Consider the following 54717-nt stretch of genomic DNA (forward strand, 5'->3'; position numbering starts at 1 on the left):
CCTAGCCCGCAAGGCGCATCCTGCCCGAGCGTCGCGTGAAACGCGCTTCGGGCTGAAAGCCCGAGAAGCGACGGGCGTTGTTTTGGTCTGGAACCCAAACTTTCGTTGTCTTTAAAGGGCGTTGACCAGCTCTTTATAATACCGTCCGCGTACCTCAAAGTTGGGGAACGCATCATAACTTGCACAGGCGGGCGAGAGCGACACGATGTCCCCCGCTTTGGCGTTCTCCCGCGCGATCTGCACCGCTTGTTCCAGATCCTTCGCCCGCAGGATGGTGAGCTGTGCGGGGTCGTAGCTGCCGCAGGCTTTGACTGCCGCTTCGATCTTGTCAGCAGTGGTGCCGGTCAGGATCAGCAGCTTGACCTTCTCCGCCAGTTTGGGGGCGAGCGGCTCAAACGGGATTTTCTTATCGTAGCCGCCAGCCAGAAGGATCAGCCGCTGGTCGAACGCGGCCAGCCCTGCCATCGTACGGGTCGGGGTGGTGGCGATCGAGTCGTTGTACCATCTCACGCCGTCCAGCTCCCGCACCAGCTCAATCCGGTGCTCCACTCCCGCGAATTCGGTCGCCACATTATAAATCGCTTCGCGATCCACGTATCCCCAGACCGCACAGATCGCCCCAAGATAGTTTTTGATGTTGTGCCGGCCGGGAATCCGGATGTCGCTCGCGTGGATGACCTTCTGCGCCTCTCCATTGATTGACATATAGAGAATACCGTCCCCGCCAAGGTATGCCCCCGACCTTACCGGATGTTCGGTCGAGAATTCGAATGTCTGGCCCCTCGTCTGCCCTACGAACGATGCGGCAAGGTCGTTGTCCACCCCCAGAACCGTCCGGGAAAACGCCCCCTGATGCTGGAAGATGTTCTTTTTCGCATCCACATATTCCTGCATGTCCTTGTGCATATCCAGATGGTTGGGGGTGATGTTGGTAATAACCGCAATGTCCGGGCTGCGCCGCATCGAGATTAGCTGGAAACTCGAAAGCTCCACCACAGCAAAATCATTTTCCCGCACATCCTCAATGTCCGGCAGCAGTGCCCGTCCGATATTGCCGCCCAGATGCACCCGGTATCCCGCCTCTTTCAGAATCTCGGAAATCAGGGTGGTGCTGGTGGTCTTACCGTCGCTGCCGGTCACCGCGATCGTCCGGCAGGGACAGAGTTCAAAAAACAGCTCCATCTCACTGGTCACGGCGACACCATTTTTGCGCAGCTCCTCCAGGACCGGCAGATGGAATTTCATGCCCGGTGTGCGCAGGACGATGTCTGCGTCGATCCCCTCCAGATAGTCGGGGCCAAGGTGCAGGGTGATCCCCTGCGCTTCAAAGTTGCTGCAAAGCGCCTGCCCTACCTGTTCCCGGGTGCGCTTGTCGCAGGCGGTGACCTTTGCGCCCCAGTCGTTCAGACGGAAGATCAGGTCCGAATGGCTTACGCCTATGCCGATCACGGTCACCCGTTTGCCCTTGATCTCCTCCAAAAAGTGTTTGACCCTGCTGTCCATATCCATGCCTCCAGATTTTCGATTTTTCAAACAATTTCAGTGTGGCTCCGTTCTATGCCCGCTATGCAGGCGGGGTCACAGAGGCGCGACCACATAGTCGACCACTGCGGACTCTCTGCCGCCCTCTATGTAAACACGCGGAACCCGCCGCCCGATCAGGCAGCATTCCTCATAGTTGATCGTTCCGTTCACCGCCGCAAAATCATCCAGTGTGATCCGGTTTTCCCCGTTCGCGCCGAGCAGCGTCACCCGGTCGCCCGTCTGTATCTGCGAAATCCCGGTCACGTCGACCATCATCTGGTCCATACAGACCGCCCCTGTTACCTGCGCGAACTGCCCATGGATCAGCACTCTGCCCCGGTTGGTGAAGCTGCGGCGGTATCCGTCCGCGTATCCGACCGCGATCGAAGCGATCGTCCGGCCACCTTCCCCTGCGGCATACCGTCTGCCATAGCTGACCGCAACCCCCTCCTCCAGCTCTTTGACCATTGTAACCGTCGTATAGAGAGACATCGCCGGACGAAGAGCTGCCATCCCGGCGCATTCTGCGGACGGGTTCAGCCCATAGAGCACCACCCCGAGCCGCACCATGTCCAGATGCATCTCCGGATAGGCAAGCGCTCCCGCGCTGTTGCAGCAGTGCCGGAGCGCAAAATGAATTCCCCTCGTCTCCAAAAGCTTGAGTGTATCCAGAAACGTCTGGAACTGTCCTCTGGTATAGGCAGCGCTGTCCGGATTGTACTCGTCTGCACAGGCAAAATGGGTGAAGATACCGGTGCAGGAAAGCCCCGGGAGCGAGCAGGTCTGTGCAATCTCCTCCGCAGCCTGTGCGGCCTGCGACCGCTGGGCATAAAAGCCGATCCGGGACATGCCGGTGTCCACCTTGATATGGCAGTCAACCCGGACACCCTGCCGCTGGGCGGCTTCCGAGAGGGCGTTCGCGTAATCAGGCGAATAAACTGTCTGGGAGACGTTCAGCCGGTTCAGCTCCCCGGCCAGCTCGGGCGGGGTGAACCCCAGAATCAGAATCGGCTTTTTGACCTCCTGACGGCGCAGCGAGATCGCCTCGTTGATATTGGAAACGCCAAACCAATCCGCGCCTTCCGCTTGCAGCATGCGGGAGACAAATCCGTCCCCGTGTCCATAGGCGTCCGCCTTGACTACCGCCATTGTCAGGCAGCTTCCCGAAAGCCGCTTTTTCAGCTCCCGGAAGTTGTGACGGATGCTGTCCAGGTCGATCTCCGCCCATGTGCGATGTAGATAATCCATTGGAAGTATCCCCTTTATTTCGCAATCACCATCGTCAAGCCGATGGCGTTGAGTAGAATTGATGCTCCAAGCGTCACCAGCGCCCAGATCGAGTTGGTATTGAATAAAAGCAGGAGCGCAACCAACAATATCACTATGCCGACAGCGAGTATTTTCAGCCCCAGTTTTCGTTTTGCCATCTTGTCTCCTATCCTTTGTTTTTGTGTTTCCTGGTAAAAAACCGTTTGTTTCGCGTACTTTGATTGTATTATCATGAAACAAGGCCGTTTGCAACAGCCCCCTGGGCGGGATCGCCGCGGGCTAAAAAGAATCAAAAGCATCCTTTTTCAGCGTTTCCTTTATAATATACACCAACCCTTCCGGTTTTACAACCGAACAAGGAAATTTATATTGGATTATCACAGTTTGGGGGAATATGTATGCATCTTTTCAGAACCGATCTCGCGGTCGAATCGGCCGCGCCATTCCGGGACAGGCTGCCGGACGGCGTTTCCTGCTCGGAACGAGAGCAGGAGGGGATTCGGGTCACTGCTGTCGAGATCACCAGCCAGCAGGCCGCAAAGCAGCTCGGTAAGCCGGTCGGGCGGTATGTCACTGTCGGGATGCCGCCGATCGGCGGTCCGGTGAATCCCGCTGATGAGGTGACCCATCTGCTCGCGGAGGAACTGCGCAGGATGCTGCCGCCCGAAGGGATGGTGCTGGTAGTGGGGCTGGGGAACGCACAGATTACACCCGATGCGCTCGGCCCGCTGACCGTCCGTCAGATACTCGCTACCCGCCATATCCCGGCCCAGCTCGCCGAACAGACCGGCCTCTCCGGGCTGCGGCCGGTCGCGGCAATCGCTCCCGGCGTGCTCGGGCAGACCGGCATTGAAACCGGCGAGATCATCCTTTCGATCGTCCGCGATCTCTCCCCGGCGGCTGTGGTGGCGGTCGATGCGCTGGCCGCCGGTTCCCCTGAACGGCTCGGATGCACCATCCAGCTTTCGGACAGCGGCATCTCCCCCGGATCGGGTGTGCTGAATGCCCGCAAGGAGCTTTCGCGTCAGTCGCTTGGTGTGCCGGTCCTCTCGCTGGGAATTCCTACAGTCGTCGATGGCGGCACCCTCGTCTGCGGCTTGCTCGGATGCGAGGACGAATCCCGTGTCCCGGAGGAAGCGCGCGCCATGATGGTTACTCCCCGCGACGTCGACGCCCTCATCGAGCGGGGCGCCAAACATCTCTCGCTGGCCCTCAACGCCGCTTTGCAGCCCCAGCTCTCGCTCGAGGAGATCAGTTATCTGGTTTCCTGACCATGCTCTGTCCCACCGGCCATCCTGCCTTTTGACCAGCCTGCCCGGAAGGGAAGCCCGGATGCAGCGGCATAATTCCTGCCCCTCCCCGCATAAGATGAAGGGAATCTGATTTTTGAACTCGGTTGTGGGGAGGCGGTCAAGCTGAAACGGTCTGGACGCATTCGCCGTCGGTATCTCCCGGCGGCTATGACTGCAATCTTCGTCATCCCCCTTTCCCTGGCAGCACTCCGGATGTCTCCGTTCGATCTGAGCAGGCTGCCCGAACAGGCCGCTCTGCTTTCCGCAATGGTCAACATGCCGGAAGGCTCGATCGAACTTTTGGAATCCCGTTTTCGGGACAGGCTCGATCAGGAATATCGAACCCAGGGAGAGGAATCGGAGGTAGAGCCTTACATCTCTGACTGGCCGGACGAGGAAAACCCAGATTTGGAACCCCCGCCTGCGTCGAGCCAGCCCAGTCCCTCTGTGAATGAGGAAGAGGAACCGGAACCGACCGTCACCGACCCTTCCCCTGCAAAGGACCCCCCACCCGAAATACCAGAGGAATATCGCGGGACGCTATTGCAGGAGAATATGGCCGGCACCGCGAAAAACCTGTTGCGGTATGGCGCTGGCAAACTGCGCAACTATACCGACGAGCCGGACAGTGAGATCGTAGAGATCATGGAGCAGGGGATGAACCTCACCCTCGAGCGGACCGACGCGCCGCAGGTCCTGATCTTCCACACCCATGCTACCGAAAGCTATGAGCCGTATGACAGCGAAACCTACGACACGCGGAACACCTGGCGGGATACCGATAACCACAAAAATATGGTGGCTGTGGGCAATGCCCTGGAGCAGGTACTGTCCGATGCGGGGATCGGGGTTGTGCACGACACCACCCAGCACGACTACCCCTCCTACAATGGCTCCTATGAACGCAGCGCCGAGACGATCAAGTCCTATCTGGAAAAATATCCGACCATCAAGATCGCGCTGGATGTGCATCGGGATGCGATCCAGCGGGAATCCGACCTGATCGTCAAGCCGGTGGTCGAGATCAACGGCCGCAAAGCCGCCCAGCTCATGATTATCACCGGATGCGAGGACGGCACAATGGGCGTTCCCGAATGGCGGCAGAACCTGCGGTTTGCAGCTTCTTTGCAGGATGCGGTCGAGCAGGACTATCCCCAACTCACCCGTCCGATTTTCTTCTGCTACCGCAAGTATAACATGGACCTGACCACTGGGTCACTCCTGCTCGAGATCGGCTCCAATGCAAACACCCTCGATGAAAGCATCTATTCCGCAGAGCTGATCGGCAATTCGCTCGCCAAACTGCTCCTTGCCAATATGGAGCAGGCGGAGGAATAGCAAGTGTTCTCTTCGGGCTGGCTGCCAGCGAACCTGCGTCGAAGTGACAGCCCCCCGCAGGCGGGATGCCCCTTCTCGTAAAGATGCTACTACTCGTTAAGGATGTGAAAAAGAATGACAAATCAAAAGGATTTCAGGCTGTTTTTTGTATCTTTCCTGCTGACCCTCATGGCGGCGGGCTGGGTCACCCTCTTTTTCTGGGTCGATTCCACCAACTCCCAATATGAAAATACGGCGCCTTCCCCCGCGCTCGCCCTTTCCCAAACCTCCCAACTTGTCTGGAATGCCCAGTTTCTTGGGCAAAACTACACCCTCTCTCTCGATCCCTTCAACCGGCTCGAACAGGGGCGGAAAACCTACGCCAGCCTGACCACGCCACAGTCGGTACGGCTGCTTGAACAGGCCTACAGCCTCGCAGTTTATAGCTGGAACAAATTTTACATTTCGTATAGAGAGAATCAATTTCGTCAAAACGTTGAATCCCAGGAGTAAGGGGAACAAACCAATATTGGATGAAACCTGCCCAGATCTGTGAAAGAGGTGCTTTTCCAAGCGCCTTTTTCACAGGTTCTTTTTTGGGATGATGCAGGTCGCTTCCATCTTTCCATTTTTTCTCCGGTTTCCATTATTTAAAGTTTTACTCGATTTTTTTCAAAAAATCGCGGGGTCGAGGGGCAGTGAGGCAACGGAAGTTTGGGTTCCAGCCCAAACTTCCGGGGCGCAAGCGCCCTTCTTCGGGGGTCTTCTCGGGCTTTCAGCCCGAAGCGCGCAAAGCGCGACGCCCCCTCAGTTTGCCTTACGGGCGAGGGGTCGGTGACCCCTCGCCGCAGGCCCCTCCCCGATGGGACAAAGTGCGCTTTTTATCTGTTCTTTATCCAAAAGTTTCGTCCACCTTTTCAAAGGTGGCAGGGTCGAGGGGCGGAGCCCCCGACGCGTTCCGCACTGCGAGCCGCAGCGAAGCGTTTCGAGCGCAACCCGCCGAAGGCGGGCTCTTAGCGCGAGATGAGCGCGGAACGCTTTATCCTGTGAAGCGCTTTTTTCGGGTGAATTGCCGCGAAGCGGCAAGAGGAGGCTTTTTGCAAGTGAAAAAGCCCCCTTGCAGAAAGAAATCAACACAATTCCTCGCCTATCCGGTATCCCCTGATTATGAATACAGGTTTAAAGATTTTCCTTGTATCTTTCACAATTACGTGATACTATAAACGTGTTATCTGGAACCGTTTGAATGACAGGAATGCGGACCTGGAATCCGCAGCTTGAATGGGAGGCCCAACGGATGAAGATTGTAATTGTAGGCGATGGCAAGGTGGGCTACAATCTGACCAAACAGCTCTCGAAAGAAGGGCACGACATCGTAGTCATCGACAGCAATAAGGACGTTTTGCAGGAATCGGTCGAGACGCTCGACGTCATGGTCGTGCATGGCAACGGCGCGAGCCTGAAAGTACAGAAGCAGGCAAATGTTGCAAACTGTGATCTGCTGATCGCGGCAACCTCTGCGGATGAATTGAATATGCTCTGCTGCATCGTTGCGCGCAAGCTCGGGGATGCGCACACGATTGCCCGCGTCCGCAATCCCGAATATGCGGAACAGCTGATCTTCCTGAAGGAAGAACTGGGGTTGAGCCTGACCATCAACCCCGAACTCGCGGCCGCAAGAGAAACCTTTAAACTGCTTCAGTTCCCGTCGTTCCTGCGGCGGGACTCGTTTGCCAAGGGAAAAGTGGAGATCGTTGAACTGATTTTGCGTGAGGGCGGCCTGCTCGACGGGCAGAAGCTCTCCGAGCTTTATAAAATCGCCAAGGTCAATGTGCTTGTCTGCGCGGTCGAGCGGGAAGGGAAAGCCTATATCCCGGACGGTAACTTCTGCTTGCAGAAAAAAGATAAAATCTATGTCACCGCCCCTTCCCATGAGCTGACCTCCCTGATCAAACATCTGGGGCTGGTGACGCACAAGGTCCGCGATGTCATGATTATCGGCGGGAGCCGGATCGCCTATTACCTCGCTATGAGCCTGCTCGGCGCCGGGGTCGCGGTCAAGATCATTGAGCAGCGGCGGGAACGCTGCCTCGAACTCGCTGAAATGCTCCCCAAGGCCACCATTATCCATGGGGCGGGCGCCAACCAGGAGGTCCTGCTCGAAGAGGGAATCCGTGAAACCGATGCGGTGGTTACCCTTACCGATATGGACGAGGAAAACCTGATCGTTTCGATGTATGCCAACCATCTGGGCGTGCCCAAGGTGGTCACCAAGATCAACCGCACCGAATACACCGAGGTCTTCCGCGATAAGGGGATCGACTGCGTCATCAGCCCAAAACAGATCACTGCCAATGACATCGTGCGGTATGTCCGGGCGATGCAGAACACCAGCGGCGGTTCGGTGCTCACCCTGCACCGGCTGGTGGATGACATGGTAGAGGCGCTCGAGTTCCGCGCCAACGCCACCACCCGCCATCTCGGGGAAACCCTTGCCCAGATCCAGCTCAAAAAGGGAATCCTGATCGCCTGCATTACCCGGTATGGGAAGGTTATCATCCCAAGGGGTAATGACACGATCGAACTGAACGATACGGTCGTTGTTGTCACCACCTCGGACAGGTTGTATAAAGACCTCAATGACATCTTTTTGGATGGGCCGGTCCCCGCCAATACCTACGGCACCACCGACCCCAACCGGAGCTGATCCAGGGGGGATGAAAGGATGAACTATCGGATGCTGGCCTATATCCTGGGGTATATCCTCCGGATCCAGGCCCTGTTTATGCTCCCGGGGCTGGCGATCTCGCTGGCCCGCGGGGAATCAAGCGCTGTTTACGGCTTCTTGATCGCTATTTTGCTGCTGCTCGTGGTCAGTGCGGCGAGCTTTTTCCTCAAGCCCAAAGAACGCCATTTTTATGCGCGGGATGGGTTGGTGATTGTTGCCCTGGTCTGGATCGTCATGTCGGTGTTCGGGGCGCTGCCCTTCTTCATCAGCCGTGAGATCCCCCATTTTATCGACGCGCTGTTTGAAACCGTCTCCGGGTTTACCACCACCGGCGCAAGCATTTTAACCAGCGTGGAAGCGATGCCGCATGGCCTCCTTTACTGGCGCAGCTTCACCCACTGGCTGGGCGGCATGGGCGTTCTGGTCTTCCTGCTCGCCATCCTGCCGATGGCACAGGGGTCTGGCTCCTCACTTCACCTCATGCGCGCCGAAAGCCCCGGCCCCGAGGTCGGCAAGCTCGCCCCCAAAATGCGCAAGACCGCAGTCATCCTTTATGCGATCTACTGTGTCATGACGGTGGTCCAGATGGGGCTGCTCCTCCTGAGCGGTATGCCGCTCTTCGACAGCGTCTGCATCTCGTTCGGTACTGCTGGAACCGGCGGGTTCGGAGTGCTGAACGATAGCTGTGTGCGTTATACCTTTTTGCAGCAGAATATCATCGCTGTGTTTATGGTGCTCTTCGGAATCAATTTCAGCATCTACTACCTGCTGCTCCTCCGCGAATTTTCCCGCGCGTTCTTCAATGAAGAGCTGCGTGCCTATCTCGGCATCGTGACGGCGGCTACACTGCTGATCGGATACAATACACTGCCGTTCTTCAATGGGGATTTTGGGGATTCCTTACACCATGCCTTTTTCCAGGTCGCGTCGATTATGACCACCTCCGGGTTCGCTACCACCGACTTCAACCTCTGGCCCGAGTTCTCTCGTACCATCCTTGTCGTCTTGATGGTCATTGGCGCATCCGCCGGTTCGACCGGCGGCGGCATCAAGGTCTCGCGCGGGCTGCTCCTTCTCAAAAATGCCAGACAGACCATCCGCCGGATGATTAATCCGCGTGAAGTCAACCTGGTACGGATGGATCAGGAGGTTGTCGGGGAGGATACCCTGCATGGCGTCAACGTCTATATGACCTTCTACTGCCTGATCGGGGTGGTTTCCCTGTTAGTCATCTCCAAGGATAATTTTTCGCTCGAATCCAACATCACGGCTGTGCTCTCCTGCCTCAATAATATCGGGCCGGGGTTGGGTGCGGTCGGCCCCATGGAGAATTTTTCAGCCTATTCCGGCCTGAGCAAGCTCGTCCTGACGATGGACATGCTCTTTGGCCGGCTCGAGATCTTCCCCATGCTGACCCTGCTGCTGCCTTCCGTCTGGCGGCGTGCGTCCCAGCGCGGCAAAGTTTCCATGGTGTAAAACGGCGGGCGGTGTCCCCCTTCGCAGCTTCCATGCCTATGGGATCGAGTGTTCGAGGCATTCCCCGGATTCGCGGGGATGTGTTCACCATTTGAATTTTTATAACAATTTGTTTGAAACGAGGATTAAAATACCATTCGTATTTTAATCCTCGTTTTTTCATTCTTTTTTAAAATTTTTTTGAAAGGTGCAGTTTTTCTGCACCTTTTTCGTTTTTGGACGGAGGGGTGAAAGGAGTTGATGGTTACGGATCAGGTTGATCTGGTGCAGGCAAAAAAATTATTCTGCATCTTTGTGGCACGTGGATTCGAGCCGGAAGAGGCTGCTGTGCGTTCTGGTATCCCGATAGACGGCGATCCCGCACGCACCGCATGTCTGCTGCTCGGGGAGTACGGCCTACGCAGGAGAATCGCCCGGCTGACAAAGGCGCTTGCCTTCTGTGCCCCTGCGGCACGCGCAAGGTCCGGTTTGGAACGGCTCGCCCTCGGGGCTGGGTACGGCCGGGAAGAGGTGCAGCTGGCGGATGGGGCAGACCCGCTGCCGCCCGATCTGTTGTTTCACCTCGCAGAGGTAAAGTACCCCAAGGGCGGAGGGGTTGAGCTGAAATTCTTCGACCGGCTGAAAGCGCTCTCCCTCCTCGCTGGGTTGGAGGGGGAAGGCGGGGAAGCCGAATCTCCGCTGCTCGATGCACTCTCCCGCTCGGCAAATGCGCTCGCGGGGCCGAAAGGGGAGCAGGGGCGTGAAGATTGAACGGTTTTCCCGGAAACAGCTCGCCGCCATCAGTTGGTGGCATCCAGACAGCCCTCATGCCGGATGCTGTGCGGTCATCTGCGATGGGGCGGTGCGCAGCGGTAAGACCTTCTGCCTGTCGGTCGGGTTCGTTAGCTGGGCGATGGCCTGTTTCGACCGCCAGAGTTTCGCCCTCTGCGGGCGCACTGTCCTTTCTCTCCGGCGTAACCTCGTCACGCCTCTGACCGCCTGTCTGGGGGAGCTGGGATTCCGGTGTGCAGACCACCTGTCACGCGGATACATCGAAATCTCCCGCGGCAGACGGTCCAACCGGTTCTACCTGTTTGGGGGAAGGGATGAAGGAAGCGCCGCTCTCATCCAGGGGGCCACCCTCGCCGGCGTGCTGTTCGACGAGGTCGCCCTGATGCCCCGTTCGTTCGTCGAACAGGCGCTCGCCCGATGTTCGGTGGAAGGCGCGCGGTTCTGGTTCAGCTGCAATCCGGAGCACCCGGCTCACTGGTTTTATACCGAATGGATCTGCCGCGCAGAGGCCCGGAACGCCCTCTATCTGCATTTTGCCATGCGCGATAACCCGTCCCTTTCTCCTGCGGTGCTCGCCCGCTATGAATCCCTTTATTCAGGCAGTTTCTACGAGCGGTTTGTGTTGGGGAAATGGGTCGCTGCGCAGGGGGCGGTTTACCCAATGTTTGATCCTGCGGTGCATCTGTTCGATCAGCCGCCTGCCTGCCGCAGGTTCTTCCTCTCCTGCGATTATGGCACCGTCAACCCCACTTCCATGGGGCTGTGGGGGGAGAGGGATGGGGTTTGGTATCGGCTGGACGAGTTCTACTATGACTCCCGCAGGGAAGGGCGCCAGATGACCGATGAGGAATATTATCAGGCATTGGAGTCGCTTGCTGGTACGCGGGAAGTTGAGGCGGTGATCGTCGACCCGTCGGCCGCCAGCTTTATCGCCTGTATCCGCAGGCATGGAAGGTTTTTTGTCATCCCCGCCAAAAATAGCGTCGCTGATGGCATCCGGCTGGTCGGAAGCCTGCTCAAACAGGGGAAACTCCGGTTTTCCCGCCGGTGTGAAGGGTTGATCCGGGAGTTCTCCCTCTACCGCTGGGATGGCCGCGCCGGTCGGGATTGCCCCGTCAAGGAGCATGACCATGCGATGGACGATATGCGGTATTTCGCTGCTACCGTCCTCGACGAGCCGGAGGGCGGCGCTTTCTTCGCCGCGTGCAGCCGCGGAGGGGGCTGACACAGCAGCGTGTATAGCCAGCCAGGCGCAAAGTATCTTCTCGTAAGCAGGTGCAAAGGCTGGCGAACTGTTTGATCTAGGCTTGAAAAAGGCAAGGGAATCCATGGTGAATTTCGCCAGATGCAGAATGGGGTTCCATTATTTTAGGTAAGGAGGGATTTCTCATTGAAATTTTCCAACCTGTGGAAAAGAGGGGAGGCGGCGCGCTCTGTTCAAACCGCGCGGGAGCCATGCGCCGCCTGGAACGGGATGCTCCCCCTCTACACCCGGGACTGCGCAGTCTATGACGGGCTGCGCCGCTCGATCCCGGTGGTCGATGCGGCAATCGACAAGATCGGACGGCTCACCGGTGGGTGCAGGCCGGTTTGCTCGAATCCCCGCGCGCAGGCCGAACTGGAGCAATTGTTCCGAGAGGTTCCAGTGGGCGGTATGTCCCAGGGGTTTGAGGCGTTTTTACGGCAGTATCTCGACAGCCTGCTCCTCTATGGCAATGCGGCCGGCGAGATCGTCCTCTCCCGCGACGGGGAGTCGATCGCCGGGCTTTACAACGCCTCGGTGCGCAACCTGCATTTCCAGGAGGGGGAGTCGCCATTTGAGGTGCGGGTCTGCGCCGCCAGAAATGGGGCGGTTCCCGTCCCGGTGCCCTATCCGCAGCTGATCGTCTGTTCCGCGCTTAATCCACCTGCCGGCCAACTGCGCGGAGAGTCGATTTTGAGCGGCCTGCCGTTCGTCTGCGATGTGCTCATGAAAATCTATGCTTCGATGGGACAGAACTTTGAGCGGATCGCCAACCTGCGGTATGCGGTCACCTACAAGCCCGGCGCCGGTTCGCTCGACCGCGCGTATGCCAAAGAAATTGCCGGGAATATCGCTCGGGAGTGGGGGGATGCGATGGCTTCCAGCAAGGCCGGCAACATCAAGGATTTTGTCGCGGTCGGGGATGTCGATATTAAGGTGATCGGCGCTGATAACCAGATGATCGACACCGAAATACCGGTGCGGCAGATGCTCGAACAGATCGTCGCCAAGCTGGGAATTCCGCCCTTCCTGCTCGGCCTGAACTGGTCTACCACCGAGCGGATGAGCGCCCAGCAGGCAGACATCCTTACCTCCGAGCTGGAAAGCTACCGGAGGCTGGTGGAACCCGCGATCCTCAAAATCTGCAACCTCTTCCTGCGGCTCCGGGGATATACCTGTGAAGCCGGGATTGCGTGGGACAACATCAATTTACAGGACGAGCTGGAACTCGCAAATGCCCGTCTGACCAATTTGCAGGCCGACCAGCTCGAACAACAGCTCCAAAAGGAGGGAACTCAGATATGAAACAGGCTTTGATCCTGAAAAATTTGGGTGGGGAGGTATCTGCTGCCCAGCTCGAGGCGATCAACCGGTTTTCCAGGCGGGCATTGGAAGCGGATGAGGTGTATGTCTTTTCGCTCCTGCTCTGCGATAACGCGGTTGACCGCGACGGGGAACGGTTTTCGTCCGGTGCGCTCCAGAAGCTCGCTTCGCTTTTCGTCGGCAAAACCGGTATCTTCAACCATGACCCCAAAGGCCAGAACCAGACCGCCCGCATCTTTGAAACAGCGGTCGAAACCGATGATGGACGGGTGGTCGAAAACGGCGAGCCTTATCGGGCGTTAAGGGCCTGGGCGTATATGGTGCGCTGCCCCAAAAATGAGGACCTGATTCTCGAGATTGACGCGGGCATCAAAAAAGAGGTCAGCGTCGGGTGTGCAGTGGGGAAGGTGCTTTGCTCGGTCTGCGGCGCTGATCTGCGCGATCAGCCCTGCGGGCACCGTCCCGGAGAGGTCTACAACGGCGTCCTGTGCTGGCGGGAACTGGAGGAGCCGACCGACGCGTATGAATGGTCATTCGTAGCTGTGCCCGCCCAGCCCAATGCCGGGGTGACCAAGCAGTTTTCTGCCGCGGAGCCCGGCCAGCTGCGAAAGGCGCTTGAAAGCGGCCAGGAGGTTCTGCTCGACCCGGCGCAGGCCGCCGCCCTCGCGGATCAGTTGCGGTCGCTCGAATCCCTCGCCGAGGACGGCCGCGCACGTCTCGACCGGCTCCGCCGCAAGATGGTCGCGCTCGCCGCTTTCGCTCTGCCATCGGTCCCCGCCGGTACGGTTGGTGAGGTCGCAAAAGGGATGGATGCCGGACAGCTCGAAGCCTTCTGCCGCGGGCTTTCCAGTATGCAGGGAACCCCGCCCAGCCTACAGCTCGGCGGAATATCCAGACCCGCACCCGATAATCAGGCGTTCTGTATCTGACACCACTTTTTGAATGGAGGAATCTTTTGTATGAATTACCAGAACATCAAACTCGACAAGTCGATGTACAAGTCCGGTGTGCCGTTCTCCGCCCAGCTCGAGAAGCTTGACCCTTCCGCAAACTATGCCGGAACCGATCTCGCCGGGATGGACGCCTTCCAGCGCCAGCTCAAACGGTTCGATATCCGGGTCAGCGGTGCAAACAGCGATCCCGTCTCCAAGTTTTTCAGCACTGCCGATTCTGCTGCCCTCTTTCCCGAATATGTCGCACGCGCGGTCATGCAGGGGGCGGACGAAACCGCTGCCATCAACAACATCATCGCCTCCCGGACGGTCATCAATTCGCTCGACTACCGCACCATTACCACCGCCGCCGGCCATGATGTGGAGGCAAAAGTCGTTGCAGAGGGGACGGAGATTCCGGAAACAGTCGTCAAACTCAAGGACAATCTCGTGAAGATGGTCAAGCGCGGAAGAATGCTTGTTGCTTCCTATGAGGCTGTCCGGTTCCAGCGGATTGATCTGTTCACCGTCACCCTCAAACAGATCGGCGCTTATATCACCAAGGCCCAGCTTGCGGATGCGGTCGATGTGCTCATCAACGGCGACGGCCCGGATCATGCCAACAACAATCCGGCTGCGGTGGTAGAAACCGCCGGTGCAGGTGCGCTCACCTATGCCGACCTGCTCAGCCTCTGGTCAGCTTTCGATGAGTTCCAGATGAATACGTTGATTGCTTCCCCTGACATGATGCAGAAGCTGCTGACCCTTACCGAGCTGCGGGACCCGGTCGCTGGGCTGAACTTTACCGGCAGCGGTATGGTCGGCACCCCGCTGGGGGCCAATGTGATCCGCTCTAAGGCGGTACCTGCCGGTACCATCGTTGCGCTGGACAAAAATTTTGCGCTCGAGATGGTCACTGCGGGCGAGATCGCTGTGGATGCCGACCGCCTGATCGACTCCCAGCTCGAACGTGCCGCTGTTACCGCGACCTCCGGGTTTGCAAAAATTTTTCCCGATGCCTGTAAGGTGCTCAAACTCAAAGCGTGAGGAGGTGGTTTTAATGCTGTTGGAACCGGTTATCCGCCAGTTTGCGCAGTTCGCGCGGCTGGACGAGGAATCCGTTGCTCCATGGATTCCGCTTTGCGAAGCCGCTGCCGCATGGATCGAGTCGATGCGTAAGCCAGTCGTTCCGCCGGAGGGGGAATCTCCTCCGGTGGGAGAGGGGAAGCCCGATGAGGGAATGCCTCCGGAAGGGGAGGAAGTACCACCCATCGAGGATGGGACATCTCCGGCGGGGGAGGAGAAACCACCCACGGGGGATGGGACACCTCCGGAAGAGGGAGAGAAACCGCCTGCGGGGGATGGGACACCTCCGGAAAGTGAAGCCCCCGAACCGGCAGACGATCCCCGTCTGGTGCTTGCCGCTGCGGGAGAAGCCTTTTATCAGTATTCGCTGGTTTCCTCCGGCGGAGAGGCGCAGAGCCTCAAGATCGGCGATATTTCGGTCTCCGAATCAAGCGGGAACGGAGGAAGCTCAGGTGCGCGTACTCTGCGGGACCTGCTGCTGGCCAAGGCTGCCGGCCTGCTCGAACCCGGGTTCGCCGGTCTCTGGCAGGTGGAAGGATGACCCCCGCTGCGCTGCGCGGGGCGATCGAACGGTGCGGCGAGCCGGTCCGTATCGTTCGGGATGGGGAGGTCTTCTCCTTCTTCGCCTGCATCCAGCCCCGGCCGCATACCAACCAGCTCGGCACCGGCGAGCCGGTTCTCCACTCCCGATTCGGACGGGAGGACCCCCGTCAGTTCTATTATTACGGTCCGCCTGACGGGGGTGGGGAACTGGTCGAGAGCGGCACCATCCTCGAGACCGCAACAGCCCGCTATCTCGTGGTGACCTGCCATGAATTCCGGTTCCGGGGGGAGGCGGTCTATCGCTGGGCTTCCCTCAAACCTGCGGATCAGGAGGTAGACGATGGAACAGTTTTTATCCATTAAACGGGAGTTCGCTGAACTGCTCGCCGGGCAGTTCTCCCCCTATGGGGTAAGGGTGACCGGGGAGTTCCCCTCGGAATCCCACCGCAGGCCGGGCGGATGTGCGCTTGCTGTCGGGATCGACGGGGTTGGATTTCCCTCGGTCCCGTCCGGCGGCAGCCAGATCCAGCTCACCCTACGGTTCGATATTCTTTGTCCGGCCGGCCATTCCCCCGGCTGCCATGAGGTGTTCGAGCTGCTCTGCGGGGTGCTCGTCCCAAAACTCGGCATCCGGGAGGTCCACTGCGGGACCATCTCGTACGATAGGGGATTCGATGCGTTCTGCATGACCGCTACCGCTGTACTCGATGGGATACTCGCCGGAGCCGACCCCGACAGCGGCTCGTTCGACCGGATCATCATTCGTGCAAACATCAAATGACAGGAGGGGTTTTATGATCCAGATTCCCAATACCATGCGGCCGGGCGTATTTATCAGCAGCTCGGTGCGCGCGGCCGCTTCCGGAAACGCGGTCAGGACCGTTGCCGCCGTGGGGCAGGCCGGTGCGGATGCGCCGCAAGGCTGTACAGTCGTCCATACCCGGGAGGATGCCGCCGCGCTTGGCGAAAATTCCGCGCTCCAGCAGATGGTTTTTGCCCTGCTTGACGCGGGGTGTGCGCCGGTGCGGGCGGTTCCGGCCGGGGAGGACTATGCGGAGGCGTTCGACGCAATTGCCGGGATCGAAGAGGTCCGGGTGGTCGTTTCGGATGGAGGCGGCGAGGCGTTCGCTGCACATCTCGCTGAATGCAGAACCGCCGGTCGGGAACGGTTCGGGGTGCTCGCGGTTTCCGAGCCGGAGGACGCTGCCGCAATCGCCCGGCAGCTCAACTGCGAACGGCTGGCGGTCGCCTGCGATGGTGGGTCCTGCACCCTGCGTACCGCTGCTGCCTTCGCCGCGCTCATCGCCCGTGAGGGCGCTGCGGGCTGTTACAACGGCGCCGAACTGCCCTTCTCTGGCACCTTCGACGGTTCCCTCTCGGATGGCCAGGTGGGAATGTTGCTCGCTGCCGGGGTCACACCGTTTGAACAGGTGGGCGGTGTGGTCGAATGCATCCGCGCGGTGACCTCCCACACCCTTACAGACGGGTTGCCCGACCGCACCTTCTCCGCAGTCTCTACTGTGCTCGCGGTTGATGAGGTGGTTTCCGGGCTGCGGTACGCGGTGCGCGCCCGCCTGCGGGGAATGAAAAATTCCTCCGCTACCCGCGAGAGCATTGCGTCCCAGCTGACCGTCGAACTCGAGGCGAGGCGTCTCGAAGGGGTGATCGACAGCTTTCTGCCCCCGGTCGTTGCCGCACACCCGAAGGACCCGTCGGTCTGCGTGGCAACCCTCTCGTTCTCAATCGCGCCCGAGATCAGCCAGATCGTGATTTCGGCTGAAATTTCTATCTGAATGGAGGTGTCTGTATGGCATTGGTTTCTTTTCCTACCAGTAAGGATGTCTATATCGAGGTAGACGGGAAGCGGCTCGCTGCTGCACAGAGCTATAAGGCCAAAACCTCCCGGGAAAGCCGGTTCGTCGAGGCGTTCGGCTCGGATGAGCCGGTCGGGACGGTTGGGGGGCGGGTCAAGTACCTGATCGAGCTTTCCCGCGTGGTCATCTGCGGCGGCTCCGCGGCAGAAGTCCGGTTCCACAACCTTTCCAACTTCAATATCGTGGTGGTGCGCCCTGACCGCAAGATCATCTATTCCGGATGCGAATGGTCGGGGGTCGATGAGGCAATCGGTCTGAACGACCTTGTCTATGAGACGGTCACCGCAGTTGCTTCCTCGCGGATGGAGGTTGCACTTTGAGCCGGGCCGGTTGTCTCCCCGAAAACCGGTTCTCTGTCCCCTATCTGGGGCGGACGTTCCGGTTCTGCCGCCGCTCCGCTTGGCAGGAGCTACAGTTTTCCGGTGCGGCCGAACGCCTGCTGGAACATCTCCCAGGGGCGGACCTTCCCGGCAGGCAGAAACAGGCGGTTGCGGGGAATGCGGTCCTGCTCTGGCAGGCGCTCGATGGGCCGGATGCTGCCGGTTCCCCCGAAGAGATCCTGCGCCGGTTCAGTGCCGGCCAGATCGCTGACCTCGTCCGGCTCTATTTTGAGCCGGACGGCGGCGGGGAGGTCTGGTACGATGAGTGCGGCGTGAATGCGGGGTTTTCCGGTGAGGAGGGTGCGGTTTGAACGGCTATAACGTCAATGCGGACCTTGCAAAAAATCTCGAGGTTTACGCCAGATTCATCGAGGCGCGTTCTTCGGTCACCACCCCGGAAAAGCTCGACGTCCCAATGGTATGGGGGATGTATCTCGACACCACCCGACCGGTCGGTGAGCCAAGCCGCCTTTCTATGGAAATCTCCGGTTCAGAGGTGCCGCAGCTGCTCTCCGCTTCGGCCCCGGATGGTGGTCTGCCTCAAAGCTTCCATGCTTCGGTTCGGAACCCTCAGCAGCCGCAGGCGCTGTCCACTACCCTGCCGGAAGCCCGGATTCCCGATGCGCTGCCTGCTATGACGCAGGAAAGCCGGCTCCCCGAGCCGCTCGCCTTTTCGGTTCGGGAAACCGCCGGGCCGGGGGAATCCCTCGCATTTGACGGGGCCGAAGCGGACAGCTCCGAGACCGCTGTTTCGGTGACCTACCGTACTCCCGTCAGCGGTGATCTCGATCTGTTGGGGCTGGTCAATGACCGGCTCAAAACCCAGGCGCGCCGGTATCCGCATCCGCTTTCAAACGAGATGGACGCTTTCGGGTAAAGGAGGACTCTATTTGACCAATTTACAGTATAAAAACCATACCTTCCAGCCCAATCCCCGCAGGATCAGTGTTTCGTATGTGCAGAATATCGCCGCGCATCTGCTGCCCGCTTACGGTACCCTCTCCCAGCCGCTCGGCCCGCGCTGCCGGGTCGTGCGGTGCGAAGGGGAGGTGTTCGACACCTCCAACGCTGACACCGCCGCTGCCAAACTGCGTGCCATTGCTGCGCTCTGTGATGACAGTGCATCCGGGATGCTCTATCTACCCACCGGCCAACAGTTCGAGGCGGTCGTCTCCCGGTTCAGCTATACCGCCCAGGGGGATGGGAGAATCCTCAGCTACGCGGTCGAATTTACCGAAACTGAGCGCAAGGAGGTGCAGGAGGAATGATCGACCCGGCAAAGCTGCGGTTTATCGCTTACGGTGCGAAGGACACCTTCACCTTTGACCACCCGGTCGAGTTCGAGCTGGTCAAGTCCTACGATTCGCCCGCCCAGTCGCTTGAGGCGGTGTTCCCCTACGAGCAGGCGATGAACACCGAACTGATGCGTCTGCTCCTCTTTCACGGGGAACAGCGGCTGTTCTATGGGCTGGTCGATGAAACCTGCCTTTCCCATACCGACGAGGGGCGCAGGCTCAAGATCGCGGCCCGCAGTGTGGGCGCTCTCCTCCTCGATAACGAGGCGGTCCCCAAGCTCTACACCAATGTCTACCTGCGGGAGATCATCTCTGACCATCTCAGCCCGTACGGATTTCCCACCGTCATCGGGGTCGATAACCCGTTTTTCAGCCAGTACCAGATCGTCAAGGGCACCAGTGAATGGGAGGCGTTCTCCAATTTCTGCCGCAGTGCTGCGCGCGGTACCGCTTATCTCAACGATGAAGGGGATGTGATCTGTACCGTCAACCCGCCGCGCGGGAAAACATGGAACATCTCTAACCGTCAGGAGGATGCTACCCACTACGCAAGCCTGCGGGTGGTCAACAACCGGTATGCGCCGGTCAGCAAGTTCCTCATCCGGGACAACGACGGCGCTTACAGCTACAGCTACACCAACCCGGAGGCTTCGACACTCAATATCCAGCGGATCCGCTGCCTGATCCCCGGACCAGAATACAGCGAGGGGACCGAGGGCGGCTGGCTGGATGGCAGGCTGCGGGTGAGAAGGTCGATGCTGGGCAAGCTGGTCATTACCGCGACCTGTCCCGGTCTGCTGGAGGCGGCTTTCGGTGACCGGGTCGATCTGGATGATGGGTACACCACCAGAAGCGGGCTATTCGTCCAGCAGGTGCGGCACCGCCTCGGGGAAGGCGGCTATACCACCACGCTGACCCTGCTGGATATCAACTATGTGTGAAAGGGGAGGTCTCTTTGGATGTTTTGCTGCGCGACGGGGATATGGTGATCGGGCACGACGGTTCCGCCCTTTCTGTCAGCGGTGCGCATGAGCTGCTCCAGCGTGCGGTTCTCCGGCTCGCGGTCCGCAGGGGCAGCCTGCCGCATGATCCTGCCTTCGGCAGCTATCTGCATCAGCTCGGCGGGGCAGGGGGAGCCCTCAACGAAAAGGCCCTTGCGGCCTGCCGGGAGGCCCTTGCACCAATGCCCGATGTGCGCGTCCGCTCTGCCGACTGCCAGTTCTCCCCCGATGCAGGACGGCTGCATGTCCGGGTCGGGTTGGAAGCCGGACACCAGAACTATCAGTTGGAGGTGACTGTATGAACTACGATCAGGAATATTACTACGAAAGGATGGCCGAGACCTATGCTGGTTTGACCGGCTTCCGCCCCAACCCCGCTTCGGATGTGGCTTTCCGGTTCCGCGCACTGGCGGTCCAGCTCTCCGCCCTCGCGGGACAGATCGAAGAGGCCCGTCTGGGGGCGTTTCCCGCGACCGCATCCGGCAAGACGCTTGATGCGCACGCCGCCCTTCGGGGGCTTTCCCGCCGGGAAGCCTGCCGCGCCAGCGGGATGCTGCGGTTTTCACGCAAACAGGCCGAAACTGCCTGTACGATCCCGGCAGGGTGCATCTGCGCCACTGCTGATGAGATCGAATATGAAACGGTTGCGGAAGGGCGGATGGAGCCGGGGGTTTCCGAGCTGCTGGTTCCCGCACAGGCGGTACATCCCGGTATTTCCGGAAATGCGGTCGCGGGTGCGGTCTGCCTGATCCGCTCCTACTGTGGGGAGGTCTCCGAGGTCGGCAACCCCGAGCCTTTTACGGGCGGTTCCGACTGTGAGGATGACATGCATCTGCGCGCCCGTCTCGAATCAGCCTGCCGGGAGCCGAACAATGGCGCAAACAGGGGATTTTATATGGAACACGCGCTCGCCTGCCCTGGGGTGTATGATGCGGCGGTCAGCGGCCAGGGGGGCACTGTGACTGTTCTGGTTGCCGCGGAAGGGGATGCGCAGCTCTCCGACGAAACGATCTCTTCCCTTTCGGAGCAGCTCAATCGGCTGCGGGAGCCATGTACCACCGTTGCCGTGGCACGCGCAGAGGTTGTCCCCGTCAGGATTGATGTTGAGGCGGCCGCTGATGCCGCCGGGCGGGAACAGATCGCCGGTCTGCTCGCCCAGGAACTGAACTGCCGCCGGATCGGTCAGGGATGCACCCTCGCGCGGCTGGGGCAGGTGATTATGAATAGCGGTTTCGCCGAAAATTACCGGTTTGTCCTGCCTGCCGCCGATCTCACCCCCGGTGGCTCCCAAATCCTGCGGGCAGGGGAGATCGTTGTCAGGGAGATGGTCGGATGAGCCTGCTTTCGCAAACCGCTGCTCTCGGCATCTACGACCTGCGGCCGGGCAGTATGATCCGCTGTGAGATCGAATCGTATCAGGCCGCGCTTGATCTTCTGCCGCCCCTGCTTGCATCCGTCTCCAGCCTGCCCGACCGGATGTCCTCGGAGCAACTCGGCAGATGGTGCGCACTCTATGGATTTACACCCCCGGAGGGGATGAAGGAGGATGCGGTACGTCGGGCGCTCGCCGAATGCATCCGAGGGTGCGGATGGACAGTCCCCGAAATTGAGGACTTTCTGGAACGGCTTGGGGCAGTCGTATCCATCGAAGAGCAGACGGGGCGCCTGATGGTACGCGGGGATTTTTCCCCCGGATTTTTTCCGGATGTTGAAACTCTGCTGCGCACGATCGGACAGCTCGCCCCTGCCGGGTTGGAGATTGCAAACGACCTCTATGGGCTGAGCTGGGATGCGCTCGACCGGAAAGACTATACTGCGCAGATGCTCGACGCCCGCGACATGACCTGGAACTGGTTCGAGACGTTTGCACATCTGCTCTAAAGTGTTTCGCTCATTGCGATGAGCGACCAAAGGCTCTGCCTTTGGAATCCGCCACCTTTGAAAAGGTGGACGAAACTTCTTACGATAACCGAGAAGGAGGGTGTTTATGGCAAGTACAAATATGACCGAGCATCTCAAGCTGAACCAGTGGATTGGGTCTGACAAGCCCAAGATGGCCGACTTCAATGCCGATAACCGCAAGGTAGATCAGGCGGTCGGAAGCCACACTGCGGATCAGACGATGCATCTCACAGAGGCCGAGCGCGCCGCATGGAACAAGGCGATTCCGATTGTCGGAGGATACACTGGGGACGGTACTCCCATGCGGGCAGTCGAGATGGGGGTTGCGCCGCGGTTCGGCATCCTGTATGCAGTGGACAAGGTACCGATCGGCGCGACCGCTACCTCCGGGACGGTGGACGTTTATTCGGGATTTTTTTCCCAGACCGGATGCTCCCAGGGATTGATGCTCAATCCCGGGGATACCGCTTTTACAGCACTCAACGTCCCGCAGGCAGTCTACGGGCGGGTCGCCAAGCTCAATGAAAAAGATGTGAAATATGTGTATATCCTCTTTGCGTAGGGAAACAAAAACCGCCGGTCCTGTTTCTCAACAGGACCGGCGGAACTGCGTCTTGTAGAATTATTCTACTTCGTAGAGTTTCTGGAGCCGCAGCAGGTGCTCGTACCGCGCCAGAGAGTTCTTCTCCGCCTCGGTGAACAGAGTCTCCGCACGATCCGGGAACGCTCTCGTCAGCGACGAGTAACGCGCCTCGCTCATGATGAAGTCTCTGTAGCTCGCCGACGGGGCTTTGCTGTCCAGCGTGAACGGGTTCTTGCCCTCTGCCTTGTTGGCCGGGTTGAACCGGAACATGTTCCAGTAGCCAGCGTCGACCGCTTTCTTCATCTCGCTCTGGCAGTTGGTCATGCCGCCCTTAATGCTGTGCATCTCGCAGGGCGAGTAACCGATGATCAGGGACGGGCCCGGATAAGCCTCTGCCTCGGTCAGTGCTTTGATCGTCTGGTTCATGTCAGCGCCCATCGCGATCTGCGCGACGTAGACATAACCATAGGACATTGCGATCTCTGCGAGGCTCTTCTTCGCAATCGCCTTACCGGAAGCAGCAAACTGCGCTACCTGACCGATCTGCGAGGACTTGGATGCCTGGCCGCCGGTGTTGGAATAGACCTCGGTATCAAAGACCATGATGTTGATGTCCTGACCGGAAGCCAGAACATGGTCAACACCGCCGAAGCCGATGTCGTATGCCCAGCCGTCGCCGCCGAATACCCAGACCGATTTCTTGGACAGGTACTCCTTGTGAGCGAGGATTTCCTGAACCAGCGCGCAGGCTGCGCAATCGCAGTAAGCCGCGCCCGACTCCTTCAGAGCCTGTGCATGGGCCTGCATCTCACCATGTTTATCGCCAAATACCTCTTTGCTGGCCGGGCTGGCGATGAACGCCAACACATCGTCAATCGTCATGAGGCCCTCTTCCAGAGCAGCAATATACTTTTTGGTCGCTTCCGCGTTTGCCTTGCCGTCGTTGACGGTATCCAGCCACGCCTGTGCCGCTTCTTTCAGCGGTGCATAGGTATGCTCAACCGCGATCAGCGCTTTGGTCTTTTCGATCATGCGGTCACGGATTGCGCTCTGGCCGAGCAGCATACCGAAGCCATGCTCTGCGTTATCCTCGAACAGCGAGTTCGCCCACGCCGGGCCGTGGCCCTCTTTGTTGACAGTGTACGGCGAAGTTGCCGCCGGGCCGCCCCAGATCGAGGAGCATCCGGTTGCGTTGGAGATATACATTCTGTCGCCGAACAGCTGGGTGATGAGACGTGCATACGCGGTCTCCGCGCAGCCTGCGCACGAGCCGGAGAATTCAAGCAGCGGCTGTTTGAACTGGCTGCCCTTGACTGTCTCGACCGCTACCGGCATATCCGCCTTGGGCGCGACCTTCGCAACCATGTAATCGAATACCGGCTGCTGTGCCGCCTGGCTCTCCTGCGGCTTCATCTCGAGCGCCTTGACGCCCTTCTTGCCCGGGCAGACGCTGACGCAGACGCCGCATCCCATACAATCGAGCGGAGAAACGCTCATTGCGAATTTGTACTGTTTCGCACCGGTCATCTCGAGGGTCTTGGTTGCCTCCGGAGCGGCTGCGGCCTCCTCCTCGGTGAGTGCGAACGGACGGATGGTTGCGTGCGGGCAGACATACGAGCAGCGGTTACACTGGATGCAGTTTTCAGGCAGCCACTCGGGAACCGCCACCGCAACGCCGCGTTTCTCGTAAGCCGAGGCGCCCTGCTCGAAGGTACCGTCCGCGTGCGGGACAAACGCGCTGACCGGCAGGCTGTCGCCGTTCATCTTGGAGACCGGCTCCATGATGTCCTTGACCATCTTGACCAGCTCGGACTTGCCCTCAAGAGCTGCGCTGTCATTTGTATCCTGCGCATCCGCCCAGGAAGCCGGAACATCGATCTTGACGAACGCAGTGCCGCCCGCGTCGATCGCAGCATAGTTCATGTTGACAACGTCCATGCCCTTCTTCTCATAGGAATGCAGGGCCGCATCCTTCATATATTTGATCGCGTCCTCAGCGGGCATAACCTTCGCGAGTGCGAAGAACGCCGCCTGAAGGATGGTATTGGTGCGCTTGCCCATGCCGATCTTGATCGCGAGGTCGATCGCATTGACCGTGTAGAGCTGGATGTTGTTCTTGGCGATATACCGTTTTGCCTCGGCAGGCATATGGTGGTCAAGCTCCTCGGGGCTCCACTGGCAGTTGATCAGGAACACACCGCCCGGTTTGACATCGTTGACCATCTTATAGCCCTTGACCACATAAGACGGGTTGTGGCAGGCAACAAAGTCTGCTTTGTTGATATAGTAGGGGCTCTTGATCGGCTTGTCGCCAAAACGCAGATGCGAAACGGTGATACCGCCGGTCTTTTTGGAGTCGTACTGGAAGTACGCCTGTACATATTTGTCGGTGTGGTCGCCGATGATCTTGATCGAGTTCTTGTTCGCGCCGACCGTACCGTCGCCGCCCAGACCCCAGAACTTGCACTCAATGGTGCCTTCCGCAGCGGTGTTCGGGGAGACCTCTTCCTCGAGCGAGAGGTTGGTCACGTCGTCGGTGATGCCGATGGTGAACTGCGGCTTCGGATCCGCCTTCGCAAGCTCTTTATAGACTGCGAATACGCTGGAGGGCGGGGTATCCTTGGAGCCGAGGCCGTAACGGCCGCCGATCACCTTGGTCGAGATGCCCGCCTGTGCAAGGGAGGTGACAACATCCAGATAGAGCGGCTCGCCCAGTGCGCCCGGCTCTTTGGTTCTGTCGAGGACAGCAATCGCTTTTGCGGTGGAGGGGATCGCTTCGATCAGTTTGGAGGAAACAAACGGACGGTAGAGACGTACCTTGACCAGACCGACCTTCTCGCCGGCAGCGGTCAGATAGTCGATGACCTCTTCTGCAACGTCGCAGATCGAACCCATTGCGATGATAACGCGCTCTGCATCCGGTGCGCCGTAGTAGTTGAAGAGTTTGTAATCGGTGCCCAGCTTCTCGTTGACCTTGCCCATGTACTCCTCGACCACTGCGGGCAGCTTCTCGTAGTACTCATTGCAGGCCTCACGATGCTGGAAGAAGATGTCGCCGTTCTCGTGGGAACCGCGCATCACAGGGCGCTCGGGGTTCAGAGCGCGTTTGCGGAACGCTTCCACTGCGTCGAAATCGAGCATCTCCGCCAGGTCTTTGTAATCCCAGATATCAATTTTCTGGATCTCGTGGGAAGTACGGAATCCGTCGAAGAAGTTGATGAACGGAACCCGGCCTTTGATCGACGCCAGATGTGCGACCGCGCCCAGATCCATGACCTCCTGCGTATTGGTCTCAGCCAGCATCGCAAAACCGGTCTGACGGCAGGCATAAACGTCCGAATGGTCGCCGAAGATGTTCAGCGCATGGGACGCAACCGTTCTCGCCGAAACGTGGAACACGCAGGGCAGCAGCTCGCCGGCGATCTTGTACATATTCGGGATCATCAGCAGCAGGCCCTGGGAAGCGGTGTAGGTGGTGGTCAGCGCGCCAGCGGCCAGAGAGCCGTGGACGGTGCCCGCAGCACCCGCCTCGGACTGCATCTCGACGACCTTTACCTCGGTGCCGAAGATGTTCTTCTGGCCCTTTGCCGCCCACTGGTCGACATTGTCCGCCATCGGGCTGGACGGTGTAATCGGGTAGATACCCGCTACTTCGGTAAACGCATAGCTGACATGCGCTGCCGCAGTATTACCGTCCATGGTTTTCTTTTTCCTTACGATTGCCATGTTTGTATTTCCTCCCTATTAAAAATAGTAACTAATTGGAAATTAGTCATGGAGACAAGACCCCTCACGGTCACTTCCCGCGAAGGAATCCATCTTCTTTAGATTTTACCATCTTTGTCCACTGTTGTAAACAGCATGTACAACAAAATTTATGATAATTTTCTGCAAAAAAGCGCAGATAAGACGAAAATTTCTTGTTTATTTATACACGCCCTTTCCGGCACTTTTTTCTTATTTTGCCCAACCTGCCACAAAAAATTGACAGCCGCCCTGAAAATGTTTATATTAGAGGTAATCAAACCTGTCTTTCAGGAACACTTTGGAGGAATTGAGATGATGGGAGACTATCCCAGTTGGCCGTTGATCCTGTTCCTGGCATTCTGCAATGCCTTTTTAACCGCCGGGCGCACCGCCCTCACCCAGCTGCCTGATGCAGAGGTCAAAAAGCTTGCTGCCTCCGAGCGGAAGAGAGACCGCCGGATCGCGCACGACCTCGAAAAACCTGCCGCGCTGCTTGAGGGCTGTAAGCTGGCGGGATTCTCCTGTACAGTTGTGACCTCGCTACTGCTCTGGTCGTATCTGGCGCGCAGCCTGTCGGCGCTTTTCCCTGTGGATGGCGCCCCGGTTTTCCTGCGATACACAGCGGTTTTTCTCGCCTGTGCGGTGCAGGTGCTGATCCTGGACGTGCTCTGCCTGCTGCTTCCCTACCGGATCGCCTGCCGTCACCCACAGCCGGTTGCGGCCGCGCTCGCCGGATTCTGCCGGACTGTTTCCCTGCTTTTCCGGCCGTTTGTCGCGTTCAACGGCGCGCTTGCCGAGCTGCTCGCCCGATTGGTCGGCTGTCCCGAGCCGCTTGAATCGGGGCAGGCCGCTGAAGAGGAAATCCGCATGATGGTGGATGTGGGCAGCGAAAAAGGGGAGATTGAACAGAGCGAAAAAGAGATGATTAACAATATTTTCGAGTTTGATGACCGGTGCGTTTCGGAGGTCATGACCCACCGTACCGATATGTGCGCCATCCCCAAAACCGCGACCCTTTCCGAAGTGGCGGCGCTCGCGCTCGAAAGTGGGTATTCCCGCATCCCGGTTTACGACGACAATGTTGATGCGATCCTTGGGATCGTCTATGTTAAGGACCTGCTCCGCTTGATCGAGCAGAGCAATGAGACCTTCGATCCTCAGAGCTATATGCGTCCGGCGCTGTTTGTGCCCGAAACCATGAGCTGTGTCGATCTGTTCAGCCAGTTTAAGGCAAAAAAGGTACAGGTTGCAATCGTAGTGGACGAATACGGCGGCACTGCTGGGATCGCGAGCATGGAAGACCTGCTCGAATCGATCGTTGGGAATATCCAGGACGAATACGACGACGAGGAAGAAGAGATCTTCAAACTAGGGGAGGACTGCTATGCGATCGGCGGAACTGTCCTGATCGATGATGTTGAACGGCTGTTCGGGATCACCCTTGCAGAGGACTCGGAGTATGACACGATCGGCGGGCTGCTGACCGACGTACTTGAACGGATCCCCGCCCCAGGGGAGCATCCGACGGTAGCGCTTGGCGAAGTGAAATTTACGGTCGTGGCCGTCTCCGACCGGCGGATCGTGCGGATTCGCGCTGAACGCTCCAAAACTTCCGCCCCCTCCTGAAGGCGCGGGGGCTCCACCCCTCGACCCCGCCACCTTTGAAAAGGTGGACGAAACTTTTAAACAAGGGGCAGCTAAAAAGGTGCTCCCCATCTGCCGGGATGGGGCCTGCGGGGAGGGATCGCTGACCCCTCTCTGCAAGGCGCATCCTGCCCAGGTGTCGCGTGAACCGCGCTTCGGGCGCAACGCCCGAGAAATAACATGCGCATGGAAAAGCCCCCTCTACAAGTCTGTGGAAAGTCTTGAACAAATTCCAAGGGAAAAATCCAGAAAACCTTTTTGGACATGGAGGAATTACTCACAATATGCAACAAATTTTAGGTTATATCCGGCGCGCAATCACCGAGTATGGGATGATTCAGAACGGCGATACCATTGCGGTCGGTGTTTCGGGTGGAAAGGACAGCGTTGCTCTGCTTGTCGGACTTGCCCGCGTCCGCTCGTTCATTGGCATCGATTTCTCCCTCAAAGCCATCACGCTGGACAATCAATTCAACGGTCTCCCGTCCGATTATTCCAAAATCCAGCAACTCTGTGATGAATACGGGATTCCCTACCTGATCAGGCGTACTGATATCGGTTCGATCGTCTTCGACACCCGCAACGAGACCAACCCTTGCAGCCTCTGCGCCAGAATGCGCCGCGGACTGCTCCACGACACTACCAAAGCCCTTGGCTGCAACAAAATCGCGCTTGGCCACCACTACGACGACGCGGTGGAAACCTTCCTGATGAATCTGTTCCACGAAGGGCGGATCGGTTGTTTCTCCCCGGTTACCTACCTTTCCCGTAAAGACCTCACGATGATCCGGCCGCTTGTCTTTGCCCCCGAACGGGAGATCCGCAACGCAGTCAACCGCGCAGGGCTTCCGGTTGTCAAGAGTGCCTGCCCCGTCGATGGATGTACCGCTCGCCAGTCAGCTAAGGATCATTTAAACGATTTGGAAAAACTATATCCAGGCATTACAAAACGTATATTTGGAGCAATACGGAGGGGGAAGATCAGTGGATGGTAACTGGTTGCAGCGCACCGAACTTTTGATCGGTTCCGAAGGGCTTGCACGCCTGCAAAGCGCCAGGGTTGCCATACTGGGGTTGGGCGGGGTCGGTTCTGCCGCCGCAGAAGCGCTCTGCCGGGCTGGTGTGGGGCATCTGCTGCTGATCGACCATGACCGGGTGGACCTCACCAATCTGAACCGGCAGCTTGTCGCTACCCGGGAGGTGGTGGGGTGGCGCAAAACTGACGCACAGGAAAAGCGTTTGCGTTCGATCTGTCCGGAAGGGGATTTTACCTTCACCCCCGAATTTTATCTGCCCGAAAACCATGCCTTCCTGTTCGACTGGTCCCCCGCTTTTGTGGTGGATGCGATCGACACGGTTACCGCCAAGCTCCACCTCGCACAGGAATGCCAGACAAGGCATGTACCGCTGGTAACCTGTCTGGGCACCGGTAACCGGCTCGACCCTTCTCAGCTCCGGATTGGTGACATCTGCGAAACTGCTAATGGATGTGGCTGCGGACTTGCGCGGGTGATGCGCCGGGAGCTGAAAAAGCGCGGCGTGACTTCTCAGACTGTCCTCTACTCCCTCGAAACACCGCGTAAAACGGTCTGCCCAGACAGCCAGAACGGACGTCATGCTCCCGCAAGCATTGCATTTGTGCCGCCCGCCGCAGGGTATTTGATCGCATCTTACGTGGTGCGCCGCCTGCTTCAACTGGTGTAAGAACCTTGCTAAAAGCCAAAGTTTTTCTCGATTTTTTTGCTCCGGGGAGGGGTCGGGTGCCGCTTTTTCCCAAAACTAAAGTTTTACTCGATTTTTTTCAAAAAATCGCGGGGTCGAGGGGCGGAGCCCTCGCCGCTCGCCGCAGCGAGCGGAACGCTTTATCCTGTGAAGCGCTTTTTTCGGGTGAATTGCCGCGAAGCGGCAAGAGGGGGCTTTTTGCAAGTGAAAAAGCCCCCTGTCAAACATACTATCATCGATACCCTTCAAAACAGGCACCTATTCGCAGAAATGTTAGATTTTCTATTTGTAAAAATAAATATAAATATTCCAAAAAGTAAAAACGCAGAGGAAAATCCTCTGCGTTTTTTCATATCGCTTATATGGTTCAAACCAGCTCGATAATTGCCATCTCTGCGGCGTCACCGCGGCGAGGGCCGATCTTGACGATTCTGGTATACCCGCCCTTAGTCTCCTGATACTTAGGGGCGATCTCGTCAAACAGCTTCTTCGCGACATCCTCTTTCGTTACGAAAGAGAAAATCTGACGCTTGGAGTGGAGGTCGTTGGTTTTAGCCGTTGTAATCATCTTCTCGGTCATCGCACGAACTTCTTTTGCCCGCGTGACAGTGGTCTCGATCTTGCCGTTTTCCAGCAGGAAGGTGACCATCGCCCTGAGCATTGCCATTCTATGGCTGGAAGTTCTGCCGAGTTTTCTGGTTCCTGGCATCGAATTTCACTCCTTACCCAAAACTTTGCAGGCGCCTGGCGCCCGGATTATTCTTCGTCCTTAGAAAGGTCAAATCCCAGTGACTGTAACTTCCAAATAACCTCTTCCAACGATTTCTTTCCGAGGTTACGCACCTTCATCATCTCGTCCGGAGACTTGTTGATGAGGTCCGCCACGGTATTGACGCTGGCTCTCTTCAGACAGTTAAACGCGCGAACAGATAAGTCAAGCTCTTCAATGGTCATCTCAAGCAGTTTATCTTTACCGGTATCCTCTTTTTTGTCCATGATCTCGGTTGTGCTCACCTCATCCGAAAGGTCGACGAAGTGATTGAGTTGTCTATTGAGGATCTTGGCCGCCAGACTCACCGCCTCCTTCGCGGAGATGGTCCCGTCTGTCCAGACTTCAATCGTGAGTTTGTCATAGTCGGTTATCTGTTCTACCCGGGTGTTCTCCACCGTATAGTTGACCTTCAGCACCGGGGTGTAGATACTGTCAACCGCGATGGTTCCGATCGGAGCTTTCTCAAGCTCGGTATGCTTGTTGCGGTCGGCGGACACATAGCCCTGCCCTTTGCGCAGCGTAATCTCCATCGAGAGCTTGGCGCCCGCATCCAGCGTGGCGATGTGCATACTCGGGTCGAGTATCTCAACCTCCGAATCGCATTCGATGCTTCCGGCGGTCACTTCACACTCGCCCTGGGCCTCTATTCTCACCGTCTTGGGTTCATCGCAATACAGCTTTGCGGTAAGCCCCTTGATGTTGAGGATAATCTCAGTTACGTCTTCTTTCACTCCCGGGATTGTCGAGAATTCGTGCTGGACGCCGTCGATCTTCACAGAGATGACCGCAACACCAGGAAGAGAGGAAAGCAGCACACGGCGCAGGGCATTCCCCAGCGTGGTACCAAAACCTCTGTCCAGCGGTTCCGCCACAAATTTGCCGTAACTACCGTCAGACTTGAGCTCGACCGTCTCAATCTTGGGCTCTATGATTTTGACCATAATGGACCCTCCTTCTCCGGCGGAAACTCAATCCCCGCCTTGTCATTCTCGTTTCCCTAAAACCTTGCGCGGTCATGCGGCGGCGCGTATTGCTGCGCGCCTCCACATGATTACTTGCTGTACAACTCGACGATCAGGTGCTCCTCAACGTCGAGGTCGATGTCCTCGCGGTGCGGGAGTTCGATGACGCGGCCGGTCATTTTGGTCTTGTCGCAGTCCAGCCATTTTACAACCGGACGGGCAGACATCGCTTCGACAACCTCTTTGAGCTTGCCGCTCTTGGATGCCACTGCAACCAGATCGCCGGACTTGAGCAGGATCGAGGGGATATTGGCCTTTTTGCCGTTCACAGTGAAATGGTTATGCCGAACCAGCTGGCGTGCCTCTTTGCGGGAAGCCGCGAAGCCCAGACGGTAAACTACATTGTCCAGACGGCTCTCACAGATGCGCAGCAGGTTTTCACCGGTCATGCCGGACTGGCGCTCCGCCATATCGAAATATTTCTCGAACTGGCTCTCGAGAACCCCATAATAACGCTTGGCCTGCTGTTTGGCGCGGAGCTGGATTCCATATTCGGAGATCTTCTTACGCGCCTTGCCGTGTTGCCCGGGAACCGAAGCCCTGCGGGTGACGGCACACTTGTCGGTGTAGCATCTCTCGCCCTTGAGGAACAGCTTTTTGTTCTCGCGGCGGCAGAGCCTGCATACAGCGCCGGTATATCTTGCCATTGATTGCACCTCCTGAATGGTTTGGGCGGCGTGCGGGGCACGCTGCGGGATCAGATGCGTTTAGACGCGTCTTCTCTTGGGCGGACGGCATCCGTTGTGCGGGATGGGGGTCACGTCCTTAATCATGTTGACCTCGAGACCTGCTGCCTGCAATGCGCGGATTGCGGCTTCACGGCCCGAGCCAGGTCCTTTTACGAACACTTCGACCGTCTTGAGCCCATGTTCCATGGCAGCCTTTGCAGCGGTCTCCGCAGCGGTCTGCGCGGCATACGGGGTGCTCTTTCTGGAGCCTCTGAAGCCCAGCCCGCCAGCCGAAGCCCACGAAAGCGCGTTGCCCTGGGTGTCGGTGATGGTGACGATCGTATTGTTGAACGTGGACTGGATATGCGCCGCTCCGCGCTCGATGTTTTTGCGCTCGCGGCGTCTGCGAGTGGCTGTTTTTCTGGCAGTTGCTTTTGCCATCGTCTATATCCCTCCCTGATTATTTCTTCTTGTTGGCGATAGTCTTCTTGGGGCCTTTTCTGGTGCGCGCATTGGTCTTGGTTCTCTGCCCGCGGACAGGCAGACCCTTTCTGTGGCGCACGCCGCGGTAGCACCCGATCTCAACCATGCGCTTGATGTTCAGCGCGACCTCACGGCGGAGGTCACCCTCCACATGCAGGTTGTGGTCGATATAATCACGCAGCTTGGAAACGTCCTCCTCGGAAAGGTCCTTGACACGGATGTCCGGATTCACGCCGGTGGACGCAAGGATTTGCTGAGCGGTTTTGCGGCCTATACCAAAGATATAGGTCAAACCGATCTCGACCCGCTTTTCTCTCGGCAGGTCAACGCCAGCTATACGAGCCATACTTCTGTTACACCTCCATTATTCGGTTTTACACTTAGCCCTGACGCTGTTTGTGCTTGGGGTTTGCGCAGATAACCATGATACGGCCCTTGCGCTTGATGATCTTGCACTTTTCACAGATGGGCTTAACGGAAGGTCTTACTTTCATGAGAAATTACCTCCTTCTGCTCCCTTGGATGTTTCTTGCTTATTTGGAGCGCCAGGTAATGCGCCCCTTGGTCAGGTCGTACGGAGACATCTCCAGTGTGACCTTATCTCCCGGCAGGATACGGATAAAGTTCATCCGCAGCTTACCTGATATATGCGCTAAAAGCTGATGCCCGTTGGGCAGCTCCACCCGGAACTGCGCGTTGGGCAGGCTCTCTACGACGGTGCCTTCAATCTCGATGACATCTTCCTTAGACAAGCTCGTTTCCTCCCTCGCTCTCACCGCGGCATCCCCGCAGGAACGTCCGCAGCTTTTTATTGGTGGCTCCGCTGGAAAGGTCCAGCACAGCATTGGTTTTCCGGATGTGTTTCACACTCTTGCGCTTTGGCTTTTCCAGCAGCCGCACCTTGCCGTCGGCAAGCGCGACATGCCTCTTTTCCACCGAGACGACCACATAGAACCGCCCGGCGTCATGCCCTGCAATCGACTCGACCACGCTGCCCGTCTGGATCGGCATTCCCGGCACCCCCTATTCAGGCTGTGTCAGGATCACCGGCCCGCTTTCGGTGATCGCGATGGTGTGTTCGAAATGTGCGGCAAGCCCCTTGTCGGCGGTGACGATCGTCCATCCGTCCGAAAGCTCGCGGATCTCAGGGGAATGCTGGGTAATCATCGGCTCCACCGCGAGCACCATGCCCGCGACCAGCCGCACCCCATGTCCCGGACGCCCGTAGTTGGGCACCTCCGGGGCCTCGTGCAGGTTCCGGCCGACGCCATGCCCGACATATTCGTGCACCACGCCGAACCCGCGTTCCTCCACATAGGACTGCACCGCACTGCCAATGTCACCGATCCGCGCACCCACCCGCATCACCGCAAGAGCGGCCTGCAGGCTTTCGCGGGTGGCATCCATCAGCGTCTGGGCCTGCGTATCCACCGCGCCGACCGCGAAGGTCGCAGCCGTGTCCCCGTGGTATCCGTCATACAGGGCGCCTACGTCGATGCTGACGATGTCGCCTTCTCTGAGAATCCGTTTACCGGGGATCCCGTGGATAACCTCTTCATTCACCGAGATGCACGCACTGCCCGGAAAACCACCATACCCCAGAAACGAGGGTTTGGCTCCCTTTGAAACAATAAACCTTTTGATGGCCCGGTCAACCTCGCCGGTGGTAACCCCCGGACGGATCGCCGCGCCGCCTGCCTGCAAAGCCTGCGCAGCAATCGCGCCGGCCTTGCGCATTTTTGCAAGCTCTTTGGAAGTTTTCAGTGTGACCATTGCCATGCTATTAAGCCTCCAGCGCGGCCAGCACCAGACGGGATGTGTCGGCGACCTCACCCTGTCCCTGCACGATGACCAGCTTGCCCGCTTTTTCGTAGAACGCTTTGAGCGGTTCGGTCTGCTGATGGTAGGTCTCGAGGCGTTCGAGCACAGTCTCCGGCTTATCATCCTTGCGGACCACCGTATTCCCGCCGCACTTGTCGCAGATACCCTCCTGCTTGGAAGGGTTGTGCTCGACATGGTAGCTCGCGCCGCACTTCTCGCAGACACGTCTGCCCGAGAGCCGCTGGATAATCGCCTGATCGGAAACTTCGATGTCAACCACCCGGTCGATCTCGATCCCCATCCGGCCGAGCGCCTCTGCCTGCGGGACGGTGCGCGGGAACCCATCGAGGATAAACCCGTTTTTGCAGTCGTCCTGCTGAAGACGCTCTTCAATGATCCCGATTACGACCTCATCAGGCACCAGTGCGCCGCTGTCCATATAGGACTTGGCCTTCAGGCCCATTTCGGTCCCGTTCCGGAGCGCCTCACGGATGATGTTCCCTGTGCTGACTGCCGGAATCTGCAAATGTTCGCGGATGACCTCCGCCTGAGTGCCCTTGCCGGCACCCGGAGCGCCGAGGAGAATCAGTTTCATAACCCTAACCTCACTTTTCTATTCAAGGAAACCTTTGTAGTGACGCATCATCATCTGGGATTCGAGCTGGCGGAAGGTATCGAGTGCAACGCCAACCACGATGATGACCGAGGTACCGCCGAGCGAAACGTTCAGCCCCGGGGTAAACTTCCCGAGCAGGATCGGCAGGGTGGCGACAATGCCGAGGAACAGACCGCCGATCAGGGTAATTTTCGCGATGATCCTTGCGATAAAATCGGAAGTGGGCCGGCCCGGACGGATGCCCGGGATGGTGCCGCTGTTGTTGCGCAGGTTGTTGCTCATCTCGATCGGGTTATACTGGATCGCAACATAGAAGTAGTTGAACGCCAGGATCAGTACGAAATAGAGCACTGCATAAAGGATGGTGTTGGTATTGAACGAATAGAGCATCCTGCCCGCGAAGCTGTTGGGATCGGGGCTGGTGAATGCCGCGATGGTGCCGGGGATCGCGAGCAGCGAAGATGCAAAGATGATCGGCATAACGCCCGACATGTTTACCTTCACCGGGATGAAGGTCGACTGGCCGCCGTACATCTTGCGTCCGACCACCCGCTTGGCATACTGCACCGGGATCCGCCGCTCGGCGTTGGTCATAATGATGATCGCCACGATCAGCACCAGGAAAAGCGCGATCATAAAGACGACCGAGACCATGCTCGAGAAGCTGTACTCGTTCAGGCGGATATACCGTCCGAACCCGACCACTGCGGAAGGCCCGCGGGAAACGATGCCCGAGAAGAGGATGAGCGAAATGCCGTTCCCAATCCCGTTTTCATCGATCCGCTCACCGAGGTAGACGATCAGCAGCGCGCCGCCGACAAAGGTGCTGATGATAACCAGCGCGGAAAATACCCCTGCAAAGCCGGAAGTATAGTTGACCGCATGGAACTGGTTGCGCAGCATGGTGTAGTAGGCGAACGCCTGGAGCAGGGCAAGCCCGAGGGTGGTATACCGGGTGATCTTGTTGATCTTTTTACGTCCGTCCTCGCCCTCTTTGGCCAGCCGTTCGAGCGCAGGGATCGCGACGGTGAGCAGCTGGATAACGATGGACGAGGTGATATACGGGGTGATCGAGAGTGCGAAGATGGTCGCGCTGGCAAATGCACCGCCCGAGAGGATGTCGAGATAGCCGAGCAGGCTGCCCGCCGAAACCATCTGGTTGAGCGCGGAGGCGTCGAGGAACGGCACCGGTACGGCCGCGCCAAGCCGGAACAGAATAATAATCATCAGGGTGTAGACAATCTTCTTCTTCAGTTCCGGGATACGCCACGCATTCCTCAGGGTTGTGAACATCTTACTTCACCTCGGCCTTCCCGCCTGCTTTCTCGATTTTCTCTTTGGCAGACGAAGAAAAAGCTGCACAGTTGACAGTAAGTTTTTTGGTCAGTTCACCGTTCCCGAGGACTTTAACGCCATCAAGCGTCTTTTTCAGCAGGCCCGCTTCAACGATCGCCTGCTCATCGACAACCGCGCCGTCCTCAAACCGCTGCTCGAGGTCGGAAACGTTGACTGTTGCATACCGGGTTGCAAAGATGTTGTTAAAGCCGCGCTTCGGAACACGTCTCTGGAGCGGCATCTGACCGCCCTCGAAACCGGGCCGCACGCCGCCGCCCGAACGGGCCTTCTGGCCTTTATGGCCTTTGCCGGCGGTCTTTCCGTTGCCGGAACCGTGGCCGCGGCCTTTGCGGAATACGTCGCGGTTGGAACCGGGCGCCGGGGAAAGTTCATGCAATTTCATGGTTGGCTGCACCTCCTTGCTTAGTTTTCGGTAACCTCAATGAGGTGGGAAATTTTCGCGATTTTGCCTTTGGTGGCAGCATTGTCCGGCTGGACAGTCTCGTTGCCGATCTTACGCAGCCCGAGGGACTCGGCGGTGGCAATCTGATCGTCTTTTCTGCCGACAAGGCTCTTCACGAGCTTGATTTTGAGCTGTGCCATCTTGCCCGCCTCCTTATCCTATAATATCCTTCACGGCTTTGCCGCGGGTGGCTGCGACCTGCTCTGCATCACGCAGGGCGCACAGCCCCTGGATCGTCGCGGAAACCACGTTGCAGGGGTTGTTGGAACGCAGGGACTTGGTACGGATGTCCCGGATGCCCGCAACCTCGAGCACCGCACGCACCGGGCCGCCCGCGATAACGCCGGTACCTTGCGGAGCCGGTTTCATCAGGACTCTGCCCGCGCCGAACACGCCGATGATCTCGTGCGGAATGGTGGTGCCTTTGAGCGAGATCTTGTGCAGGTTTTTCTTTGCGTCCTCAATACCCTTGCGAATTGCGTCGGGTACCTCGCCCGCTTTGCCAAGCCCGAAGCCCACAGTGCCGTTGCCGTCGCCGACTACGACCAGAGCCGCAAACTTGAAGATACGACCGCCTTTTACCGTTTTGGAAACGCGGTTGATCGCTACTACTCTCTCTTTCAGATCGAGATTTGTTGCATCAATAAGAGCCAAAAGTATCCCTCCTTACTTAGAATTTGAGGCCGCCTTCACGGGCTGCTTCCGCAAGCTCTTTCACGCGCCCGTGGTAGATATATCCGCCGCGGTCGAACACAACCTCGGTGATGCCTTTATCGGCTGCTTTCTTGGCGATCGCGCTGCCGACCTTTTTCGCTGCTTCCTTGTTCCCGCCAAAACCTTCGAAGTCCTTATCCATCGACGAAGCCGCACACAGGGTGACGCCGTTCACATCGTCAATGATCTGGGCATAAATGTGTTTTGCGGAGCGGAAAACATCAAGACGCGGGCACTCGGGGGTGCCGCTGATCTTGGCTCTGACACGGACATGGCGTTTCAGCCGGGCTTTGTTCTTGTCAGGCTTTGTAATCATGGTGGTTCACTCCTTTACTTACTTCTTGCCCTTACCTGCTTTGCCTTCCTTGCGGATGATGACCTCGTCAACATACTTGATGCCCTTGCCCTTATAAGGCTCCGGCGGACGTTTCTCGCGGATTTCCGCTGCAAACTGCCCGACCTTCTGTTTGTCCGGGCCGTGGACGATGATCTTGTTGGGCGCAGGCACGTCGATCGTGATGTCCGCATTGTCCTCAAAGAAGACCTGATGCGAGAATCCGAGGGTCAGCACGAGCTGTTTGCCCTGCTTGGCGGCGCGGTAACCAACGCCGTTGATCTCCAGTTCCTTTTTGAACTCCTCGGTGACACCGTGGACCATGTTGGCAATCAGCGTGCGGGTGAGTCCATGCATGCTCTTTTCGATTTTCTCATCGTTGGGGCGGGTCACAATGATCTCGCTGCCCTCGAGCGCAATGCCGATCTCGGGGCGGAAGGTCTGGGTCAGGGTGCCCTTCGGGCCCTTGACAGTGACAGTGTGGCCGTCGATCTTCACTTCGACGCCCGCCGGTACAGCGATGGGCTTTCTTCCAATTCTGCTCATTTCTGCCGTACCTCCCTTACCAGACAAACGCGAGGACTTCGCCGCCGACATGCGCCGCTCTGGCCTGACGGTCGGTCATGACGCCCTTGTTGGTGGAAAGGATCGCGGTTCCGAGACCTTTCATCACGCGGGGCATATCCTCACAGTTGGTGTAGATGCGCAGGCCGGGTTTGGAAACCCTGCGAAGCCCCTGGATTACCGGGGTCTTGCCCTGCCCGTATTTCAGGGTAACCTTGATGGTGCCCTGCTTGCCGTCTTCCACGACGGTGAAGTTTTTAATATATCCTTCATCCAACAAAATCTGAGCGATTGCTTTCTTCATGTTGGAAGCAGGAATATCGACAGTATCGTGTTTTGCGTTGTTCGCATTTCTGATACGTGTCAGCATGTCAGCGATCGTATCGGTGATATGCATGCCGTCAACCTCCTTTTGGCTCAGCTTTGTTTTTTACCAGCTTGCTTTCCTTACGCCCGGGATCTGCCCTTTATACGCCAGCTCTCTGAAGCAGATGCGGCAGATGCCAAATTTGCGAAGGTAAGCGTGCGGGCGGCCGCAGATCTTGCATCTGGTATATTCTCTTGTGGAGAATTTCGCCGGACGCTGCTGCTTAATCTTCATAGACGTTTTCGCCACGGTAATTCCTCCTTACTTCGCAAATGGAGCGCCCAGAAGCGTGAGCAGCTCGCGGGACTCTTCATCGGTTTTCGCAGTGGTGACAAAGCAGATGTCCATGCCGCGCACCTTGTCGATCTTGTCATAGTCGATCTCGGGGAAAATCAGCTGCTCGCGCAGGCCCATGTTGTAGTTGCCGCGCCCGTCGAACCCGTTGGGGTTGATGCCGCGGAAGTCGCGCACGCGGGGCAGCGCCACATTGAACAGCCGGTCGACAAACTCATACATCGTATCACCGCGCAGGGTGACCTTTGCACCGATGTTCATACCCTCGCGGAGCTTGAAGTTCGCGACGGATTTTTTCGCCTTGCAGACAATCGGCTTCTGGCCGGTGATCTTGGAAAGGTCCCCCATGATTGCGTCGATAATCTTCGGGTTGTCGCGCGCCTCGCCACAGCCCACATTGATGACAACCTTATCAAGCTTGGGGATCTGCATGACAGAGGTGTATCCAAATTTCTTCATCAGTGCAGGGGCGTATTCGTTCCTGTACTGGTCCTTCATTCTTGCCATGATCTCTCCTCCTCACTTAAAAAGTTTCACCGCATCCGGTGTTTTTGCACAGGCGTTGTTTTGTGCCGTCGTTCAAAATCTTGTGGGCAATCCGGGTCGGCTTGCCGCATTTGGGGCAGACAAGCATCACCTTGCAGGCATACATCGCGCCTTCGGCTTTTACGATGCCGCCCTGGTCGCCCATCTTGCGGGGCTTGACATGCTTGGTGACCATGTTGACATTCTCAACGATGACCTTGCGCTCCTTGGGGGAAACCTCCAGAACCTTGCCCTTTTTGCCCTTGTCCTTGCCGGACAGAACGATGACTGTATCGCCCTTTTTGACGTGAAGCTTATTCACTTTCGAGCCCTCCATTACAGCACCTCAGGAGCGAGGCTTAATATCTTGAGGTACTCCTTCTCACGGAGCTCCCTCGCTACCGGTCCAAAGATACGGGTACCTCTGGGGTTTTTATCTTCTCTGATGATAACCGCTGCGTTCTCGTCAAAGCGGATGTAGGTACCGTCGTCGCGGCGAACACCCTTTGCGGAACGAACGACAACTGCTTTGACAACGTCGCCCTTTTTCACCTGGCCACCGGGAGCGGCTTTCTTGACCGAAGCGACGATCACATCGCCGATATTCGCGTATCTTCTGCGGGAACCGCCGAGCACGCGGATGCACATCAGCTCTTTTGCGCCGGTGTTGTCGGCTACCTTGAGATAGGTCTGCATCTGAATCACAGTGCGTTCCTCCTTTCAGTCGGAATAATCTATCCAAAAAATGTTTATTTCGCTTTTGCGATGATCTGGGTCACTCTCCACCGTTTGTCTTTGGACAGGGGGCGGGTCTCCATGATCTCAACCTTGTCGCCGATGCCGCACTCGTTCTTCTCGTCATGCGCCTTGAACTTCACAGTGCGCTTGATGATCTTTTTATAAAGGGGGTGCTTGACATTGTCCTGAATGGCCACGACAACGGTTTTGTCCATCTTGTCGCTGACGACCATGCCGACACGGGTCTTTCTGAGGTTTCTCTCGCTCATATACCTTTCGTCCTCCCTTCCGCTTACTGCGCGCTCTTAAGCTCGTTCTGCCGGAGCAGGGTCTTGACGCGGGCGATGTCCTTTTTCACCGCGCTCAGACGGACCGGATTTTCGAGCTGGTTGATCGCGTGCTGGAAGCGAAGGTTGAAAAGCTCGGCTTTGAGGTCAGACAGCTTCTCGGTCAGCTCAGCCGCGGTCATGTCTTTCATCTCGCTTGCCTTCATTCCGCTTCACTCCCCTTTTCTTCAGTCTCTTTGGTGATGAATTTGCACTTCACCGGCAGCTTGTGCATCGCAAGACGCATCGCCTCGCGCGCAAGCTCCTCGGAAACGCCGCCGATCTCAAACATGACACGGCCGGGCTTCACAACGGCGACCCAGTACTCCGGGCTGCCCTTACCGGAACCCATTCGGGTTTCAGCCGGCTTTTCGGTGATCGGCTTATCCGGGAAAATCTTGATCCATACCTGACCGCCGCGCTTGATATAACGGGTCATTGCGATACGGGCAGCCTCGATCTGGTTGGAGGTGATCCAGGCCGGCTCGAGCGCCTGGAGGCCGTAATCACCGTAGGTGATGGTGTTGCCTCTTGTGGCCTTGCCTTTCAGGCGGCCTCTCTGTACCCTGCGGTACTTTACTCTCTTCGGCAGAAGCATTATTTATTGCCTCCTTCCTTGCGGGAACCTTTGCTGCCCCCAAGTACCTCCCCGGTGTAGATCCAGACCTTGACGCCGGTCTTGCCGTAGGTGGTGTCGGCCTCCGCGAAGCCGTAGTCGATGTCCGCGCGGATCGTTTGCAGGGGGATGGTGCCCTCGTGGTAGTGCTCGCTTCTCGCGATGTCCGCGCCGCCCAGGCGCCCGGAAACCGCAATCTTGATGCCGCGTGCGCCAAACTTCATGGCGCGGCCGATCGCCTGCTTCATCGCGCGGCGGAAGGAAACGCGCCCCTCGAGCTGCGCGGCGATCGACTCGGCGACCAGCTGCGCGTTCTTATCCGGGCTCTTAACCTCCACCACGTTGATGAAGACCTGTTTGCGGTCGGCAGCGGCCTTGCCCTTGTTGATCATCTGATCGCAGAGCTTGCGCACACGCTCGATCTCGGCGCCGCCCTTGCCGATAACGATGCCGGGGCGGGCGCAGTGGACATGGATGCGCACCTTCGTGGCATCCCGCTCAATTTCAATTCTGGGGACTCCTGCGTCATACAGGGTTTTCTTTAAGAACTTGCGCAGCTTGTAATCCTCGACAAGGATATCGCCGAAAGCAGCGTCCTTAGCAAACCAGCGGGAATCCCAATCCTTAATGACTCCGACACGCAGACCGTGTGGATTTACTTTTTGTCCCATGATTTACCTCCTCCTTCGGCTTATTCCCGTTCTGCGACGGTGATGAAAACATGTGAAGTTCTCTTGAGCACCTGGAACGCACGTCCCTGCGCGCGGGGGCGGATACGTTTCATTGTGGGGCCGGGAACTACGTAGCACTCCGAGACATAGAGGTTTTCCCTGTCCATATCGAAGTTGTTCTCCGCGTTTGCCACGGCCGATTTCAGCAGCTTCTCCAGCGGCTCGCAGGCGGCCTTGGGAGTGTGCCTGAGAATTGCCATCGCCTGATCGGCGGGCTTGTTTCGAATAAGATCCAGCACGATCTGCACCTTACGGGGCGCGATACGAGCATGTCTCAACGAAGCTTTTGCTTCCATTGCTGATGTCCTCCTTTCGGCCACGTTTATTTGGTCTTTTTCGCGCCGGCATGGCCGCGATAGGTCCGGGTGGGAGCAAACTCGCCGAGCTTGTGCCCAACCATGTCCTCGGTCACATAGACCGGCACGTGCTTGCGTCCGTCATGGACCGCAAAGGTATGCCCGACAAAATCGGGGAAAATCGTCGAGGAACGGCTCCAGGTCTTGAGAACCTGCTTTTTCTCGCCGCTCTCGTTCATCTTCTGAACTCTCTCAAGCAGAACGGGCTGCACGAAAGGTCCTTTTTTAATGCTTCTTCCCATTGATGCATCTGCCTCCTTTCAGCCCGCTTTATTTCGCGTTGCGGCGTTTGACAATGAACTTGTCAGAACGGTTGTGTTTTGCTCGGGTCTTGTAGCCCAGTGCAGGTTTGCCCCACGGGGTAACAGGCCCCGGACGTCCGACCGGGCTCTTGCCCTCACCACCACCGTGAGGATGGTCGCAGGGGTTCATGACCGAGCCGCGTACAGTCGGCCTCCAGCCCATGTGGCGGCGGCGGCCCGCTTTACCGTAGTTGACGTTCTCAGAATCGACATTGCCGACCTGGCCGATCGTCGCGATGCAGATTTCGGGGATGTTGCGCAGCTCGCCGGAAGGCAGCCGCACCAGCGCCATACCGTTCTCCTTCGCCATCAGCTGTGCCATAACGCCAGCCGAACGCGCCAGCTGCGCGCCTTTGCCGGGGTAAAGCTCGATGTTGTGGATGAAGGTACCGGTCGGGATGCTTGCCATCGGCAGCGCGTTGCCCGGCTTGATGTCCGCCTGTTTGCCCGAGACGACGGTATCCCCGACCTTCAGGCCGTTGGGGGCAATGATATAGCGTTTCTCGCCGTCCTCATACTGCACAAGCGCGATGTGCGCGGTGCGGTTGGGGTCGTACTCGAGGGTCAGGACGGTTGCCTTCATATCCGCCTTGTCCCGCTTGAAGTCGATCACGCGGTATTTGCGGCGGTTCCCGCCGCCGCGGTGGCGGACGGTGATGCGGCCCAGGTTGTTGCGGCCGGAGTGCTTTTTCAGGGTTTCGAGCAGGCTCTTTTCCGGTGCAACCTTCGACAGCCCGCTGTAGTCGGTGCAGGTCATCTGCCTGCGCGACGGGGTTGTCGGCTTATAGCTTTTGATAGCCATGCGGTTTCACTCCTCATTATTGTGTTGGCGGGGCTATGAGTACCCCATACGCGGCTCAGACGGGAGCCATTAAATCATGCTGTCGAAGAACTCGATGGTCTTGGAGCCTTCGGCCAGCGTGACGATCGCCTTCTTGGACGAAGCGGTATAGCCTGCGGTGCGGCCCATTCTTTTGAACTTGCCGCGGCAGGAGACCGTGTTGACCCTGGCAACCTTCACGCCCGGGAACAATCCCTCAACCGCTTGGGCGATCTCGATTTTGTTTGCGTCTTTCGCAACCTTAAAGGTGTACTTTCTGGACTGCACATTCTCCATCGAAGCCTCGGTGATGACCGGGCGGAGGATGATATCCTGCGGCGCTTTCATTATGCGTACACCTCCTCAATTTTGGCGATGGCGTCTTTCGCAACGATGAACTTGTCGCAGTTCACGATGTCATAGACATTGATGGTGTTGACCAGAGCGGTCTTGACGCCCGGGATGTTCGCCGCGCTCTTGATGAGCTTGTCGTTATGCTCAGGCATGACAATCAGCGCTTTTTTCTCAACGCCGAGCGCCTTGAGCATCTCAACGATCACTTTGGTCTTGTAGCTGTCGACCGAGATGTTGTCGACGACGATCAGGTCACTGGTCGCGACCTTATCCGAAAAGACCGATTTGATCGCCAGGCGGCGGACCTTCTTGTTCAGGGAATAGCTGTAGTCGCGGGGCTTGGGGCCGAGCGCGATGCCGCCCTTTCTCCACTGGGGAGCGCGGATCGAACCCTGTCTCGCATGGCCGGTGCCCTTCTGTCTCCACGGCTTTTTACCGCCGCCGGAAACCTCGGTCCGGGTCAGGGTCGACTGGGTGCCCTGACGCTGGTTGGCGAGGTAGTTCACAACAACCTGGTGAACCACCACAGGGTTGGGCTCGATACCGAACACAGCCTCGGAGAGTTCCATTTCCGAAACGACCTTGCCGGCCATATCGTATACATTAACCTTTGGCATTTGTGTATCCTCCTTCCCTTACGCCTTAACGCTGTCACAGATGCTGACGACTCCGCCCTTGGGGCCGGGGATCGCACCTTTGATCGCGATCAGATTGTTTTCGGCGTCAATCTTGACGATTTCCAGATTCTGAACGGTGACCCGCTCTGCACCCAGGTGGCCCGGGAGCTTCTTGCCCTTCATAACGCGGGACGGATCGGAGCAGGCGCCCAGCGAACCCTGGTGACGTGCGACCGGGCCGCTGCCGTGGGTCTCTTTCAAGCGTCCGAAGTTGTAGCGTTTGATGGTACCGGCGTAGCCTTTACCTTTCGAGATGCCCACAACGTCGATCGCATCGCCCACTGCGAAGGTGTCCGCTTTGATGATGTCGCCCACGCTCAGGACCGAGCAGTCTGCCAGGCGGAACTCGCGCAGCTCGCGCTTGTTTGCCACGCCGGCTTTGGCGAAGTGGCCCTTGCGGGGTTTGTTGACAGCCTTGTCGCTGATGTCGCCGAAACCGATCTGCACAGCTTCATAGCCGTCGTTTTCGGTTGTCTTCTTCTGGACAACAACACACGGGCCTGCCTCAACGACTGTTACGGGGATCACTTTGCCGTTCTCGTCAAAAAGCTGGGTCATGCCAATCTTTTTGCCTACGATGCACTTTTGCATACCTTTCTTTACCTCCTGCGGTTATTGGTCGGCTGCTGCCGACATGACCTGACGGCGGCTTGCCGTCGTCGGGGTTTTCCTGCCTCTTTATTAGAGCTTGATCTCAATCTCTACGCCGGCAGGCAGCTCAAGTCCGGTCAGGGCCTCAACGGTTTTGTTGGAGGGCCTGAGGATGTCGATGAGGCGCTTATGGGTCCTCATTTCGAACTGCTCACGGCTGTCCTTATATTTATGGACCGCCCGGAGAATGGTAACGATCTCCTTTTCGGTCGGCAGCGGGATCGGGCCGGAAACCCGCGCGCCGGTGCGCTTTGCGGTCTCCACGATCTTTTCCGCCGCGGTATCGACCAGCTGATGATCATACCCTTTGAGCCTGATTCTGATTTTTTCCTTGACTGCCACGAAACATCGCCTCCTTAAAGTTCTGCTTGAGGCGCTTTAGGACTGATGCCCCCTGCACACCGTTCCGGGTGTTCCGCGCTTCGGCATACAAAAAATCCGGGAAACCATCCTCGTGGTTCCGCCGGACTTTAGATACTGTCCGCCGCGCACCGATCCCCCTGGGATCAGGCAGGAATTGTTCAGTATTAAAGTCGCCCGGTTTAAAATCGGACATACTCCGCGGAAATTTCCCGCCTCATCGGGCGGCCACCTCCCGCATCATCGCATATCTTGTGCAGTCATGCCTGATTATAATACCATACCATTTTTACGATTGCAAGCATTTTTTCAACTTTTTTCGTAAAAACCTACAAAAAAATTTGGCTCATTTTGGCGGGGGATTTTGTGCAGTATTCTGCCCTGATCCCCCCTTGATTATTCCCAGAGGCTGCCGCCCCTTTTTCAAAGCCCCTGCCGGCCAGGCGGAACGGGCCTTTTTATGCCGCTGGCAGGACGCTGCGCGCTCCGGAAGGCATCCGCCGGACACGCAGACGGCTCCCATCCTTCGCCTCCTGCTTTTCCGCCAGATATTCCTCCAGGCACAGGCCCTTCTCGTACATCTCCGTGGCCGCTTCCACACCCACATAGCGGTAATGCCAGACCTCCTCCGCCACACCCGTGATGTCGGTTTTGTTCCCAGGGTAGCGGAAGATAAAGCCGTAGCGATAGCTGTTCTCCTGAAGCCAGAAATAGAGGTCGTAGATAGCGCCGTTGATGTCCACTGCCAGTCCAACCTGATGCTCGCTATACCCCGGAACAGCGACCCACTGCTCCGCCATCTGTTTGGCATTGCCTGGGGAATATCCCTGACTCTGATACTGGGCAATCTTATCCTCATAAAGGCGCTGCTGTGTTTCCTGCGTGCGGTAGCCGGACGCTATGATTGGGAGCTGATCCAAATTGCTTTCCCTTGCGGCCTCCAGCATCGCCATCAAAGGGGTATAGATGCGCTTATCTACTTTTTCTCCGCCCGGCAGTTCGATCAGGTTGATCTCGTAGTCTGCGGGGATCGCATTTTGATGATTCACCAGTACCAGATTCCAGTCAGCATCCTTCTTTTCTATCCGGATCTCACGTACCAAGGAGCCAGCTGATGCGCTGCCCTGCACCTGCGGGGTTGTCAAAACGGGCAGGTTCGTTGGCGCTGGCTGAGGGGCGCTCGGGACAGGCGCTTTTTCGCCGGGCAAGCCGGGTGACAGGGCAACAGACGCACAAACAGCAAGCAGTGAGAGCGCCGCCAGCACCCCTCTCCGCGCAAAACGTGCCTGCCGCCTTCCTTGGATGCGGCAAAGATGACCGTTCGGGACCCTCATTCCTTTCATCGAAACACTCCTTTTCGATTGTCTTTCAACACTTCCCGGATATTCGGAAAATTTCTCTTAGAGCCTGTATTCATAATCAGGGGATGCCGGATGGGCGAGGGATTTTGCTGTCCTGCAAGGCGAAAAAACGCAGACAATGCTTTGTGTATTGCAAGGTTTTTCAACGCGGCAGCCCGGCAAAAGACCCGCTCAGACGGTGGCGAATGGTTGTGAATACGGGTTCTTAATGATACAATTATACAATACAGATTTCTGTTGTACAAGAGCGCAAAAGAGATTGCAGGAAGATTTTCCAAGGCTGGGGATACCGTTTCAGATTCCTGGCCATCACCACAAAAAATCCCGCCGGACGCCTTGACGCGCCGGAAAAGATATGCTATACTGTGAAAGCTGTCCAAAGACAGCAGGTGTCGCAAAGACGTAAAGGGTTATTTCCCGCCTGCCGAGGAGATGCGTTTTGGCTGTTGCAGTTTTTGTAATAGATAAATGCTCTTTCCGCGGTGATGGGCGGAGAGGGCTTTTTCGTTTTGATAGATGCAAATTGACTTGGAGGTGAACAAATTGCCAAGCGCAAAGATTTTAGAGCAGAAGAAGCAGATGGTTGCTGACCTGACCGATAAGATCAAAGCTGCAGCCGCCGGTGTTGTCGTAGACTACAAAGGCATCAATGTGGCAGATGACACCAAGCTCCGTAAAGAGCTGCGTGAAGCGGGTGTCCATTATGCGGTCGTCAAGAACTCGATGCTCCGTTTTGCTGTGAAAGAGGCTGGCTATGAGGGACTGGATTCGGTTCTCGAGGGAACCACCGCAATCGCCCTCAGCGACAGCGACCCGGTCGCGGCTGCAAAGGTCCTGACCAAATACGCAAAAGACAGCAAGGGCAAATTCACGGTCAAAGCTGGTTTTGTTGACGGTGGCGTCATTGATGCGGCGAAAGTCGACGAACTGGGCAGCCTGCCCAGCCGCGAAGCTCTCCTTTCGATGCTGTGCAGCGCGCTACAGGGCAACCTGAGAGGCCTGGCTGTGGCGCTCAACGCGATCGCCGAGAAAAACGGCGGAGAGGCCCCCGCTGCGGAATAAGCGGCATTACACAAGTTGAAGATTTGAAATTTAGGAGGTAACAATCATGGCTTCTGAGAAAATCCTGAAGTTTGTAGAAGAAGTGAAAACCCTCACCGTCCTCGAGCTGAACGAGCTTGTTAAGGCGATCGAGGAGGAGTTCGGCGTTTCGGCTGCGGCTCCGGTTATGATGGCTGGCCCGGTTGCGGATGGCGCTGCTGCTGCCGATGCAAAAACCGAGTTTGACGTAATCCTTGCCAGCGCGGGCGGCTCCAAGATGGGCGTTATCAAGCTGGTCAAAGAGATCACCGGCCTGGGCCTGAAAGAGGCAAAAGAGCTGGTCGACAACGCTCCGAAGCCGATCAAAGAGGGCATTTCGCAGGCGGATGCGGACGAGATCAAAAAGAAACTCGAGGATGCCGGCGCGACTGTCGAGATTAAATAAGGTTCTTCGATTTCAACCAATCCGGAAACAAAAGAAGATTGCACACGGCAGGCTGTCTGTGCAATCTTCTTCTTTTTGCCCGGAACACGTATTCAGTTGTTTTTCCTCGCTTCCTTTTTGGCCGCTTTGATATCGGTTATCCCGTTGGCGGCATTGACCTCCTGCATAAGCGCCTGCGCATACTGCTGGAACGACTCCGCCTCTTCCTTCTGCTGGATATTTACCGGGTGGTATTTGTCATCCTTGGTGTTGCTGGCTACCACAAACAGGGTCATCAGTTGTTTCCGGTCTTTGTCATACAGCGTCACATAGCCATTTTTCGCTTCCACCATGCCGAGGTCGTCCTTTCCTAGGTGGATGGGTTCACTGTAGCTCATATCCCCGCCATCAAAGGACAGCGGCACCAGATACAGGTCCCCCGGCTTGAACGCAACCGCATAATACCAGTAGCTGGTGGTGGTTGTCACCGTCCGGCCCCCGCCGCCGAGCGTGAGTTCCTCCCGGGTGCCGTAAGCCGCTGTATAGGACGCCCCGTTCGGCACCACCTTTTTTACAATCTCCTGAATCTTCTGCTTTTCCTCGCTGTTGGCGCCCTTTTTTTCATCAATCGTCATCTTGATATACACGGCCGCAAAAAGGACGACCAGTGCAATCCCTCCAATAATGATATACTGTGTCATAAGCAGTTCTCCCCTTTTTCTTGTTAATACAATCTGTTTTTAAATAGCGTTGCAATACGCATTGTTAAAATTCCTTTTCCCGTCTTTTATGTAGGTAACGTTGAAATCCCGCACTTCTGTGCACATATAGACCCGCGCAAACAGTGAATAGCTGGACTTCACCTCCATAAAAGAGATTTCCCCTAAGTCTTCCAGCCCCCACGACCTCCCGCAGAATACGATTCCATCCTCATAAAAATCCAGGAAATCCCTGCAATGGAGGAGCGGGAAAAAGACCCATGCCGCAGCCCCCAGAACGATCAGGCCAGCCAGCAGCCCCGACAGAAAACTGACCGGGCCACTGTTTGGCGGATTCCCCCTGATTCCGGCAAGTATGACGACCCCAGCCAGCAGAATCCTCAGCGAAACCCGCAGCAGAATCTTTCCCTTATCAGCGCGGGCTTCGGCCAGTTTCCGGCCGGCGCGTTTTTGTCCTTCCATCTGTCGTTCAGCCCCTTTCCTATCTGGACTTTTCACGTCAATCTGTCCCCCGATTTTCCGTCACCGCTCTTTGTGCGGTAAAAAAGACTGTTTCTTTTTGCGGGGAAGGCCCCTCGCAATCGGCCCATGACTCCCTGATTATAGCACGTTCCTCTCTGTTTTTCCAGTTCTGTTTCGGTTCTGGCCGGCAGAAAATTTCCGCCGGTCCTCCGTCCGGGTAAACCAAGCAAAAGTCAAAAGCGGCATGACCCGTAATGGCCATGCCGCTCTGGTTTTATTCAGACTTCTCTGTCTCTTCCGGCTTGGAGGGATAAAGGGGCGGGGGTGCCGTTTTTCCGGCGCGGCGCTTCCCGGAACGCCGCGCAGTTCTCACCGCAATCAATACGATCAGCCCGCAGACCGCCGCCCAAAGGAGCAGCATCGGCCCACACTCGGCGGCAAAGAGGATCACGCCCTGGGTGGAATCGACCAGGTTCTGCCCGCCCCGGCGGAAGGATGCGGCGAGCTTTTCACCGAATGTCCTGGGGGCCGAAACGGTCTCATTATACTTGACCACCTCACGCAGATCGAGGTTCAGGTACGAATAGGTAACCTGATTGTCCATCCGCTTGAGGGAGGCGGTCAGCCGCTCGATCTCATAGCGGACATTGGAAAGCGCCTGTTCCAGCGTGATGACATCCTCGAGCTTATCGGCCTTGCTGAGGATCTCCAGAAGGCGCTCCTCCTGGAGCCGGAGGGTAGAAAGGCGGGCTTCCGAATCAAAATACTGGTCGCTGATGTCCTCCATCGACTCACTCTTCGAAAGCAGGTTGCAGATGCCCCCAACCTCGCTGATCGTCTGGTCGAGCTTTTCGGAAGGGATGCGCGCCTGGATCGAAGCAGAGCGCTCCTGCACATATTCCCCACTGCGATGGTAGGAGTTTCCGTAGCTATCGATGCTCTGGCTTTCTATGTAGCCTCCCTTTTCCTCAATAAGAGCGGAAATCTGCTGCAATGACTGGTCGAACTCGAGCGTCTCGAGCGAAAGGTTGCTGTGCTTGATGATCTTGCGGCTCTCGAGCGGAGCGGTTTCGTTGGGGACGGGAACTGGTCCATCCTCCATCTCCCCCATATCCCCCACATCATCCATAGCAACCGATATCGCGGTCTCCTGCGCAGCTTGCTCTCGTTTGTAAAAACCGCCGCCGGACTGTGCAACAGCAGAGGGTGTATCTGCTGGCATAGCGGCGGCCGAAGAAGACACTGCGTAACCTTCCTTCATGTTGCTCATGACAGCTCCCGGGCTGCCGCCTCCACAGGCGCTCAAAAGCAGTACAGCCGCGGTCGCTGCGGCAAGCAGTGTAAAAGCATTCCGTTTCATAGAGCGATACCTCCGTTTCATCCTGTATGGGCTTTCTGTTTGACCGGCAAAACCGCCGCGAACTTCCAAAGAATCGGTTGGGTGTCTTTTGAAAGCTTTCTAATGATAAAGTGCGGGAAAAACGGGGAATTGTTGCACCCTGACGAAAAAAACTGCAAGACAGCCCACAGGGGCGCCGCGGCATATGCCGCGGCGCCCCTGTATGGATATGATTACAGGTGCTTAGAACCTGTTTCGTATTTAGAACCTGTATTCATAATCAGGGGATGCCGGATGGGCGAGGGATTTTGCTGCCCTGCGAGGCGAAAAAACGCAGACGGTACTCTTTGTGTATTGCAAGATTTTTCAACGCGGCAGGCCGGCAAAAGACCCGCTCAGACGATATCAAATGGTTGTGAATACGGGTTCTTATATGCAAGGGGGCTTTTTCACTTGCAAAAAGCCCCCTCTTGCCGCTTCGCGGCAATTCACCCGAAAAATGCGCTTCACAGGAGAAAGCGTTCCGCCGCGTGCGCGCGGCGGCGGGGGCTCTGCCCCTCGACCCCGCAATTTTTTGAAAAAAATTGAGTAAAACTTTAAATTGAGAAAATAAGAGATTCGCCGAGCTTGTCGGGGTGGGGCCTGCGGGGAGGGGTCGCCGACCCCTCGCCCGCAAGGCAAACTGAGGGGGCGTCGCGGCGGATGCCGCGCTTCGGACCGTAGGTCCGAGAAGACCCCCGAAGAAGGGCGCTTGCGTCCCGGAAGTTTGGTCTGGAACCCAAACTTCCGTTGCCTCACTGCCCCTCGATCCCGCAATTTTTTAAAAAAAATCGAGTAAAACTTTAGGGCTTGTTTGAAAATAGAGAAATAGACGGATGGTTCGTAAAAAGCGAGCGGTTGCAAGGAAAAAAGCACAGGAATACTTGCTGTATTCCGCGCATTTTTGACGCGGCAGCTGCCGCTTTTTGTAGAAAAAGACGGCTATTTCGATTTTTCAAACAGCCCCTAAATGCTAAACAGGTTCTTACAGTTACATGCGGCGTCTGCGCCGGCGCGCCTTGTAACGGCGGCGGTTATGGTTGCGAATCATCATCAGGGCGATATAGAGCACCAGTATAACCACAAAAAAGACCAGCACAAATTTAAAAAGGAAAGTGTCCAGAAAACTTTTCGCCTGATCGAGATAATAGAGGGATTTGCTGAGCGGGACCGTCTCAGCAGCGACCAGATCGACCGTCCCCAGCTCCTCCCCTGCAAGTACGATCTTCAAACTGCCGATCTTCTGCCCCTTCTTAATTGGGGCGTCGATGATCTGCGGATAGTCGGGGATCGGGGAAACATCGTCCTTGCCGGTTTCCTTGGGCACAAGGTAGGAGAAGCTGCTCGCTGCAAGCAGGTTAATCTTGTCCACATCCCAGTTCAGCCGCACCGCAACCTCAGTAGCCTCCTCCCCTGCTTCCATCAGGGTCTTGACCTCAAAGGTATCGAATGCCCAGTCATAGAGCTTGCGGGTATCGAACCAGGGAAGGAAATTCTGATAGGCGATCCCGTCCGGGCTTTTGGCGGGGGCTCCCAGACAGACCAATAGATAACTGTATCCGTCACGGGTGGCGGTCGAGATGAAATTCCGGATGTTCTGGTCGGGAAGCGAGCCGGTCTTGACCCCTTTCAGCCCTTCGTAATAATCCTCGTTGCCCGGCTTCTGCATATTGTTGATGCTGGTCCAGAGGATCCCGTTTGGATGGCGCTCGGTCGGATCGGAGGTATAGACCAGGGTGGTCACGATTTCGACAAATTTGTCGTTCTCCATCGCATATTTGGCGATCAGCGCCATGTCATAGGCTGTGGTGTAACTGTTCTCGCTGTAAAGACCGCTCGCATTGGCAAAGTTGGTGTTTTTTGCGCCGATCTCCCGCGCTTTTTCGTTCATCATCTCGCAGAACCGCTCGATACTGCCGTCCCCTACAAAGTCGGCAACCATCATGGCCGCCTCGTTTGCCGACTGAAGCATCATTGCATAGAGCAGGTCGCGCACCTTCAGTTCTTCGTTGAGATAGATGCCGCCGAGGGTATCCACCTGGAGGTTATAAAGCTCGTTCTGGATGTAGGCTTTTAACGGGGTGGTTTCCTCAAGGTCAAGGCCGCTCTCAAGGGCGACAATGCAGGTCATAATCTTGGTCAGCGAAGCGGGCGGCATCCGTACATCCGGTGATTTCTGATAGATTGGGGTATCCGAATCGAGGTTAAGCATATAGATCGCCTGCGAATACAGCTCCTGTTCGAATGAGGGCTTGTACCGGTTGAGGCTGTCCACCGCCGAAACATCGCCGGGAGCCGCAGCGCCGGAGGACGCTTCGGAAGAAGCGCTGCTCGAGCTGCTTCCCTCGGACGAAGAACCGGATGAGGCAGGTTCAGACGAGGACGCGTCCGCGCTGCTTGAGCCGCCGGAAGAGCCTGTGGCAAAAACCGGGACCGCCAGCGAGGCGCAGAGGATCCATATCGCAAGCAGAAAAGCGCATTTTTTCATCGTGCCCAAACCATTCTCCGCTGCCGGAAGCGGACAATCACAACAGGCCGTTCCAGCGGCAAATTTTGGATCGGCCAAAGAAAGAATTGCAGGAAAAGGGGAATTATGCTAAACTGTTCCTGTATAGACTGGCGGAACAGGCGGATATATGATTAGTATACCAAAATTCCGCTGAAAAGGAAAGCAAATTTTCTATAAACTTTAATCGGGGCGACAGGAGGACTGAACATGCTGGATTTTGAAAACCGGGGATTGGGATTTGACACGCTGATGGTGCACGCCGGGACTGAGGCCGATCCGGTGACCCATGCGATCGTACAGCCGATCATCCAGACCACTGCTTACACCTTCGACAGTGTTGACCATGCAGCGCGTCTGTTTGAACTGAAAGAGCCGGGCAACATCTACACCCGTCTGAACAATCCGACGGTGGATGCGCTCGAACGGCGGGTCGCCGCGCTTGACGGAGGGGTGGGCGCGCTGGCGATGGCGTCGGGACATGCGGTGATCTTCAACACGATGCTCAACCTTGCCAATGCGGGGGACGAGATCGTCTCTTCAATCTGCATTTACGGCGGCGCGATCAACCTGCTGGGCATCACCCTCGACCGGATCGGGATCAAGGTCAGGTTTGTGGATCCAGGCGATCTGGACGCGTGGGAAGCCGCTGTGACCGATAAGACCCGGGCGTTTTTCGTGGAGGCGATCGGCAACCCAAACGCCAACGTCGCGGACATCGAGCGGATCGCCGGGATCGCCCACCGGCATGGGGTCCCGCTCATCGTCGACTCGACCTTTACCACCCCCTATCTGATCCAGCCGATCCGGTTCGGCGCGGACTATGTGGTCCACTCGGCAACCAAATTCCTGGGCGGGCATGGCACCTCGATGTGCGGCATCGTGACCGATGCAGGCACCTTCCAGTTCAAGGGCAACCCCCGGTTCCCGCTCTATAACGAGCCGGATAAGAGCTATCATGGGGTGGTCTTTGCCGATTGCGGCCCGCAGGCATTCATCCTGCGTCTGCGCGCAATGATGCTCCGTGACCTCGGGGCCTGCTGTGCGCCGATGAATGCGTTCCTGATCCTACAGGGGATCGAGACCCTTTCGCTGCGGATGCAGAAGCATTCGGAAAATGCCCTCGCCGTTGCCAGGTACCTCGAAGGCCATCCACAGGTCGCGTTTGTCAACTATCCGGGCCTGGAGAGCAGCCCCTATTACCCGCTGACACAGAAATACCTGCCCAAAGGCGCGGGCAGCGTGTTCACCTTCGGGCTGAAGGG

69 protein-coding genes, 1 pseudogene and 1 other annotated feature (1 of these 71 only partly in view) are annotated in these 54717 nt (G+C 57.3%); of the genes and pseudogenes, 29 read left to right on the forward strand and 41 right to left on the reverse strand.

Annotated elements, in window-relative coordinates:
* Nucleotides 1-111: 111 nt before the first annotated feature.
* The 3 genes from murD to D5269_RS03690 form a co-directional block, all read right to left on the reverse strand.
* Entirely contained in the window at nucleotides 112-1503 is a 1392-nt protein-coding gene (gene murD / locus D5269_RS03680) for a UDP-N-acetylmuramoyl-L-alanine--D-glutamate ligase (protein ID WP_016317632.1), read from the reverse strand.
* Nucleotides 1504-1578: 75 nt separating this feature from the next.
* Nucleotides 1579-2772, reverse strand: coding sequence for an alanine racemase (gene alr, locus D5269_RS03685; protein ID WP_120485050.1), 1194 nt, complete (start codon nucleotides 2770-2772; stop codon nucleotides 1579-1581).
* A 14-nt stretch (nucleotides 2773-2786) separates the two neighbouring features.
* Nucleotides 2787-2951 carry a hypothetical protein gene (locus D5269_RS03690; RefSeq protein ID WP_016317630.1) on the reverse strand — a complete coding sequence of 55 codons (165 nt, stop codon included), beginning with the start codon at nucleotides 2949-2951 and terminating at the stop codon, nucleotides 2787-2789.
* A gap of 240 nt (nucleotides 2952-3191) precedes the next feature.
* On the opposite strand from D5269_RS03690, the gene gpr reads away from it, so the two are divergent.
* From gpr to D5269_RS03805, 23 genes are all read left to right on the forward strand, one after another.
* A complete protein-coding gene (gene gpr / locus D5269_RS03695; protein WP_016317629.1) occupies nucleotides 3192-4064 on the forward strand; it encodes a GPR endopeptidase in 873 nt (290 codons plus the stop codon).
* A gap of 189 nt (nucleotides 4065-4253) precedes the next feature.
* Complete coding sequence (locus D5269_RS03700) at nucleotides 4254-5423, forward strand: stage II sporulation protein P (protein WP_120485049.1); 1170 nt, start codon at nucleotides 4254-4256, stop codon at nucleotides 5421-5423.
* Nucleotides 5424-5537: 114 nt separating this feature from the next.
* Complete coding sequence (locus D5269_RS03705; RefSeq protein ID WP_120485048.1) at nucleotides 5538-5915, forward strand: hypothetical protein; 378 nt, start codon at nucleotides 5538-5540, stop codon at nucleotides 5913-5915.
* Nucleotides 5916-6657: 742 nt separating this feature from the next.
* Entirely contained in the window at nucleotides 6658-8109 is a 1452-nt protein-coding gene (gene trkA / locus D5269_RS03710; RefSeq protein ID WP_255345291.1) for a Trk system potassium transporter TrkA, read from the forward strand.
* A gap of 18 nt (nucleotides 8110-8127) precedes the next feature.
* Nucleotides 8128-9606 carry a TrkH family potassium uptake protein gene (locus D5269_RS03715; protein ID WP_120485047.1) on the forward strand — a complete coding sequence of 493 codons (1479 nt, stop codon included), beginning with the start codon at nucleotides 8128-8130 and terminating at the stop codon, nucleotides 9604-9606.
* Nucleotides 9607-9843: 237 nt separating this feature from the next.
* Nucleotides 9844-10356 carry a hypothetical protein gene (locus D5269_RS03720; protein WP_022788629.1) on the forward strand — a complete coding sequence of 171 codons (513 nt, stop codon included), beginning with the start codon at nucleotides 9844-9846 and terminating at the stop codon, nucleotides 10354-10356.
* The gene (locus tag D5269_RS03725; RefSeq protein ID WP_120485046.1) at nucleotides 10346-11602 is read left to right on the forward strand and encodes a PBSX family phage terminase large subunit; all 1257 of its coding nucleotides are present in this window, start codon (nucleotides 10346-10348) and stop codon (nucleotides 11600-11602) included. The genes D5269_RS03720 and D5269_RS03725 overlap by 11 nt, the downstream gene beginning before the upstream one ends.
* Nucleotides 11603-11767: 165 nt before the next feature.
* Entirely contained in the window at nucleotides 11768-12925 is a 1158-nt protein-coding gene (locus tag D5269_RS03730; protein ID WP_158604922.1) for a serine/threonine protein phosphatase, read from the forward strand.
* The gene (locus D5269_RS03735) at nucleotides 12922-13872 is read left to right on the forward strand and encodes a hypothetical protein (RefSeq protein WP_120485045.1); all 951 of its coding nucleotides are present in this window, start codon (nucleotides 12922-12924) and stop codon (nucleotides 13870-13872) included. Before D5269_RS03730 ends, D5269_RS03735 begins: the two co-directional genes overlap by 4 nt.
* Nucleotides 13873-13902: 30 nt before the next feature.
* Nucleotides 13903-14922 (forward strand): phage major capsid protein, encoded by a 1020-nt coding sequence (locus tag D5269_RS03740; RefSeq protein WP_120485044.1) that lies wholly within the window; start codon nucleotides 13903-13905, stop codon nucleotides 14920-14922.
* 13 nt (nucleotides 14923-14935) lie between these two features.
* A complete protein-coding gene (locus D5269_RS03745) occupies nucleotides 14936-15502 on the forward strand; it encodes a hypothetical protein (RefSeq protein ID WP_120485043.1) in 567 nt (188 codons plus the stop codon).
* On the forward strand, nucleotides 15499-15867 hold the full coding sequence (locus D5269_RS03750) for a hypothetical protein (protein WP_120485042.1): 369 nt from the start codon (nucleotides 15499-15501) through the stop codon (nucleotides 15865-15867). Before D5269_RS03745 ends, D5269_RS03750 begins: the two co-directional genes overlap by 4 nt.
* Complete coding sequence (locus D5269_RS03755) at nucleotides 15845-16285, forward strand: hypothetical protein (RefSeq protein ID WP_016317617.1); 441 nt, start codon at nucleotides 15845-15847, stop codon at nucleotides 16283-16285. Before D5269_RS03750 ends, D5269_RS03755 begins: the two co-directional genes overlap by 23 nt.
* A 13-nt stretch (nucleotides 16286-16298) precedes the next feature.
* Nucleotides 16299-17297, forward strand: coding sequence for a hypothetical protein (locus D5269_RS03760; RefSeq protein WP_016317616.1), 999 nt, complete (start codon nucleotides 16299-16301; stop codon nucleotides 17295-17297).
* Between the two features lie 14 nt (nucleotides 17298-17311).
* Nucleotides 17312-17698 carry a hypothetical protein gene (locus D5269_RS03765; RefSeq protein ID WP_016317615.1) on the forward strand — a complete coding sequence of 129 codons (387 nt, stop codon included), beginning with the start codon at nucleotides 17312-17314 and terminating at the stop codon, nucleotides 17696-17698.
* Nucleotides 17695-18069: a hypothetical protein gene (locus D5269_RS03770; RefSeq protein WP_120485041.1), complete on the forward strand. Its 375-nt coding sequence runs from the start codon at nucleotides 17695-17697 to the stop codon at nucleotides 18067-18069. Before D5269_RS03765 ends, D5269_RS03770 begins: the two co-directional genes overlap by 4 nt.
* A complete protein-coding gene (locus tag D5269_RS03775; RefSeq protein WP_120485040.1) occupies nucleotides 18066-18635 on the forward strand; it encodes a hypothetical protein in 570 nt (189 codons plus the stop codon). The genes D5269_RS03770 and D5269_RS03775 overlap by 4 nt, the downstream gene beginning before the upstream one ends.
* 13 nt (nucleotides 18636-18648) lie before the next feature.
* A complete protein-coding gene (locus tag D5269_RS03780; protein WP_120485039.1) occupies nucleotides 18649-19026 on the forward strand; it encodes a hypothetical protein in 378 nt (125 codons plus the stop codon).
* Entirely contained in the window at nucleotides 19023-19994 is a 972-nt protein-coding gene (locus tag D5269_RS03785) for a hypothetical protein (protein ID WP_120485038.1), read from the forward strand. Before D5269_RS03780 ends, D5269_RS03785 begins: the two co-directional genes overlap by 4 nt.
* 14 nt (nucleotides 19995-20008) lie before the next feature.
* Entirely contained in the window at nucleotides 20009-20356 is a 348-nt protein-coding gene (locus D5269_RS03790) for a histidine kinase (RefSeq protein ID WP_120485037.1), read from the forward strand.
* Nucleotides 20353-21390, forward strand: coding sequence for a baseplate J/gp47 family protein (locus D5269_RS03795; RefSeq protein ID WP_120485036.1), 1038 nt, complete (start codon nucleotides 20353-20355; stop codon nucleotides 21388-21390). The genes D5269_RS03790 and D5269_RS03795 overlap by 4 nt, the downstream gene beginning before the upstream one ends.
* Nucleotides 21387-21935: a hypothetical protein gene (locus D5269_RS03800; RefSeq protein WP_120485035.1), complete on the forward strand. Its 549-nt coding sequence runs from the start codon at nucleotides 21387-21389 to the stop codon at nucleotides 21933-21935. The genes D5269_RS03795 and D5269_RS03800 overlap by 4 nt, the downstream gene beginning before the upstream one ends.
* A 106-nt stretch (nucleotides 21936-22041) precedes the next feature.
* Nucleotides 22042-22518, forward strand: a complete 477-nt coding sequence (locus D5269_RS03805) for a hypothetical protein (RefSeq protein ID WP_120485034.1) — start codon at nucleotides 22042-22044, stop codon at nucleotides 22516-22518.
* Between the two features lie 60 nt (nucleotides 22519-22578).
* Here D5269_RS03805 and nifJ read toward each other — a convergent pair whose 3' ends face one another.
* The gene (gene nifJ / locus D5269_RS03810; protein ID WP_037376460.1) at nucleotides 22579-26259 is read right to left on the reverse strand and encodes a pyruvate:ferredoxin (flavodoxin) oxidoreductase; all 3681 of its coding nucleotides are present in this window, start codon (nucleotides 26257-26259) and stop codon (nucleotides 22579-22581) included.
* Nucleotides 26260-26598: 339 nt separating this feature from the next.
* On the opposite strand from nifJ, the gene D5269_RS03815 reads away from it, so the two are divergent.
* The 3 genes from D5269_RS03815 to D5269_RS03825 all read left to right on the forward strand — a co-directional run bounded on the left by D5269_RS03815 (nucleotide 26599) and on the right by D5269_RS03825 (nucleotide 29634).
* Nucleotides 26599-27912, forward strand: coding sequence for a hemolysin family protein (locus D5269_RS03815; RefSeq protein ID WP_158604921.1), 1314 nt, complete (start codon nucleotides 26599-26601; stop codon nucleotides 27910-27912).
* A gap of 302 nt (nucleotides 27913-28214) precedes the next feature.
* The gene (locus tag D5269_RS03820) at nucleotides 28215-28925 is read left to right on the forward strand and encodes an ATP-binding protein (protein WP_016317604.1); all 711 of its coding nucleotides are present in this window, start codon (nucleotides 28215-28217) and stop codon (nucleotides 28923-28925) included.
* A complete protein-coding gene (locus D5269_RS03825) occupies nucleotides 28915-29634 on the forward strand; it encodes a tRNA threonylcarbamoyladenosine dehydratase (RefSeq protein ID WP_016317603.1) in 720 nt (239 codons plus the stop codon). The genes D5269_RS03820 and D5269_RS03825 overlap by 11 nt, the downstream gene beginning before the upstream one ends.
* Nucleotides 29635-30019: 385 nt before the next feature.
* Here D5269_RS03825 and rplQ read toward each other — a convergent pair whose 3' ends face one another.
* The 33 genes and pseudogenes from rplQ to D5269_RS18485 form a co-directional block, all read right to left on the reverse strand.
* Nucleotides 30020-30361: a 50S ribosomal protein L17 gene (gene rplQ / locus D5269_RS03830; RefSeq protein ID WP_016317602.1), complete on the reverse strand. Its 342-nt coding sequence runs from the start codon at nucleotides 30359-30361 to the stop codon at nucleotides 30020-30022.
* A 47-nt stretch (nucleotides 30362-30408) separates the two neighbouring features.
* Nucleotides 30409-31365 (reverse strand): DNA-directed RNA polymerase subunit alpha, encoded by a 957-nt coding sequence (locus D5269_RS03835; protein ID WP_016317601.1) that lies wholly within the window; start codon nucleotides 31363-31365, stop codon nucleotides 30409-30411.
* A gap of 110 nt (nucleotides 31366-31475) precedes the next feature.
* Entirely contained in the window at nucleotides 31476-32093 is a 618-nt protein-coding gene (gene rpsD, locus D5269_RS03840) for a 30S ribosomal protein S4 (protein ID WP_016317600.1), read from the reverse strand.
* A 60-nt stretch (nucleotides 32094-32153) separates the two neighbouring features.
* The gene (gene rpsK / locus D5269_RS03845) at nucleotides 32154-32555 is read right to left on the reverse strand and encodes a 30S ribosomal protein S11 (protein ID WP_016317599.1); all 402 of its coding nucleotides are present in this window, start codon (nucleotides 32553-32555) and stop codon (nucleotides 32154-32156) included.
* Between the two features lie 19 nt (nucleotides 32556-32574).
* The gene (gene rpsM / locus D5269_RS03850) at nucleotides 32575-32943 is read right to left on the reverse strand and encodes a 30S ribosomal protein S13 (RefSeq protein ID WP_016317598.1); all 369 of its coding nucleotides are present in this window, start codon (nucleotides 32941-32943) and stop codon (nucleotides 32575-32577) included.
* A gap of 34 nt (nucleotides 32944-32977) precedes the next feature.
* A complete protein-coding gene (gene rpmJ / locus D5269_RS03855; RefSeq protein WP_016317597.1) occupies nucleotides 32978-33091 on the reverse strand; it encodes a 50S ribosomal protein L36 in 114 nt (37 codons plus the stop codon).
* Between the two features lie 39 nt (nucleotides 33092-33130).
* Nucleotides 33131-33349, reverse strand: coding sequence for a translation initiation factor IF-1 (gene infA, locus D5269_RS03860; protein WP_006873261.1), 219 nt, complete (start codon nucleotides 33347-33349; stop codon nucleotides 33131-33133).
* On the reverse strand, nucleotides 33342-33608 hold the full coding sequence (locus D5269_RS03865) for a KOW domain-containing RNA-binding protein (RefSeq protein WP_016317596.1): 267 nt from the start codon (nucleotides 33606-33608) through the stop codon (nucleotides 33342-33344). The genes infA and D5269_RS03865 overlap by 8 nt, the downstream gene beginning before the upstream one ends.
* Nucleotides 33609-33620: 12 nt before the next feature.
* Nucleotides 33621-34370 carry a type I methionyl aminopeptidase gene (gene map / locus D5269_RS03870; protein WP_031219996.1) on the reverse strand — a complete coding sequence of 250 codons (750 nt, stop codon included), beginning with the start codon at nucleotides 34368-34370 and terminating at the stop codon, nucleotides 33621-33623.
* A 10-nt stretch (nucleotides 34371-34380) separates the two neighbouring features.
* Nucleotides 34381-35013, reverse strand: a complete 633-nt coding sequence (locus D5269_RS03875; RefSeq protein ID WP_120485032.1) for an adenylate kinase — start codon at nucleotides 35011-35013, stop codon at nucleotides 34381-34383.
* 18 nt (nucleotides 35014-35031) lie between these two features.
* Complete coding sequence (gene secY / locus D5269_RS03880) at nucleotides 35032-36327, reverse strand: preprotein translocase subunit SecY (RefSeq protein WP_120485031.1); 1296 nt, start codon at nucleotides 36325-36327, stop codon at nucleotides 35032-35034.
* A 1-nt stretch (nucleotide 36328) separates the two neighbouring features.
* A complete protein-coding gene (rplO, locus tag D5269_RS03885) occupies nucleotides 36329-36772 on the reverse strand; it encodes a 50S ribosomal protein L15 (protein WP_016317592.1) in 444 nt (147 codons plus the stop codon).
* Between the two features lie 20 nt (nucleotides 36773-36792).
* The gene (rpmD, locus tag D5269_RS03890; RefSeq protein ID WP_016317591.1) at nucleotides 36793-36972 is read right to left on the reverse strand and encodes a 50S ribosomal protein L30; all 180 of its coding nucleotides are present in this window, start codon (nucleotides 36970-36972) and stop codon (nucleotides 36793-36795) included.
* Between the two features lie 13 nt (nucleotides 36973-36985).
* Complete coding sequence (gene rpsE / locus D5269_RS03895; protein ID WP_016317590.1) at nucleotides 36986-37486, reverse strand: 30S ribosomal protein S5; 501 nt, start codon at nucleotides 37484-37486, stop codon at nucleotides 36986-36988.
* Between the two features lie 16 nt (nucleotides 37487-37502).
* A complete protein-coding gene (gene rplR, locus D5269_RS03900; protein ID WP_016317589.1) occupies nucleotides 37503-37862 on the reverse strand; it encodes a 50S ribosomal protein L18 in 360 nt (119 codons plus the stop codon).
* Nucleotides 37863-37880: 18 nt separating this feature from the next.
* Entirely contained in the window at nucleotides 37881-38426 is a 546-nt protein-coding gene (rplF, locus tag D5269_RS03905) for a 50S ribosomal protein L6 (RefSeq protein ID WP_120485030.1), read from the reverse strand.
* A 16-nt stretch (nucleotides 38427-38442) separates the two neighbouring features.
* Nucleotides 38443-38841, reverse strand: a complete 399-nt coding sequence (rpsH, locus tag D5269_RS03910) for a 30S ribosomal protein S8 (protein WP_016317587.1) — start codon at nucleotides 38839-38841, stop codon at nucleotides 38443-38445.
* A gap of 33 nt (nucleotides 38842-38874) precedes the next feature.
* Nucleotides 38875-39060, reverse strand: a complete 186-nt coding sequence (locus tag D5269_RS03915) for a type Z 30S ribosomal protein S14 (protein ID WP_016317586.1) — start codon at nucleotides 39058-39060, stop codon at nucleotides 38875-38877.
* 12 nt (nucleotides 39061-39072) lie between these two features.
* Nucleotides 39073-39612 carry a 50S ribosomal protein L5 gene (gene rplE / locus D5269_RS03920; protein WP_016317585.1) on the reverse strand — a complete coding sequence of 180 codons (540 nt, stop codon included), beginning with the start codon at nucleotides 39610-39612 and terminating at the stop codon, nucleotides 39073-39075.
* Between the two features lie 16 nt (nucleotides 39613-39628).
* Nucleotides 39629-39952: a 50S ribosomal protein L24 gene (gene rplX, locus D5269_RS03925; protein ID WP_031219995.1), complete on the reverse strand. Its 324-nt coding sequence runs from the start codon at nucleotides 39950-39952 to the stop codon at nucleotides 39629-39631.
* A gap of 14 nt (nucleotides 39953-39966) precedes the next feature.
* Entirely contained in the window at nucleotides 39967-40335 is a 369-nt protein-coding gene (gene rplN / locus D5269_RS03930) for a 50S ribosomal protein L14 (protein ID WP_016317583.1), read from the reverse strand.
* Nucleotides 40336-40379: 44 nt separating this feature from the next.
* On the reverse strand, nucleotides 40380-40637 hold the full coding sequence (rpsQ, locus tag D5269_RS03935) for a 30S ribosomal protein S17 (RefSeq protein WP_016317582.1): 258 nt from the start codon (nucleotides 40635-40637) through the stop codon (nucleotides 40380-40382).
* 23 nt (nucleotides 40638-40660) lie between these two features.
* Nucleotides 40661-40861, reverse strand: a complete 201-nt coding sequence (rpmC, locus tag D5269_RS03940) for a 50S ribosomal protein L29 (RefSeq protein WP_016317581.1) — start codon at nucleotides 40859-40861, stop codon at nucleotides 40661-40663.
* Nucleotides 40858-41292 (reverse strand): 50S ribosomal protein L16, encoded by a 435-nt coding sequence (gene rplP / locus D5269_RS03945; protein ID WP_016317580.1) that lies wholly within the window; start codon nucleotides 41290-41292, stop codon nucleotides 40858-40860. Before rplP ends, rpmC begins: the two co-directional genes overlap by 4 nt.
* The gene (rpsC, locus tag D5269_RS03950) at nucleotides 41292-41981 is read right to left on the reverse strand and encodes a 30S ribosomal protein S3 (RefSeq protein WP_016317579.1); all 690 of its coding nucleotides are present in this window, start codon (nucleotides 41979-41981) and stop codon (nucleotides 41292-41294) included. The genes rplP and rpsC overlap by 1 nt, the downstream gene beginning before the upstream one ends.
* Nucleotides 41982-42001: 20 nt before the next feature.
* Nucleotides 42002-42337, reverse strand: a complete 336-nt coding sequence (rplV, locus tag D5269_RS03955) for a 50S ribosomal protein L22 (protein ID WP_016317578.1) — start codon at nucleotides 42335-42337, stop codon at nucleotides 42002-42004.
* A gap of 26 nt (nucleotides 42338-42363) precedes the next feature.
* A complete protein-coding gene (gene rpsS, locus D5269_RS03960; RefSeq protein WP_016317577.1) occupies nucleotides 42364-42639 on the reverse strand; it encodes a 30S ribosomal protein S19 in 276 nt (91 codons plus the stop codon).
* Between the two features lie 28 nt (nucleotides 42640-42667).
* Entirely contained in the window at nucleotides 42668-43501 is an 834-nt protein-coding gene (gene rplB, locus D5269_RS03965; protein WP_016317576.1) for a 50S ribosomal protein L2, read from the reverse strand.
* Between the two features lie 69 nt (nucleotides 43502-43570).
* Nucleotides 43571-43867 carry a 50S ribosomal protein L23 gene (gene rplW / locus D5269_RS03970; RefSeq protein ID WP_120485029.1) on the reverse strand — a complete coding sequence of 99 codons (297 nt, stop codon included), beginning with the start codon at nucleotides 43865-43867 and terminating at the stop codon, nucleotides 43571-43573.
* Nucleotides 43867-44490 carry a 50S ribosomal protein L4 gene (rplD, locus tag D5269_RS03975; protein ID WP_120485028.1) on the reverse strand — a complete coding sequence of 208 codons (624 nt, stop codon included), beginning with the start codon at nucleotides 44488-44490 and terminating at the stop codon, nucleotides 43867-43869. Before rplD ends, rplW begins: the two co-directional genes overlap by 1 nt.
* A gap of 18 nt (nucleotides 44491-44508) precedes the next feature.
* Entirely contained in the window at nucleotides 44509-45141 is a 633-nt protein-coding gene (gene rplC / locus D5269_RS03980; protein WP_016317573.1) for a 50S ribosomal protein L3, read from the reverse strand.
* A gap of 90 nt (nucleotides 45142-45231) precedes the next feature.
* The gene (gene rpsJ, locus D5269_RS03985) at nucleotides 45232-45543 is read right to left on the reverse strand and encodes a 30S ribosomal protein S10 (protein ID WP_016317572.1); all 312 of its coding nucleotides are present in this window, start codon (nucleotides 45541-45543) and stop codon (nucleotides 45232-45234) included.
* Nucleotides 45544-46094: 551 nt separating this feature from the next.
* Nucleotides 46095-46625, reverse strand: a pseudogene (locus D5269_RS18485) (M15 family metallopeptidase); the annotation flags it as partial.
* A 655-nt stretch (nucleotides 46626-47280) separates the two neighbouring features.
* Nucleotides 47281-47437 (forward strand) — a sequence feature (ribosomal protein L10 leader region).
* A gap of 28 nt (nucleotides 47438-47465) precedes the next feature.
* Between D5269_RS18485 and rplJ the strand changes: the two are divergent.
* Together rplJ and rplL are read left to right on the forward strand one after the other, a co-directional pair.
* On the forward strand, nucleotides 47466-47984 hold the full coding sequence (gene rplJ, locus D5269_RS03995) for a 50S ribosomal protein L10 (protein WP_016317570.1): 519 nt from the start codon (nucleotides 47466-47468) through the stop codon (nucleotides 47982-47984).
* A gap of 46 nt (nucleotides 47985-48030) precedes the next feature.
* Nucleotides 48031-48408: a 50S ribosomal protein L7/L12 gene (gene rplL / locus D5269_RS04000; protein WP_016317569.1), complete on the forward strand. Its 378-nt coding sequence runs from the start codon at nucleotides 48031-48033 to the stop codon at nucleotides 48406-48408.
* Between the two features lie 92 nt (nucleotides 48409-48500).
* Here the strand turns inward: rplL and D5269_RS04005 are convergent, their stop codons facing one another.
* The 4 genes from D5269_RS04005 to D5269_RS04020 form a co-directional block, all read right to left on the reverse strand.
* Nucleotides 48501-49088, reverse strand: a complete 588-nt coding sequence (locus D5269_RS04005) for a hypothetical protein (protein ID WP_120485026.1) — start codon at nucleotides 49086-49088, stop codon at nucleotides 48501-48503.
* Nucleotides 49089-49127: 39 nt separating this feature from the next.
* Nucleotides 49128-49568: a hypothetical protein gene (locus D5269_RS04010; protein ID WP_120485025.1), complete on the reverse strand. Its 441-nt coding sequence runs from the start codon at nucleotides 49566-49568 to the stop codon at nucleotides 49128-49130.
* A gap of 274 nt (nucleotides 49569-49842) precedes the next feature.
* Nucleotides 49843-50928, reverse strand: coding sequence for a DUF4349 domain-containing protein (locus D5269_RS04015; RefSeq protein WP_158604920.1), 1086 nt, complete (start codon nucleotides 50926-50928; stop codon nucleotides 49843-49845).
* 1009 nt (nucleotides 50929-51937) lie between these two features.
* Nucleotides 51938-53434 (reverse strand): D-alanyl-D-alanine carboxypeptidase family protein, encoded by a 1497-nt coding sequence (locus D5269_RS04020; protein WP_022788625.1) that lies wholly within the window; start codon nucleotides 53432-53434, stop codon nucleotides 51938-51940.
* Between the two features lie 228 nt (nucleotides 53435-53662).
* On the opposite strand from D5269_RS04020, the gene D5269_RS04025 reads away from it, so the two are divergent.
* Nucleotides 53663-54717, forward strand: the 5' portion of a protein-coding gene (locus tag D5269_RS04025) for an O-acetylhomoserine aminocarboxypropyltransferase/cysteine synthase family protein (protein WP_016317564.1). The gene runs 238 nt beyond the window's last position; 1055 of the gene's 1293 nt are visible here — the first part of the coding sequence; it begins with the start codon at nucleotides 53663-53665; its stop codon lies off the right edge, out of view.

The organism is Anaerotruncus sp. 1XD42-93 (assembly GCF_009917605.1).
In the GTDB taxonomy this organism is placed as follows: domain Bacteria; phylum Bacillota; class Clostridia; order Oscillospirales; family Ruminococcaceae; genus Anaerotruncus.

Coding starts and splice junctions, on each gene's coding strand:
- murD (WP_016317632.1), bottom strand. CDS start 1,503: ATGGACAGCAGGGTCAAACACTTTTTGGAGGAGATCAAGGGCAAACGG.
- alr (WP_120485050.1), bottom strand. CDS start 2,772: ATGGATTATCTACATCGCACATGGGCGGAGATCGACCTGGACAGCATC.
- D5269_RS03690 (WP_016317630.1), bottom strand. CDS start 2,951: ATGGCAAAACGAAAACTGGGGCTGAAAATACTCGCTGTCGGCATAGTG.
- gpr (WP_016317629.1), top strand. CDS start 3,192: ATGCATCTTTTCAGAACCGATCTCGCGGTCGAATCGGCCGCGCCATTC.
- D5269_RS03700 (WP_120485049.1), top strand. CDS start 4,254: ATGACTGCAATCTTCGTCATCCCCCTTTCCCTGGCAGCACTCCGGATG.
- D5269_RS03705 (WP_120485048.1), top strand. CDS start 5,538: ATGACAAATCAAAAGGATTTCAGGCTGTTTTTTGTATCTTTCCTGCTG.
- trkA (WP_255345291.1), top strand. CDS start 6,658: ATGCGGACCTGGAATCCGCAGCTTGAATGGGAGGCCCAACGGATGAAG.
- D5269_RS03715 (WP_120485047.1), top strand. CDS start 8,128: ATGAACTATCGGATGCTGGCCTATATCCTGGGGTATATCCTCCGGATC.
- D5269_RS03735 (WP_120485045.1), top strand. CDS start 12,922: ATGAAACAGGCTTTGATCCTGAAAAATTTGGGTGGGGAGGTATCTGCT.
- D5269_RS03740 (WP_120485044.1), top strand. CDS start 13,903: ATGAATTACCAGAACATCAAACTCGACAAGTCGATGTACAAGTCCGGT.
- D5269_RS03745 (WP_120485043.1), top strand. CDS start 14,936: ATGCTGTTGGAACCGGTTATCCGCCAGTTTGCGCAGTTCGCGCGGCTG.
- D5269_RS03750 (WP_120485042.1), top strand. CDS start 15,499: ATGACCCCCGCTGCGCTGCGCGGGGCGATCGAACGGTGCGGCGAGCCG.
- D5269_RS03755 (WP_016317617.1), top strand. CDS start 15,845: ATGGAACAGTTTTTATCCATTAAACGGGAGTTCGCTGAACTGCTCGCC.
- D5269_RS03760 (WP_016317616.1), top strand. CDS start 16,299: ATGATCCAGATTCCCAATACCATGCGGCCGGGCGTATTTATCAGCAGC.
- D5269_RS03765 (WP_016317615.1), top strand. CDS start 17,312: ATGGCATTGGTTTCTTTTCCTACCAGTAAGGATGTCTATATCGAGGTA.
- D5269_RS03785 (WP_120485038.1), top strand. CDS start 19,023: ATGATCGACCCGGCAAAGCTGCGGTTTATCGCTTACGGTGCGAAGGAC.
- D5269_RS03795 (WP_120485036.1), top strand. CDS start 20,353: ATGAACTACGATCAGGAATATTACTACGAAAGGATGGCCGAGACCTAT.
- D5269_RS03800 (WP_120485035.1), top strand. CDS start 21,387: ATGAGCCTGCTTTCGCAAACCGCTGCTCTCGGCATCTACGACCTGCGG.
- D5269_RS03805 (WP_120485034.1), top strand. CDS start 22,042: ATGGCAAGTACAAATATGACCGAGCATCTCAAGCTGAACCAGTGGATT.
- D5269_RS03815 (WP_158604921.1), top strand. CDS start 26,599: ATGATGGGAGACTATCCCAGTTGGCCGTTGATCCTGTTCCTGGCATTC.
- D5269_RS03820 (WP_016317604.1), top strand. CDS start 28,215: ATGCAACAAATTTTAGGTTATATCCGGCGCGCAATCACCGAGTATGGG.
- rplQ (WP_016317602.1), bottom strand. CDS start 30,361: ATGCCAGGAACCAGAAAACTCGGCAGAACTTCCAGCCATAGAATGGCA.
- D5269_RS03835 (WP_016317601.1), bottom strand. CDS start 31,365: ATGGTCAAAATCATAGAGCCCAAGATTGAGACGGTCGAGCTCAAGTCT.
- rpsD (WP_016317600.1), bottom strand. CDS start 32,093: ATGGCAAGATATACCGGCGCTGTATGCAGGCTCTGCCGCCGCGAGAAC.
- rpsK (WP_016317599.1), bottom strand. CDS start 32,555: ATGGCAAAAGCAACTGCCAGAAAAACAGCCACTCGCAGACGCCGCGAG.
- rpsM (WP_016317598.1), bottom strand. CDS start 32,943: ATGGCTCGTATAGCTGGCGTTGACCTGCCGAGAGAAAAGCGGGTCGAG.
- rpmJ (WP_016317597.1), bottom strand. CDS start 33,091: ATGAAAGTAAGACCTTCCGTTAAGCCCATCTGTGAAAAGTGCAAGATC.
- D5269_RS03865 (WP_016317596.1), bottom strand. CDS start 33,608: ATGCCGATCCAGACGGGCAGCGTGGTCGAGTCGATTGCAGGGCATGAC.
- map (WP_031219996.1), bottom strand. CDS start 34,370: ATGGTCACACTGAAAACTTCCAAAGAGCTTGCAAAAATGCGCAAGGCC.
- D5269_RS03875 (WP_120485032.1), bottom strand. CDS start 35,013: ATGAAACTGATTCTCCTCGGCGCTCCGGGTGCCGGCAAGGGCACTCAG.
- secY (WP_120485031.1), bottom strand. CDS start 36,327: ATGTTCACAACCCTGAGGAATGCGTGGCGTATCCCGGAACTGAAGAAG.
- rplO (WP_016317592.1), bottom strand. CDS start 36,772: ATGAAATTGCATGAACTTTCCCCGGCGCCCGGTTCCAACCGCGACGTA.
- rpmD (WP_016317591.1), bottom strand. CDS start 36,972: ATGGCACAGCTCAAAATCAAGCTCGTGAAGAGCCTTGTCGGCAGAAAA.
- rplR (WP_016317589.1), bottom strand. CDS start 37,862: ATGATTACAAAGCCTGACAAGAACAAAGCCCGGCTGAAACGCCATGTC.
- rplF (WP_120485030.1), bottom strand. CDS start 38,426: ATGAGCAGAATTGGAAGAAAGCCCATCGCTGTACCGGCGGGCGTCGAA.
- rpsH (WP_016317587.1), bottom strand. CDS start 38,841: ATGCATATCACCGATACGATCGCTGACATGCTGACACGTATCAGAAAT.
- rplE (WP_016317585.1), bottom strand. CDS start 39,612: ATGGCAAGAATGAAGGACCAGTACAGGAACGAATACGCCCCTGCACTG.
- rpsQ (WP_016317582.1), bottom strand. CDS start 40,637: ATGAGCGAGAGAAACCTCAGAAAGACCCGTGTCGGCATGGTCGTCAGC.
- rpmC (WP_016317581.1), bottom strand. CDS start 40,861: ATGAAGGCAAGCGAGATGAAAGACATGACCGCGGCTGAGCTGACCGAG.
- rplP (WP_016317580.1), bottom strand. CDS start 41,292: ATGCTTCTGCCGAAGAGAGTAAAGTACCGCAGGGTACAGAGAGGCCGC.
- rpsC (WP_016317579.1), bottom strand. CDS start 41,981: ATGGGACAAAAAGTAAATCCACACGGTCTGCGTGTCGGAGTCATTAAG.
- rplV (WP_016317578.1), bottom strand. CDS start 42,337: ATGGAAGCAAAAGCTTCGTTGAGACATGCTCGTATCGCGCCCCGTAAG.
- rpsS (WP_016317577.1), bottom strand. CDS start 42,639: ATGGGAAGAAGCATTAAAAAAGGACCTTTCGTGCAGCCCGTTCTGCTT.
- rplB (WP_016317576.1), bottom strand. CDS start 43,501: ATGGCTATCAAAAGCTATAAGCCGACAACCCCGTCGCGCAGGCAGATG.
- rplW (WP_120485029.1), bottom strand. CDS start 43,867: ATGAAAGCGCCGCAGGATATCATCCTCCGCCCGGTCATCACCGAGGCT.
- rplD (WP_120485028.1), bottom strand. CDS start 44,490: ATGCCAAAGGTTAATGTATACGATATGGCCGGCAAGGTCGTTTCGGAA.
- rplC (WP_016317573.1), bottom strand. CDS start 45,141: ATGCAAAAGTGCATCGTAGGCAAAAAGATTGGCATGACCCAGCTTTTT.
- rplL (WP_016317569.1), top strand. CDS start 48,031: ATGGCTTCTGAGAAAATCCTGAAGTTTGTAGAAGAAGTGAAAACCCTC.
- D5269_RS04005 (WP_120485026.1), bottom strand. CDS start 49,088: ATGACACAGTATATCATTATTGGAGGGATTGCACTGGTCGTCCTTTTT.
- D5269_RS04010 (WP_120485025.1), bottom strand. CDS start 49,568: ATGGAAGGACAAAAACGCGCCGGCCGGAAACTGGCCGAAGCCCGCGCT.
- D5269_RS04015 (WP_158604920.1), bottom strand. CDS start 50,928: ATGAAACGGAATGCTTTTACACTGCTTGCCGCAGCGACCGCGGCTGTA.
- D5269_RS04020 (WP_022788625.1), bottom strand. CDS start 53,434: ATGAAAAAATGCGCTTTTCTGCTTGCGATATGGATCCTCTGCGCCTCG.